The following is a 57,671-nucleotide window of genomic DNA, read 5'->3' as shown; positions in this document are numbered from 1 at the left end:
CCGTGGCCAGGCAGCCAGGTCGCAACCTGGCAAACGCTCGGCGGCTAACACGCCGCCACCAAAAAAGGGGCGCTGGCGCCCCTTAATCATGATTAACCCTCGCCGCTTAAATGCCGGCGGTTTCCCGAATATAACGGCGCGCTTTTACCGCATACTCGAACGGGTTGGCCAGCGCCGGGTCCTGCTCGGCCTCCACCACCATCCACCCTTTGTAACCGCGCTCGTCCAGCAGCTTGAACACCGGCCTGAAGTCGATCACACCATCACCCGGCACGGTGAAGGTGCCCTTCTTCACGCCGTCGAGGAAGCTCAGCTTGTTGGCCTTCACTTCCGCCACCACCTCATCGCGCACGTCCTTCAGATGGACGTGGTTGATGCGCGGCAGATACTTCTCCAGGATCGCCATCATCGCCTGCTGGCTGCCTTCCGAATAGTAGGCGTGGCCGGTATCGAACAGCAGGTAGACGTCGTCGTTGACCATGCTCATGTAGCGATCGATTTCGGCCGTGGTTTGAATGCCGGTGCCCATGTGGTGGTGCAGACACACCTGCATGCCTTTACCGGCGGCGATCTTCGCCAGCTCGTTGTAACCGTCGGCCACCCGCTGCCACTCTTCATCGCTGAAGTACGGTTTCTCTTCGAACACGCCTTTGGTGGTGCCCTGAATGCTCTTGCTCTGCTCGGAGCAGCCGATCACCCTGGCGCCCATGGCATGCAGGAAATTCATGTGGTTGATAAATTCATCGATGGTTTTGTCTTTCTGGCCGTCGGCGAAAAAGGTGCTGAACCAGGCGTTGCAGATCTGGATACCGCGAATGTCCAGCATCGGTTTCAGCACCGCCGGATCGCGCGGGTATTTGCTGCCCACTTCGCTGCCGGTGAAGCCGGCCAGCGCCATTTCGCTGACGCACTGCTGGAAGGTATTTTCCTTGCCCAGATCGGGCATGTCGTCGTTGGTCCAGCCGATCGGCGCAATGGCCAATTTCACGTTGTCTTTATTCATGGTCGCCTCGGTACTTGGAGGGCCGCCGGCGCAAACGCCGCCGGCGAGCCGAATAAGATTATTTACCCAACAGCTCTCTTTCGATGCGCTCTCTGGTCGCCACCGCCTGGCTCGGCATCTTTTCCGGGTAGCCGAACAGCGAAGTGCAGATGATCGATTCGCCGCCGACCTTGAAGCTGCGGTTGGCAAACTCCATGTCGCGCAGCGTCTGGAACAGGGCGTCGAAATTCACCTCGCCTTCGCCGATGCCGACGTGCTGATGCACCGCTGCGTCTACCCCCGGCGGGTTGACGATATAGCGGCAATGCTTGGTGTGGTTCATGGTGTCGGCAATCAGCACGTGGGAAAGATCGTCCCCGGCGTACTGCAGCATGCCGGCCACGTCGCCCTGCCCCTTGTCGTAGTAGAAGGTGTGCGGCACGCTGTAGAGGTATTTGACGTGATCGCTGCGCAGCGATTTCACCAGATCGGCGGTTTCGTTGCTCAGCTCACAGAAGTCCCACGGGTGCGACTGGATCTCCATACGAATGCCCTCGCGCTCGACGATCGGCAGCAGCTCCTCCATCGAGCGATACCACAGCTCCTCGCAGATCTCCGGTTCGTTGGGGTTGCCCGCCAGTTCGGTGTTGATCACCTGCACGCCCATTTCCACCGCGATTTCGATCATCCGCCGCCAGTTTTTGACCGCCGCCAGGCGGCGATCCTCCCCCGGCCCGGACCAGCGGTACACCACGATAAATGAGGAGATCTCCACGCCGGTCGCTTTCAGGGCGTTTTTATACTCCGCCATGATTTCGCGGCTGGCCTTCGGATGCTTGTAAAACGGGTTGATCTGCGGGTGCGGCGACTGCTCGATGTATTTGTAGCCCCAGTCCGCCACCTGTTGAACCATTTTGGTGACGCCCAAATCCCGGATAACGTCGACATCAAAAGCGATCTTCATGGTCACTCCTCTGCAATCGTGGGTAGGTGGTGCAAGCCGGCTATTTGTTGTAAAACGCCGGGCGCGCCGGCAGGGTCACCGGCACGATTTCGCCGCTGAGCTGGGCCGCCACGCAGGCGTCGGCGGTCACCGCGGCAGCGTAGCCGTCCCAGGCGGAAGGCCCGGTCAGCTTGCCTGCGGCCACGTCGTTGATGAAGCCCTGCAGCTCAACGTCATAGGCGTCGATAAAGCGATCCTTCCAGTCGGTCAGAATTTCGGTCGACAGGCGGGCGCCGCTGCGCATCTGCACCGAAGACGGTTCCGGCAGTTTGGCGATGCCGGTTTCCCCTACCACTTCACACTGAATGTCGTAGCCGTACTGGCAGTTGACGAAGATTTCGACGTCAATGCGCGTGCCTTTGGCGGTTTCGAACAGCACAATCTGCGGATCTTTCAGGTGTGGGAACGCCTTCGGGCTCTTGCGCGGGAACACCACCTGCACCGACACATAGTCGTCGTCGAGCAGCCAGCGCAGCACGTCGATTTCGTGGATCAGGGTGTCGGTGATCGCCATATCGGTGGTGTAGGCTTCGCCGACCGTCGGGTTGCGGTGCGCGCAGTGCAGCATCAGCGGCTCGCCGATCTGGCCGCTGGTCAGCACCTGTTTCAGCGCGCGATAGCCCTGGTCATAGGGGCGCATAAAGCCGACCTGCACCAGCCGTTTGCCGTGCTTCGCTTCGGCATCGACGATGTTTTTGCAGCCCTGCGCGGTCACCGCCAGCGGCTTCTCGCAGAACACCGGTTTGCCGGCTGCGATGGCCGCCAGCACGAACTCTTCGTGGCTCGGCCCCCAGGAGGTGACCAGCACCGCCTGCACGTCGGCGGCCTTGATCAGATCGTGGCCGTTGTCATACACCCGCGCATCCAGCTGCAGATCGCTCACCACCTTGGCGGCGTTGTCGCGGTTGATGTCATTCACCGCCACCACCCGTGCGCCCTGCAACACTTTGCTGCAGCGACGGATATGATCGCGGCCGATGGCGCCGGTGCCGATAACCCCAATGTTCAATGTCATTTTCGCTACCCTCGAGATTTATGTATGAAAACGAATCAGTAATCGCGCGCCTTATCGATGTTTTCCTGCAGCTTGCGCGCCACTGCGACGATTTTCTCGCTGTCGGCCACCTGAGCGCCGCCCACGCGCCACCAGCTGAGATACTTGTGCACCATGGTCTTCGGCAGCACCTTGATGTCCAGCAGCGTGGACACGGTCTGCCTGCGGGCGTCGGCCAGCGCATCGAGCAGCTGCTGCTCGGTGGTGACGCGATAGGTTTTGCAACCGTAAGCCGCCGCCAGCATGGCGAAATCGACCGGCACCAGCTTGCCGTCGAGCTTGCCGCCCTGTGGATTACGGAAGCGGAATTCGGTGGTGTAGCTGTCCATGCCGTGTTCCATCTGCAGGTTGTTGATGCAGCCGTTGGTCATGTTGTCGAACAGCATCACGTTGATCTTGCAGCCTTCCTGAATCGAAGTGACCAGTTCGGAATGCAGCATCATGAAGGCGCCGTCGCCCACCATCGCGTACACCTCGCGCTGCGGCTCGGCCAGCTTGACCCCCAATGCGGCGTTCACCTCATACCCCATGCAGGAGTAACCGTACTCCACGTGATAACCGTGCTCGCCGCGGTTGTGCCACACCCGCTGCAAATCGCCCGGCAGGCTGCCGGCGGCGGCGACGATCACGCTGTCCGCCGGCAGCTCGCGGTTCAGCACCCCCAGCACCCGGCTCTGGGTCAGCGCGGAATCGGTCTGGGCGATAAATTCGGCGAACACCCGCTCGCGATCGAGGTGATCGTCTATCTCCGGCACAAAGCCTGCGCCGCCGTATTCCACCGCGTAAACGCGCTCGGTCTCTTCACGCTGGGCGCTGCGCGCCGCGGCGATGGCGTCGCCCCAGCCGGCGCGGTACTCGGCCTGCGCCAGCAGCGCGCCCAGTTCGCTCAGGGCCTCGCGGGCGTCCGCCAGCACCTGCACGCCGTCGAGCTTGCCGGCGTCAAAAGCGCTGACGTTGATATTGAGGAAGCTGACGTCCGGATTTTGGAACAGCCATTTGGACGAGGTGGTGAAATCGGTGTAACGGGTGCCGACGCCGATCACCAGATCGGCCTGACGAGCCAGCGTGTTGGCCGCCAGGCAGCCGGTTTCGCCAATGCCGCCGAGGTTGAATTCATGGTCGCTCGGCACCGTGCCTTTGCCGGCCTGGGTTTCGGCGAACGGAATGCCGAAGCGCTCGGCAAATTCGCGCAGCGCCCGCCCGGCCTGCGAGTATTTCACGCCGCCGCCGCACACCAGCAGCGGTTTGCGTTTGGCCGCCAGCAGCGCCAACGCGTCCGCCAACATGCCGTCGGTCGCCGGGCGGCGATCGAGCCGATGCACGCGTTTTTGGAAGAAATAGTCGGGATAGTCGTAGGCTTCACCCTGCACGTCCTGCGGCAGACACAGCGTCACCGCGCCGGTTTCCGCCGGATCGGTCAGCACGCGCATCGCGTTGATGCAGGCGCTCATCAGCTGTTCCGGCCGCACGATGCGGTCCCAGTATTTGCTCACCGCGCGGAACGCATCGTTGGTGCTGATGCTGAGATCGTAAGACTGTTCGATTTGCTGCAGCACCGGATCCGGCTGGCGGGATGCGTAAACGTCGCCCGGCAGCAGTAATAAAGGAATGCGGTTGGCGGTGGCGGTGGCCGCGGCGGTGATCATATTGGCGGCGCCGGGGCCAACCGATGAGGTGCAGGCGTAGATCTGCCGGCGCAGCTTCTGTTTGGCGAAGCCGATCGCCGCATGGGCCATCCCCTGCTCGTTGCGGCCCTGATGCACCCGCAGATCGCCGCTATCCTGCTCCAGCGCTTGCCCCAGCCCCAGCACGTTGCCGTGGCCGAAAATCGCAAAAATGCCCGCGACGAATTTGGTTTCCACGCCGTCGGCCAGCAGATACTGGTTATCGAGGAATCTGACGAGCGCCTGCGCCATGGTTAGCCTGATCTTGCCCATTTACTCACCCTTTAGATTGAGGGCCGCCCCGGAAAGGGCTCGCGCCGAGCCGACAATTCCGTGTTTGTGTTACGCGGCGGCAGCTATTATCTTGAGCAGGCGATGCTCGCTGCTCACGAAGTCGACAACCTGAAACGTGAAGCGATTATAAACAAATATATTTTTCATAAAATCACATTACAGAAGAAACATTTCATTTTGCGATAAAGATCGCATAATGCATGAAAAGCACGTTTCATCTCGTGGTTCAGCCTTCACTGGCTTCGCGCCACGCACCGGCCAATAAAAGCCGTTGGCTCATGGGCTGACCGCCTTTACCCTGTCATTTCCCCTCTTTTATGCGCGCCCCGGCCCCCCTCCCGTAGCCGTTTCACCGCCTTTTCCCACGCCTCTGTCGATGTTTTAAACGCATCACATTTTTGGGGTGTAAATTTCATTCTATATTGAAATTGAAATTTTCATTCCCCATACTGTCCACATGCTTCCTGCAGGGCGCCACGCTCGGGCCGCCGCCGGAGTTTTGCTTAAACAGAAGGAAACGGGTATGGCTACACAAGAAAAACAGCTTGATGTCATTTGTCTCGGGCGCATCGCCGTCGATTTCTATGCTCAGCAGATCGGCGCGCGGCTGGAAGACGCCGGCACATTCGCCAAGTACCTCGGCGGTTCTTCCGGCAACGTGGCCTACGGCACCGCCATTCAGGGGTTAAAATCCGGCATGCTGGCGCGCGTCGGCGACGAGCACATGGGCCGCTTTCTGCGTGAAGAACTGCAGCGCGTCGGGGCCGATACCCGCTGTCTGATCACCGACAAACAGCGATTAACCGGCCTGGTGATCCTCGGCATCAAGGATCAGGAAACCTTCCCGCTGATCTTCTACCGCGAAAACTGCGCGGACATGGCGCTGACGCCGGACGACATCGATGAGGCCTACATAGCTTCCTCGCGCGCGCTGGCCATCACCGGCACGCACCTGTCGCACCCGAACACCCGCGCCGCGGTGCTGAAGGCGCTGGAATACGCGCGCCGCCACGGCCTGCGCACCGCGCTGGACATCGATTACCGCCCGGTGCTGTGGGGGCTGACGTCGCTGGGCGACGGCGAAACCCGCTTTGTGGAATCGGACCAGGTGACCCGCGAGCTGCAGGAGGTGCTGCACCATTTCGATCTGATCGTCGGCACCGAAGAAGAGTTTCATATCGCCGGCGGCAGCACCGACACGCTGACGGCGCTGAAAAACGTGCGCCGGGCCACGGCGGCCACGCTGGTGTGCAAGCGCGGCGCGCAGGGTTGCTCGGTGTTCGAGGGCGAAATCGCCGATGGCTGGGAACAGGTGAAACTGCACGCCGGCGTGCGGGTTGAGGTGCTGAACGTGCTGGGGGCCGGCGACGCCTTTATGTCCGGCCTGCTGCGCGGCTACCTGAACGATGAGGGCTGGGATCAGGCCTGCCGCTACGCCAACGCCTGCGGCGCGTTGGTGGTCTCGCGCCACGGCTGCGCGCCGGCGATGCCGACCAAACGGGAGCTGGACGACTACCTGCTGCGTGAACGGCAGGTCACGCGCCCGGACCGCGATGCGCGCCTGAACCACCTGCACCGGGTCACCACCCGCAAGCAACAGTGGCCGGAACTGTGCGTCTTCGCCTTCGATCACCGCAAGCAGCTGGCGGACATGGCACGCGAAGCCGGCGTCGGCGAGGAGCGCATTCCGCGCCTGAAAACCCTGCTGCTGACCGCGGCGCAACAGGCCGCCGCGCAGGCCGGCCTCAACGGCAACAGCGGCATTCTGGCCGACACCACCTACGGGCAGGCGGCGCTGAACGAGATCACCGGCCAGGGATGGTGGATTGGCCGGCCGGTAGAGCTGCCCAGTTCGCGCCCGCTGCGCCTGGAGCACGGCAATATCGGCTCGCAATTGATCGACTGGCCGCAGGAGCACGTGGTGAAGTGCCTGGTGTTTTATCACCCGCACGACGCGGCGGAACTGCGTCGCGAGCAGGATGAACTGATCGCCGACGTCTACCGCGGCTGCTGTAAGTCCGGCCACGAGCTGCTGCTGGAAGTGATCCTGCCGGACAACAACCCCGACAAGGACGAACGCCATTACCTGGAGATGATTGAGCACTTCTACCAGTCGGGCATTCAGCCGGACTGGTGGAAACTGCCGCCGCTGAGCGCGGAAAACTGGCGGCGGGTCGGTGCGCTGATCGATACCTACGATCCCTTCTGCCGCGGCGTGCTGATCCTGGGGCTCGACTCCCCGGAAGCGGTGCTGAAGGCGGGCTTTGCCGCCGCCGCGGATGCGCGCTGGGTGAAGGGTTTCGCCGTCGGCCGCACCATCTTCGGCCAGCCTTCGCGCCGCTGGCTGCAGGGGGAAATCGACGACGCGGCCCTGATCGAGCAGGTGAAACAAAAATACCTGACGCTGATCGGTTTCTGGCGCCAGTACCGCCCGCAGGCGGGCGGCGCGCACTGACAGCGAGAGCAGGTTCACGTCCCCTTAAGGCCATTTCGCCGCTTTAAGGGGATTTTTTTGCCTATTTTCTGTGAAGTCGCGCAATGTGCGATCGAATAAATCGCTTTTTGAGGAAATGAAATTTCCGCTCCGTCTGTTAAAATACCCTGTCAATATTTCAGGCGTCAGGCCAATGCGCCTTCACCCCACTGCGAGCCGAATGGATGAACAACCCAACTCAACTTTCGCTGTTACAGGACGAGATCCGCCACCGTTATGAAACGCTGAGCAAGCGTTTGAAGCAGGTGGCGCGCTATATTTTGGATAACAGTAACAGCATCGCTTTCGATACCGTTGCCTCCATCGCCGCACAGGCCAGCGTGCCGCCTTCCACCCTGATCCGTTTCGCCAACGCCTTCGGCTTCAGCGGCTTCAACGAAATGAAGCAGGTGTTCCGCCAGCATCTGATGGAAGAGACGGTGAACTATACCGAGCGCGCGCGCCTGTTCCGCCAAACCTCTACCGACGACAACGTCGCGCCGGAGAAGCCGGCGGAAATTCTCAACGTATTCACCATGGTCAACGCGCAGGCGCTGCAGCAACTGGCGATGCAGATCGCCCCCGAGCAGCTGGATCGCGCCGTCGAACTGCTCAACAACGCCGAAAACATCTACGTGATCGGCCTGCGCCGTTCGTTCAGCGTCGCCTCCTATCTCACCTATGCGCTGCGCCATCTGGAGCGCCGCGCGTTTCTTATCGACGGCCTGGGCGGCATGTTCACCGAACAGCTGAGCATGGTGAAACCGAAGGACGTGGTGATCGCCATCAGCTATTCGCCGTACGCCCGCGAGGCGGTGGAACTGGTGGAATTGGGCGCCAAGCGCGGCGCGCAGCAGATCGCCATCACCGACAGCCAGGTCAGCCCGCTGGCCGCCTTCAGCGACGTCTGTTTCGTGGTGCGCGAAGCGCAGGTGGACGGGTTCCGTTCGCAGGTGGCCTCGATGTGCCTGGCGCAGACGCTGGCGGTTTCGCTGGCGCTGAATAACGCCCGGGACGAGTAAGGCTGACAAAAAAGCCCGGCAAGCCGGGCCTCAGGCGCTTACTGCGCGACGGGATAGCCATCGCCGTTAATCCAGGCGTGGTCTTTTTCCCAGGTGAATTTCCATTGCCGCACCGGCCCGGCCATCACGTTGAGATAATAGTTGTCGTAGCCCGCCAGGGTCGCCACCGGGTGATAACCGCGTGGCACTTTCACTACGTCCCGATTGTAGACCGGCATGCATTCGTCGAGCGTGCGATCGTCGGTATAGACGCGCTGCATGCAGAACCCCTGCTCCGGCTGAATGCGGTGATAATACGTCTCTTCCAGATAGGTTTCGTCCGGCGAGTCTTCCCGATCGTGCTTGTGGCTCGGGTAGGAACTGGTGTTGCCCTCGTCGGTGTAAACCTCCACCACCAGCAGGCTGTCAGCCGGCTCGCTGTCCGGCAGAATGTTGTGCACCAACCGCTGGTTGCGCCCCTTGCCGCGCCGCTCCACGCCGATATCCGCCGGCGTAATCAGCCGTGAAGGCAGGTGGCCGCTGCCGGGCGCGCTGCACACCGCCAGCTCCAGATCGGTTTCTGCCCGCACGTCGATGCGATCGTGGTGCGGCACATACACCGCGTAAGGCGGCGTGCGCTCGAACGGGCTCATGCGTTTGCCGATATGCGGGTATTCGGCGCGCAGCGTGGCGACGGAGGCGATACCGGCCACCAGCACCAGGCACAGCTCCTTGTCACCGCACTCCAGCTGCAGCGACTGCCCGGCGGCCAGGCGATAAACGTCGAAACCGACATAGCGCCACCCGGCATTTTCCGGCGTCACGTGCTGAATACGCCCCTCGGCGTTCGGCGTCTGACATTTGGCAAGCAGTGAAGACATCTCGATTCTCCTGTTAACTCCCCGTGCAAAGGCCGTTGCCCCGAAGGAGCAACGGCCCGCTCATACTTTGCGATCGCTTAACCCAGCGTCGGCATGCTGAATTCGGACACCGTCTGCTGCCCGGCCGGCCAGCGCGCGGTGGCGGTCTTCATGCGCGTGTAGAAGCGCACGCCGTCGGTGCCGTGCACGTTAAGCGCGCCGAACACCGAGCGCTTCCAGCCGCCGAAGCTGTGGAACGCCATCGGCACCGGCACCGGCACGTTGACGCCGACCATCCCGGCCTGCACTTCCTGCACGAACTGGCGCGCGTAGTGGCCGCTGCCGGTAAAGATGGCGCTGCCGTTGCCAAACTCGTGGCCGTTCACCGTGTCGATGGCGGTGCGGTAATCCGGCACCCGCACGATGCCCAGCACCGGCCCGAAGATCTCTTCGCGGTAGATGCGCATGTTCGGCTTCACATGGTCGAACAGCGTGCCGCCGACGTAGTAGCCTTCAGGATAGCCCGGCACCTGATAATTGCGGCCGTCGGCCACCAGGGTGGCGCCTTCTTCCACGCCCAGATCGATGTAACCCAGCACCTTTTTCTGGTGGGCGGACGACACCAGCGGCCCCATTTCATTCTCTTCTCCGCCCTGCTGCAAGCCCGGCCCGACGCGCAGCTGCGCGATCAGCGGCTTCAGTTTGGCGATCAGTTTATCGGCGGTGTCGTCACCGACTACCACGGCGATCGGCAGCGCCATGCAGCGCTCGCCGGCGGAGCCGAAAGCGCCGCCCATCAGCGCGTTGACCGTGGCGTCCAGATCGGCGTCCGGCATGACGATCGCCTGGTTCTTCGCCGCGCCGAAGGCCTGCACCCGCTTGCCGTGCGCGCTGGCGGTGGTGTAGATATGTTCCGCCACGGTGGAGGAGCCGACGAAGCTCACCGCCTGAATGCGCGGATCGGTGCACAGCTGCGCCGCGTCTTCATTGGCGCAGTGCACCACGTTGAACACGCCGTCCGGCAGGCCGGCTTCTTTCAGCAGTTCCGCCAGGCGCACCGAGGCGGAAGGCACCAGCGCCGGCGGCTTGAGGATGAAGGTGTTGCCGCAGGCCAGCGCGATAGGGAACATCCACATCGGCACCATCGCCGGGAAGTTGAACGGGGTAATGCCCGCCACCACGCCCAGCGGCTGCATCAGCGAGAAGCTGTCGACGCCGCTGCCGACGTCCGGCGAATACTCGCCCTTGATCAGATGCGGGATGCCGCAGGCGAATTCGACCACTTCCATGCCGCGCGTCAGTTCGCCCAGCGCATCCGAGTACACCTTGCCGTGCTCGCTGACGATAAGCTCGGCCAGCTCGTCGCGGTGCTGTTCCAGCAGCGCCTTGAAATTGAACATGATGCGCGCGCGGCGCAGCGGCGTGGTGCGCGACCAATCGGCAAACGCCCGATGGGCCACGTCGATGGCCTGCTTGACTTCGGCGGCGGTGCTCTGCGTGACGCGCCGCTCAACCTGCCCGCTGGCCGGGTTGTGCACGTCGACGGTTTGATTGCTGCTGCTCAGGCACACCTGCCCGTCAATAAAGTTACCCACGGTTTTCATGTCACGCCCTCTTTTCAAGTCCGCTGTCGCCTGGCCACTCGCCGGCGGCGCGGCGTTAATCGTCCCGCTCGCCAAACCCCGTCGGCAAGCCGGCTACATCCTGACCGGATGCAGCAAACTCTATTTCATTGAAAAAAAAGTTTCAAATAAATTGTTTTGAAAAATTTGTTTTTAGTGCGTGAGGTCGCAATTTTGCGGTGTCGATCGGGTTGGCGCTTTCATTACCGCGCCAGGGAAAGCGCAACGGCGCAGGAGAAACCAGGGGCAATACACACTGACTTTGCTACAGAAAACCCGCACCGCGCCTGCCCTGTCGCCGTTACCGCCCGCCCCAGAACGCCCAAGGCGCCCGGATCGCGCGTGACGGTTTTTTTTGAACTGGATCTAAAAATCAATATTCCATTATTCACTAATTATGAAATAAATGTTCTTGTTTGTTCCAGCATTTATCGACGACATCGCCTTGATGACAGGCACGGTTCACACCCTTCCGCTCGCCCTCTTCCCGATAACCCAACCGTGCGGACGGAAGCCAGGATAAAAATCGGAGCAACACATGTCATATCAGCGTAAGCACAATACCGGCTACATATTGCGAATTTGCGGCATCGCCGCCCTGGGCGGCATTCTGTTCGGCTACGATACCGCCGTGATCTCCGGCGCGATCGAAGCGCTGAAAACCTATTTCAATCTCAGCCCGGCCGAAACCGGTTGGGCGGTCTCCAACGTGGTGATCGGCTGCGTGGTCGGCGCCTTCGCCGCCGGGCCGCTGGCGGCGCGCTGGGGCCGTAAAAAGGCGCTGATGCTGGCGGCGCTGCTGTTCACCGTTTCCGCCGTCGGCGCAGCCTTGGCCCCGACCTTCACCTGGTTCGTCATCTACCGCATCATCGGCGGGCTGGCGGTCGGCATTGCCGCCACCGTGTCGCCGATGTACATGTCGGAAGTGTCGCCAAAAGACATGCGCGGGCGCGCGCTCAGTATGCAGCAGTTCGCCATCGTGTTCGGCCAGATCGTGATTTTCTACGTCAACTTCAAAATCGCCAGCCTCGCCAGCGAAGCCTGGCTGGTGGAAATGGGCTGGCGCTGGATGTTCGCCTCGGGCGTCATCCCCTGCATTCTGTTCTGCATCCTGGTGTTCGTCATTCCTGAGTCGCCGCGCTGGAACGTGATGATGGGCCGCGACGATCAGGCGCTGGCGATGTTGACCAAGGTTTCCAACGCCGCCCACGCGCAGAATCTGCTGAAAGAAATCAAAGACTCGCTGCAGCAGGATCAACAGCAGCGGCATCGGAAGCTGAACTACGGCGATGTGCGGGTGCGTTTCATCCTGTTCGTCGGCTGCATGATCGCCATGCTGCAGCAGGTGACCGGCGTCAACGTAATGATGTATTACGCGCCGGTGGTGCTGAAAACCGTCACCGAAAACGCGCAGGAAGCGCTGTTTCAGACCATCTGGATCGGCGTGCTGCAGCTGGTCGGTTCGGTCATCGGCGCCATGCTGATGGATCGCATGGGCCGCATTCCGCTGATGCGTTACGGCACGCTGGGCGCCATCGCCGGCCTGCTGCTCACCTCGTACGCGCTCTACACCCAGGCCACCGGCTATTTCGCGCTGTTCGGCATGCTGTTCTTCATGGTGTTTTATGCGCTGTCCTGGGGTGTCGGCGCCTGGGTGCTGGTGTCGGAAATCTTCCCGAACCGCATGCGCGCGCAGGGGATGAGCATCGCCGTCGGCTGCATGTGGGTCGCTAACTTCGCGGTGTCGCAGTCGTTCCCGATGATCAACGACCACCCTTACCTGTTCTCGCATTTCCACGGCGCCTTCCCGATGTGGATCTTCGCCGCCTGCTGCCTGTTCAGCTACTGGTTCATCGGCCGCTATATTCCGGAAACCAAAGGCGTCTCGCTGGAAAAAATGGAGCAGGTGGTGCTGGCCAAACGCCACCGCCACCCCCTGCCCGACGGCAAGCCGCTGCCGCTGGAAAACGGCAAATCCTGATCTCTCAACCCTGACCGCTGGAGTAATGCCTCATGACCATTGCACTGGACCGCTTCTGCATTAACCGCAAGATCGCGCCGAATCTCGATCTGGACAGTTTTTTCCGCCTGGTGAAACGCTGCGGGCTCAGTAAGGTTGAGCTGCGCAACGATATGCCCAGCGGCAAGGTGACCGACGATCTGAGCGACGCGCAGCTCAATGCGCTCGCTGCGCAATACGGCATCGAGATCGTCACGATCAACGCCCTCGGCATGTTCAATCTGATGGACAACCCGGCGGCGCTGCAGCAGCGCGCCGAAGCGTTGCTGGCGCAGGCGCAGGCCATCCGCAGCCGGGCGCTGGTGCTGTGCCCGCACTGCAGCGCCGATGACACGCGCAGCGAGCAGCAAAAACGCGACGACACCCTCGCCGCGCTGCGGCTGCTGGCGCCGCTGTTTGCCCGCTATGGCGTGCAGGGGTACGTCGAGCCGCTGGGCTTCGGCATCAGCTCACTGCGATCGTCGCTGCTGACCCAGGCGCTCATCCGCGATTCGGGCGCGCCGTACCGCATCGTGCTCGATACTTTCCACCACTATTTAAGCGGTGTGGCGCAGGCCGACTTCGACGCGCAGATCCAGGTGGCGCAGATCGGCCTGGTGCATCTGTCCGGCGTGGAGGATGGGCGGGATAAAGGCGCGCTGAGCGACGAAGAGCGCATCATGTTGAACGAGGGCGATCGGCTGGAGAGCCGCCGCCAGGTGCAAAACCTGGAACGCCTGGGCTACACCGGCGTCTATGCCTTCGAGCCCTTCTCTTCGCAGCTGGACAACTGGAGCGAGGCGGATATCGAACGGGAAATCCGCCAGAGCATCGCCCTGCTGCAAGGGTAAAAAAAAACGGCCTCCGCGGAGGCCGTTTTTCATGGCGTTACTTCAGGTTGCCGACCACCAGCTGGTGGCGCGCGTTGTAAAACTTACGGTAGGCCAGATAGCAGGCGATGATGGTCGACAGGCTGGCGGTGGAAAGCAGCATGAAGGTCACCATAATCTGGTATTTGATCGCTTTCACCGGATCGATGCCGGCGAAGATCAGCCCGGACATCATGCCCGGCAGGCTGACCAGCCCAACGGTTTTCGCCGAATCCACGGTCGGGATCAGCGAAGCGCGGATGCTGTCGCGGATCAGCGCCGCCGAAGCGAACTTGGGCGTCGCCCCCAGGCTGAGCATCTCCTGAATCTTCTGCTGTTCGCTTTTGAAACGTTGGCCGAGGTTGGTGTAGCACAATCCCACCGCCACCATGGCGTTACCGGCGATCATCCCGGAGATGGGGATTACCTGCATCGGCGTAAATTCGATGGAGCCAGTCAAGACCAGCACCGCCAGCGTCAGCACCGCGCCGGTGGTGATGGCGATAAACGACGTCACGAACGCGTGTTCGACGTACTTGCTGCGTTTCTTGGCGTTGTAGGCCGCGTTAAAGCAGATGAACAGCACCATCAACACGGTGAGCACCGCGTTATCCAGATCGAAAATGTACTTCAGCACGTAGCCGACGATGATCAGCTGCACCACCGCGCGGCAGATGCTCCAGATAATGTCCTTTTCCAGCGCCAGCTTTTCCCGGTGGCTGATCAGAATGGCGACCACCACCAGGATCATCGACAAGCCTAAGGATTCGTTGGTGATGTTATGCTGATTCATGCTGTTGCTCCTGTTGCTCGGCGCCGTGCGCGCGCAGGGTGATCACCTCGTCCGCATGCGCTATCTCTTCGGTATCGTGCGTCACCCACAGCACCGCCAGCCGGTGCTCCGCCACCAGCTGATGCACTATCTCATTGACGTTGCGCTTATTTTCCTCGTCCAGCGCACTGGTGATCTCATCGAGCAACAGCACCCGGGGCATAAACTGCAGGTTGCGGATCAGGGACACGCGCTGCTTCTCCCCGCCGGACAGCTCATTGATGCTTTTGGTCAGCATCGCCTCCGGCAGCCCGAAACGCGCCAGATCGGCCTGCATTTTTCGTTCATCCGGCGACTGTTGACGGATCTGGTAGGGCAGCGCCAGATTGTCGTAAACCGTATTGCCGAACAGCGCCGGCGTCTGGAAGCAGTAAGAAACCTGTTTGCGATACGCCTCCGGCGACATCTCGGCGATCCCTCGTCCGTCGAAATAGAGGTTTCCGCTGGTCGGATCCATTAAGGAAGAGATGATTTTCAGCAGGGTGCTTTTCCCGCAGCCGGAAGGCCCGGTGATCAGTTTGAACTCGCCTTCACCCAGCGTGAAAGAGACGGAGTCCAGGATCACCTGGTTGTCTATTTGATAACGAATATCATCCAATCTCAGTATGTCTTTCTTTTCCTTCATTACGATGCCGGCTCCCTACACCTGTTCCCGTCTGAGCGATAAGTATATGGCTGCAAAAAACATATTAGCAATGCCTGTGCGGATGGCAGCGAGCGGAGAGGAGGATTGACGGAGCAAAACGCCCCGTCAAACAATAAATTTTACTAATGATTAGCTGTAGGAATAGTCAAAAGCGACCGCCAGGGTCGAATCACTCTTTTTTTATCGCTGCCTGTTCGTCGCAGCTGTACCAGCGTAGAGAATTGTTGATGCTGCGGTGGGTGCAGCGGACCTTGCCCTCCTTTTCCAGCGCCAGCAGCAGGGTGCGGGTGGTATAAATGTTTTCGCCGCATTTATCCGCCAGCTCGCGCGTCTTCGGCCACTGCTCCAGCGGGGGATGCAGGCCCCCGGCCCCTTCCACAAGATCCCGGCACAATCCCCGCAACACATCCAGCATCAGCGATTTTCTACTTTCAAACGTTTTCGGCACCTTGGCCATAGCATTCCTCCTGAGTGGTTACTGCTGAGCCCCCGTTCATGACTGCACGTCAGTGATGCGCAGGGGCATAAATCACGGCGGCGTCCACGCAAACGACGTTGTTCCGACAAAATAGACCTGGCGCTGTCTATCACCGCGCGAATGAATATTTATTAATGAATCCAACCTTTGCCGATAAAATGTCATGCATTGTTCCTCGGATTTTTCACTAGGATTTTTCTGTGAAATTTTTTTCATGGTTATCATGATATGAAGATGTTTAAACAATCCCATAACGAACCACGAATACATAATTACCAACATTGTCAACGCATGCGCCTTACATCTGCTAAATGCATTAATCGCAGTAATCATTCCATCGTTCATCCTTTGATTATCACTTAGGTCATTATTATGTAATGCCTACTGCATCACCTGCCCTTTTCTGGTTAATCACAATGGGTTAAATAACCTAAGCACGTCCAAAAAATAGCATCCGATAAGAATAATCTTCCCACTGCCTAATTGTTATTTTTTTGTTAACACCTCTTCGGCAAACCATCGACAACCCAGGAATAGGCTGTGGAACGCCATAAGGATAACTAACCACACAAAATCATACAAAACAAATGCTTATGTTTTTCATTTTGTTTCATAAAGAAAATTTTTCAATGTTCGTCAAAGCGTAATATTAGCAAAGCGATATTGCGCATTGTAGGGCAACAGCTATTACAGTCGATCTAATATCTCGCATAACCTTATTTATGCAGTCATTTATTCTGGATAATATTTACATACGATCTATTGGTTTTTGATCTTATATTTAACTTTTTCCTTTTGGTTTTATATTCTGAATTTGAGTTATTTCAACAAAATCTATTTCCAAGTAATGCTATTTTTTGCAAGAATATTCCCAGCAAAACGCCATACTGATATTCGGGTTTTAAAATCAAATAAAACCGACCAAACATCACATAACCATTTCGTTATTAAAAGCAAATAACGAAAAGTGTGCGTATTGCCCAAAGCAAAAGGATCTGGCTCCCATCGCAGTGCGGCTAACAGGGCGTTGCTGCTCTGCGGGGATTTAGGTGTGCTTTTCTTTTTATTTAAATACTCTCTACAGGAACCTGAGAAATGAAACTGAATAAATTAATGCTGGCGACCGCCATTGCTTTTTCTACCGCCTCCGTTGCACATGCGGCGCCGACCCCGAACCAAGGCAGCGGCACCGTGACCTTTAGCGGTGAAATTATCGATGCGCCTTGCAGCATCACGCCGGACTCCGTCGATCAAACCGTCCCGATGGGCCAGATCAGCAGCCGCATCCTGGCCAAAGAAGGCAAATCCAGCGCCGAACCCTTCAGCATTGAGCTGAAAGACTGCGCGCTCAACACCATGAAAAACGTCAAGGTGACCTTCACCGGCACGCCGGATGCCGTCAACAGCAAACTGCTGGCGCTGAGCGGTTCCGCCAGCGGCGCGGGCATCGTGATTTACGACCAGCTGCACGCCAAGGAAGTTGAGCTGGGCACCGCAACGGACGGCCAGGGCCTGAACGAAGGCAACAACGCCCTGAAATTCGCCGCATACCTGCAAGGCAACAGCGCTTCCGGCGCCGTCGTGCCAGGCAAGTTCACCAGCGTGGCGAACTTTACCCTGGCTTATCAGTAAGCCTCGTTGGGGATGCCGGCGCGGGCATCCCCATGCTTAACGACGCCGGCTCCGGCAAAGGAACCGATCTCGACAGGGAGAAGCCAGCATGACCATCCATTGGCGAGGCGCATTGCTGATCGCGCTCAGCATCGGCAGCGCTAGCGCCACGGCGAAAACTCAGGGCCACGGCAAAGTCAGCCTGGGCGGCGAAATCGTCGAAACGCCGTGCAACATCGCCGGCGACAGTTTGGATCAAACCGTTGATTTCGGGCTGGTTTCAATGAGCGACGCCGGGCGAGATGCCCAGCCGAGCCTCATCGGCAGCCGCCGCCACTTCGCCATCAGGCTGGTGAACTGCGAACTGGCCAGCCAGATAAAGCCCGATTTTATTTATCGCGCGGCCAACCTCACCTTCAGCGGCATCGCGGATAGCCAAGATCCGCAATGGCTCGCCGTCCAGGGCGAGGCGCGCGGCATGGCTATCGAGTTGCTGACCGACGCCGGTACCCCGATCCCGCTCGGCAGCACGACGGCAGATTATCTGATCGTCGCCGGCGACAACACGCTGCGCTTTGGCGCCCAGCTGCGCATTCACCCCGACAGGGCACGGGCGGGCGGTTTCAGCTCATTGGCCAAATTTACCCTGTCTTATCTGTAACCGGTTTTCGTTAGGAACGCTGTACAGCATTACGTATTCAGGTCGTACGGGATGACCTGCTATTAGGCGCGGATTTGCCATGAGTGATCATTCTATGACGTCTTTACTGACAATAAAAAAAACGCCCATCATCGTCATTCTCTCTTTTCTCTGGGCAAAACCGGTCTTTTCCGCCACGGAATTCAATACCGACGTGTTGGATATCGGCGAACGCAGCAAAGTGGACTTATCCCGCTTTTCCGACGCCGATTACGTCATGCCGGGCACCTATCTGCTGGATATCAAAATCAACCAGAAAACGCTGCCCCAGCGCAGCATTCAGTATTTCCCGTCGCCGGATGACAAGAGCGGCAGCCAGGTGTGCCTGCCGCCTGACCTGGTGGAAAAAATGGCGCTGAAAGAAGATGCGGCCAGAAAAGTCACCCTGTGGCGCGACAACCAGTGTGCCGACATTCGCGGCATTAAAGGCGCAACGGTTTCCGATCGCATCAGCGGCGGCGTGCTGGCGATCACCATTCCGCAGGCCTGGATGAAATACTCCGATCCCGACTGGACGCCGCCCGAGCAGTGGGACGATGGCATCCCCGGTGTGCTGCTGGATTACAATCTCAGCGGCCAAATCGGTAAACAGCACCACGACAACGGCACCGCCGAAAGCCTCAGCAGCTACGGTACGTTGGGCGCCAACCTGGGCGCCTGGCGCCTGCGCGCCGATTACCAGACCGACTTCAACCAACAATACGGCCGGCGCGACAGCAATTTCGACTGGAATCAGATCTACGCATACCGCGCGCTGCCGATGCAGGCCGCCAGGCTGACGCTGGGCGAAACCTACCTGAATTCGCCGGTGTTCGACGCCTACCGTTTTACCGGCCTCAACCTCGCCAGCGACGAGCGCATGCTGCCGCCCAACCTGCAGGGTTACGCGCCTGAAGTACGCGGCATCGCCAAAAGCAACGCGCGGATCACCGTCTCTCAGGAAGGCCGCACGCTGTATCAAACCACGGTGCCCGCCGGGCCGTTCGCCATTCAGGATCTCAGCAGCTCGGTACGCGGCAAACTGGATGTGAAAGTGGAAGAACAAGACGGCAGTGTTTCCACTTTTCAGGTAGATACCGCCAGCATTCCTTATCTGACCCGCCCCGGCTACGTGCGCTATAACATGGCGCTGGGCAAGCCGTCTGCCTACGATCACCGCACGCAAGGGCCGGTGTTCTCCGCCGGCGATTTCTCCTGGGGCTTGAGCAACGCCTGGTCGCTATACGGCGGCGCACTGCTCGGCGGCGATTACAACGCCTGGGCCCTCGGCCTGGGGCGTGATCTGAACCTGTTCGGCGCCCTGTCGGTGGACGCCACGCAGTCGATCGCGCGTCTGCCCGATGAACCCAGCGCCAAAGGCATGTCATTCAAGGTCAACTACGCCAAACGTTTCGACGAACTCAACGGCCAAATCACCTTTGCCGGCTACCGCTTTTCGCAGCGCAAATTTATGACCATGTCGCAGTACCTGCAGGCGCGCTACGGCGACATTGACGATCGCTACAGCGGCCGACAAAAAGAGTTGTATACCGTCACCGCCAGCAAAACCTTTATGGCGGAGGACAGCGCTCAGGCGATCACCGCTTATCTGACCTACTCACACCAGACTTACTGGGACGCCGGTGCGCAAAACCGCTACGGCATGTCGACCAGCAAGCTGTTCGACTTCGGCGGGATCAGCAACATCACCGCCTCGTTGGCGGCCTATCGCACTCACTATCGGGGCCGCACCGACGATAGCGCGATGCTCAATTTCACCGTGCCTATCGGCGAGCACAACCGTCTGGGCTACGCGCTGCAGGTCAATAACCGCGACGTGAGCCAAACGGCGACCTACACCGACAACAGCGACATCAACAATACCTGGCAGGTCGGCAGCGGCGTCACCCAGTCCGGCAAACCGACGGCGAGCGGTTACTACACCCATAACGCGTCGTTCGGCACGCTCAACGCCAACGCGTCTTATCAGCAGGGCAGTTACTCCTCGATAGGCGGAACTTTCCGCGGCGGCCTGACCGCTACCCGGCACGGCGTCGCCGCGCACCAGAACGCCGGCAACGGCGGCAGCCGCATGATGCTGGATACCAACGGCGTCGCCGGCGTGCCGATCAACAACGGCCGCGCTTACAGCAACCGCTTCGGATTGGCGGTGATCTCGGACATCACCAGCTACTACAACACCGATACGCGCATCGACGTCAACAAGCTGGCGGACGACGTTGAAGCCACGCGCGCGGTGGTGCAAGGCACGCTGACGGAAGGCGCCATCGGTTATCGCCACTTCGAGGTGGTGAAAGGCAGCAAGCTGTTAGCCACCATCAAGCTGGCGGACGGCAGCGAACCGCCGTTCGGCGCCACGGTGCTGAGTGCAACCGGACGGGAGATCGCGGTGGTGAACGACGGCGGCTCGGTGTATCTGACCGGCGTCCAACCGGAAGAGCGGTTGGACGTCGCCTGGGAAGGCCGCCGTCAGTGCCGCATCGCCATCCCAGGCGCCGCCAAACCGCTGGACCGGCTGCTGTTGCCGTGCGCCAAACCGTAATCCGCAACACATTGAGAGTAGACGCATAACATGAACAAACATTCGATAGCAGTAACCGCGGGCAGCCTGGCGTTGATGACGCTGGCTTCGACGGCCGACGCGGCGATCGCGTTGGATCGCACGCGCGCCATCTATGTGAGCGACGCCAAATCGATCAGCCTTAACATAACCAATGAGAACAAAGAGTTGCCTTTCCTTGCTCAGGCCTGGATCGAGAATGCGCAACATCAAAAGATCGTTTCGCCACTGGTGGTATTGCCGCCGTTGCAACGGGTGGAAGCCGGAGAACGCAGCGTCGTGCGCATTACCAAAACGCCGGAAGCCGAGCTATTGCCGCAAGATCGCGAATCGGTATTTTATTTCAATTTGCGCGAAATTCCGCCCAAAAGCAGCAAAGCCAACGTGATGCAGTTGGCGCTGCAAACGCAGATCAAACTGTTCTTCCGCCCGAAGGCCATCGTCGCGCCGCAGGGTGAGATATGGCAAGAACAGCTGGTGTTCCACAAAACCGCCGACGGTTTCACCATCGAAAATCCGACGCCGTTCCACATCACGCTGACCGGCATCGCCCGTCAGACGCAGAAACAAGGCGGTGGTGCGATCGGCGATTTTCAGCCGGTGATGCTGTCCCCCAAATCCAGCGAAAAAGTGCGTTTGCGCGACCATGGGTTCGACGCCTTCGTCGTCACCTATATCAATGATTTCGGCGGCCACCCCGAGCTGCGCTTCACCTGCAGCGCTAGCCTCTGCACCGCCGCACCCGGAAAAAAATAAGGAGATACGGCATGGCTGACTTCACCGGCCGCCTGCGGCCTCTGCTGGTCGGCGCCTTGCTGCTCGGCAACGGCGCCGCAATGGCCTCTCCGCCGGGAGAGGTTCAGGGCACCAGTGGCACCGTCGGTTTTCAGGGCGCTCTGCTGAGCTCCCCCTGCAGCCTGGCGCCGGATAGCCGCGATCAGTCGGTCGATCTCGGTGAGATCGGCACGCTCGCCTTCCGGCGTGTCGGCGATCAAAGCGCACCGGTACGTTTTCGTCTCGCCTTTAACCATTGCCTGCTGGGCGCCAGGGCGCTGGCAGACAATCCGGCCGGCATGCGCAATGGCGATGCCGGCCTGCTCTACCTGCGGGGGGAGCAGGCCGCCACGCTGGTGTTCCTCGGTGAAAGCGATCCCGACAATCCGCAGTTGCTGAAGCTACACGGCGGCGTACAAGGCGTTGGCCTGCGGCTGAAAGATCAACGGGGCCGCGCATTGTCCCTCAACCAACCCGGCGCCCCCTATGTCTTGCAGCCCGGCGGCAATACGTTGTGGTTCAGCGCTCAGTTGGAATCAACCCGTCAGTTCATCGAAGCAAACCAATTCAAAGGAGTGGTGCATGTCCAGTTGGTCTATTTATAAACGCCTGGCGTTGCTGGGTTGCCTGGCGACGCCATTCGGCGCTCAGGCGCTGGAATGCCACCTGAATACCGAGAACGGCATTACCGAAGAGAGCGAGGATATCGGCCGGTTGACCATACCGGCCACCTTACCAGTCGGCAGCCGGCTTTGGACCTCTAAACCGATGAGCCGCGACGTTATGTGCTGGGCGCACGCCAGCAAACCCAAGGGGGAATGGGTTTATTTCTATCCCAATCCGGATAACCGGCAATTCGCCGCCGGCATCTCCATGGGGGTGATTTATAACGGCCAGGATCTTGGCTTGATCAACTCCCGGGTACAAACCGATATGTTTCGTACCCCCAAGCAACGGGAGCTCGGTCACGTCAATTACCAGGTTTATTTGCAAAAAACCGGAGAAATCATCGCGGGAGGCGCCAGCCAGATCGCCGTTTTTCAGCTCGATGGCGTAGGCGGCATCAACGTCCACCCAGGGAAAAATTACCGTTTCACCCTAACCGGGCTAGATAAAATCAAGGTAATCCAGTGCGCCGCTTCGGTGGAGCTTTCAACCCCGGAAGGCGTTGATTTCGGTGAAATCCCCGCCTGGAAACCCAATGCGGGCACCGTAGCGAGCAAGGATTTCAGCATCTTGATCCGCAAAAACGGCTGCAGCGACAGCTTCGCACTGGACGCCAATTTCATGGTGAAAAACGGCACGCTGACCGACGCTACCGGTTTGAATATGGACAATGGTTCAACCTTGCGCATCCACGATAATTCCAACCCCAAATGGATTAAATACAATCAGTTCGACAGCTTCGCCGACATGAATGGTCGCGATCAGGTGCAAAAATCCTACAGCGCCTCATTGCAGGCCACCGGGGAAGGACAGGAAGGCAATTTCCGTAAGACCGTAATCTTGCTGATTAATTATATTTAAGGGGGGTGATGATGAATAGCTATCGGACAATCACCGCTCTGTGCGGCATCGGTTTTCTATTTTCCTCCGCAGTCGCGGCGGAAAATAAGGAAATAGACTTTTTCGGTTCCGTGGTAAGCAGGCCCTGCAATATCGACCCGCAGTCTCTTCACCAGACCGTCGAGATGGATACGGTGTTGATCAAAACGTTGTACCGCTACGGCCATACCAACCCCGTGTCATTTTCCATTCGCTTAACCGACTGTAAAACCGCCGTTTTCAAATCGGTCACCGTCACCTTTACCGGCACCGAAGATGCCGAACTGCCGGGCAAGCTGGCGATCAACAATGGCGCCAACGGCGCCGCCATCGCGCTGTTCGACGGTGCTGGCAAAGCGATTGACCTGGGCACACCGGCCGATGCGGTGACATTGCAAGACGGCCCCAATGCCCTGAGGTTCAGCGCCTATGTCCAGGCCCGGCCGAGCGCGATGAAAGATAAAACCCTTACCGAAGGCGCATTCAGTTCCATCGCCAATTTTGTGCTGGCGTACCAATAAGCCTCGCACCGCCCCAGGGAAATCAGGAAAACGACCGGCGCGCAAACGCCGGCGATTGGCCGTCACCGTTCGTTCCGGCGCGGTGCCGCGGCCTTTTAAGGAGCCACCCATGCCAGATATTCGCTTCACGCTGTTCGACAGCGATAACTTCTACCAGCAGGGGCTGCGCCTGCTGCTGCAGGACTATCTGCACTCCCTGAACGAATGCCAGCGCCTGTACCCGCAGTTCTCGCCGCTGGCGCTGCAGGCGTTGGATAACATCGAAATCGTGTTCCGCACGCCGGAAGAGCGCTGGGGCTGCGCCTGCTGCTACCGGAGTCCCTACGGCATCCCGCGCCAGCGGCAGCTGACCTTGCTGATCCTCGACGACACGGCCCAGCAGCAGGTGAAAAACCTGTCTCCGCTGTTCATCATCCACCGGCGCGACTCGGTTTACGCCATTCGCCTCAAGCTGCAGATGGCGCTGGAAAAATTCATTCAGCAGCCGTGGATGGCGCTGCACGCCGCCGACATATGGAAATGCCAGGCCTGCCGCCTCGCCGCGCTGAGCCACTGTGAGAAAAAGGTGCTGGGCCTGATGAGCAGCGGCATGTCCGCCTGCAGCATCGCCGGCCTGCTGCAGCGCAGCCAGAAAACCATCAGCGCCCACAAACGTTCGGCGATGCGCAAGCTGAACGTGCGCAAAAACAGCGAGTTGAATCGGGTGCTGCTGAATCAGCGGGAGCTGAACTGAGCGACAACAGGCTCGCGAGTGACGCCAGAGTGGTTTACTCTGAATACTCATTTTCGCACTGCAAAGCGAGCCGGAATGCATGCCCAGAACAGCCAAAGCCGTTGACGTCCCCGCCCTCGGCGAGCTCGATCGTCAGGCGGGTCAACTTAGCCACCAGCTGGCGCAGGCCCTGCGCCAGGCCATCCACCGGGGCGATCTGAAAGCGGGCGATCTGCTGCCCTCGACGCGCCGGCTGTCGGCGGCGTTGAATCTGGCGCGCGGCACGGTATTGGAGGCGTTCGCTCAGCTAACGGCGGAAGGTTTTCTCGAACCGCAGCCCGGCTCCGGCACCCGGGTCGCCCACTATCAGGCGCCGCGCCGCACGCCGCACGCCACGGTGCAGGCCGCTCCGTCCACAGCCGTGCCGCTTTCCGCACAGGCGCAGCATCTGGCGCGCTTTGCCGCCCAGGCGCGGGCGTTGCCGCCGGTGCCGTTCACCGTCTCGATGCCGATCGGCGATACCGCGCCCGACGATATCTGGCGGCGGCTCGGCAACCGCATCCGGGCGCGCGGCTCCGGCGCCCCGTCAGGCTACGGCGATCCGCTGGGCGCGTTGCCGCTGCGCGAAGCCATCTGCGACTATGTGCGCCGTTCCCGCTCGGTAAACTGCACGCCGCAGCAAATCCTCATCACCTCCGGCACGCAACAAGGGCTCTACTTGGCCGCACAGATCCTGCTGGACGCCGGCGACAGCGCCTGGGTGGAAGACCCCGCCTACGCCGGCATCACCGCCATTTTCGACAGCCTGTTTCGCGATCGGCGCATGATTAGGGTGCCCGTCGCCGCCGACGGCATCGACGTCGCCGCCGGTATCCGCCTGGCCGCCGACGCCCGCGCCGCCTTTGTCACGCCGTCGCATCAATATCCGCTGGGCATGCCGATGAGCATGGCGAAAAGAAGCGCCCTATTGGGCTGGGCCAAAGAGCGGCAGACCTGGATCGTGGAAGACGACTACGACAGCGAGATGCGCTACGCCGGCCACCCGTTCCCTTCGCTGCAGGGGCTGGCGCCCGAGCGAACGCTCTATCTCGGCACCTTCAGCAAGGTGCTGTTCCCTTCGCTGCGGCTGGGTTACGCCATCGTGCCGCCACCGCTGGTCGACGCCTTTTGCGGCGCCAGGATCCTGATGGATCGCCATCCGCCCAGCGCGGATCAACACGTGCTGGCCGCCTTTATCGTCGAAGGGTATCTCGACCGGCATATCCGCAAAATGCGCGGCGTCTACGCCGAGAAACGCCGGGTGCTGATCGAGGCGATCAACACGCATATCCCCGCCGATTTGGCGATAGTGCAGCCCTGCGATCAGGGCATGCACATGGTGCTGTGGCTGAGGAAAGATCTCGATGACGTGCGGGTCGCCCAATGCGCCAACGAAGCCGGATTGGCGCTGCGGGCGGTGTCGCCGATGTATGCGCCCGGCCACGGTGAGCCGGGTCTGGTGCTGGGATTGGGCGGTTACGCCGACCGCCAGGTGCAACAGGCGGTGGAACGGCTCGGACAGGTGATCCTGGCCTGCGCCGGCAGCGGCGCCTAGCGGGAAAAGCGCTTGGCGCCGAACACGCAAACCACCACGCCGGCCATCACGGCGATCATCATCGGCTGGACGGTTTCCTGCAGCAGCCAGCCCGCCAGCGCCAGGCCAAAGAACGGCTGCAGCAGCTGTAACTGCCCGACGGCGGCGATGCCGCCCTGCGCCAGGCCGCGATACCAGAAAATAAACCCAATCCACATGCTGAACACCGAGACGTAAACCAGCGACAGCCAGGCGGCGCCGCTGACGGCAGGCCAACCGGCCGGCGCCGCCAGCCAAGTGGCCGCCAGCGTCAACGGCAACGCCGCCACCAGCGCCCAGGAGATCACCTGCCAGCCGCCGATCCGGCGCGACAGCACCGCCCCTTCGGCATAACCCAGGCCGCACAGCAGCACCGCACCGATCATCAGCGCATCCCCTTGCCAGGCTCCGCCGCTCCCCTGGCTTAGCGCGAAAGCGCCCACCAGCACGGCGCCGACGCCTGAAAAAGCCCAAAAAGCGGGCTTGGGCCGCTCTCCGCCGCGCAAAACGCCAAAACCGGCGGTCGCCAACGGCAGCAGGCCGATATACACCAGCGAATGCGCCGAGGTGGTGTGCTGCAGCGCCAGCGCCGTCAGCAGCGGAAAACCGATGACCACGCCAAGCGCCACAAACAGCAGCGGCGGCAAATCGGCCCGCGTCGGCCGCGCCTGGCGGGTGATCAGCAGCGCACACAGCGCCAGCAAGGCAGCGATCGCCGCCCTGACCGCCGTCAGAAACAGCGGATCGAGCTCCAGCACCGCCACCCGCGTGGCGGGCAGCGAGCCGCTGAAAATAATCATGCCGAGGAAGCCGTTCATCCAGCCCTGGGGCGAATGCCCGGCGACGGGATGCTCAGGGGGAACAACGAGAGTTTTTTCAGACTGACTGTCCGTCATGTGAACGCTCCGCACGCCTGAGGCATACCGAAATCGGCAACCCGCGAGGCGATGTCATAGTGAAAGAGAACATCGTTCCCCGGCGTCGCTTGCCGGGGCCAGGTTCTATTTTTCAGATAAAGCGGTTCACGGACAGGTCCGGATAGCGAGATTTTCACTGTGCCGGTTCCGCTAACGCCAAAGAAGGGCGTTTTTCGGGCTGTCCTTGGCCGTTTGGCGGCTCTGCCTGCGGGGTATCATGGACTTTTATGCGTTTTTGCAGAACAGGACAAGGTGCGGTGCCGTGGTGAAACCCTTCTTACGCAGTGGCAGTTTGGATGATGTGCTGGCTTTAGGCGAAAACGGGCAACCGGTCTACGCCTGCGCGCAGCAGCTGCGGGAAACCCTGCGTCTTCGCCGGCAGCAGCAGGCCGCCGACTGTCTGGCGATCCCCCAGCCGAACGAAAGCGGCACCCGCATCGACTGGTATGCACCCTTCCCCGGCAAGGTCACCTCCTGGCTGGCAGCGAGCGACGCCCAGCGCGCGCAGGCGGTGCGCCACCTGGAACACTGCCTGACGACCTTCCGCAGCCTGACGGAACAGGCCCAGGCGACCGATCACCCCAGCCATCGCCTGTTCGGCGCGCTGCTGGCCAAAGCGATGCAGATGCCCGACCCCAACCACGTTTACCTGGTGGACGATCGGCCGGTGCTGACCTTCTGGGGCTTTATCAAGCCGCAGGCGCAGAGCCCAGACGATCCGTTGGCCTGCCTGCGCCCGATCGAATCGGAAGTGGAAAAACCGGCGCCGATCGCCGCCGCACCGCGCAAGCCGGCCGTTGTCGAACCGGTAAAACCGACCCCGGCCGCCGAACCTGAACCGGCGCCCGCCCCGGCAGTGCCTATCGAATCCTCTGCCGCCGTTCGCCCGCGCCGGCGCTACGCTCTCTGGCTGTTGCCCGTACTGTTGCTGGGCAGTGCGGCGCTGGCCGCCTGGCTGCACCGCTCGCCGCCGCCGCAACCGGCGATGCCGGCGGAGGTCCAGCATCCGGCGCCGCCGGAAAAAACCGCCGCGCCGTTGCCCAAGCTGCGCTTGCCGCTGGCGCACGCGACGCTGATGCCGCCGCCCCCGGCGCCGGTTATCCCGCAGCCGCTGGACAAAAATGCGCTGGTGCTGCCACCCGGGGCGGTGAAGGCCGGCTCCACCCGTTTCCTTAATGGCAAATGGCGCGCCACGGTGGCGCTGAAAGACCCGATTACCGGCAAGCGCCCCAGCCTGCAATATCGTCTGAACGGCGGCAAAGGCATCGCCGTCATCGCCTACGGCGACGGCGTCAGCTGCCGGGTGGCGGTCGAAGCCGGGCTGATGCAGTCCGGCAATCTGGTGATCAACAGCCGCACCAAGGCGCGCTGCAGCGACGGCAGCCGCTACCAGATCCCGGAGATCGTCTGCCGCCAGGGCGACACCGGCGCGGCGGAGTGCACCGGCCGCTACGATGCGGACACCACCTATCCCATGACGTTCAAGCGCGAGAGTAAATGATGCTGGCACCCCTTACGGACTACAAACACGGCATTACGCTGATTCAGGACAGCGGCATTCAGTTTCTGGACTTTGCCCTGACGCCGCTGCTGGACGCCGAGTTTCCTGGCAAATTCGTGCGCAAGACCGCCAGCGGCCCGCTGCTGCGCCTGCAATGGGAGGCCGAGAGCGGCAAATACCAGCTGCCGGCCGTGGGCGACCAGGCCGCCGAAGTGGTGCGGCCGGAGTTCAGCTATCCGCTGCAGCAGTCGCTGCACCTGCTGGATAAGCTCTGGTTGCCGCTGCCCTGCTTGCGCCACACCCCGGCGGGCCTGTTCTTGTCGGGCCCGGACAACTGGGCGCGCCTGCAGGTGGTGCAGTTGGATGAACCGGATCAGGACGGCAACCTGCTGCGCGTGGTGCTGGCCTTCGACACCCGCGCCGCGGCGCCCGGCCAGGAGGCGCTGGCGCCGGGCGAAAGCGATCTCGGCACCGATCTCCGTTTCGCGCTGGCGCACCGCAACCACGAGCTGGGCGAATTCCTCGATCTGACCTGGGTGGACGGCTGGCTGCGCGAGGCGTTCAGCCAGCGCGCCGCCGAGCGGGAGCAGCGTGCCGAAGTGGAGATCAACGCCGGGCTGAAAACCTTCGAGTATCAGGCGCACTACCTCAATCTGTTGCACATGCTTGGCCATCAGCTGGCGGTGCCGCAGATAAAGATGGTGGCGGCGACGCTGCAGCAACCGGCGATCGACGTCGATCTGGTGCTGGACGTCGGCAACTCGCACACCTGCGGCGTGCTGGTCGAGGATCATCCGGAGGAGAGCAACGGCCTGAAGCAAACCTACGAGCTGCAGCTGCGTTCGCTGTCCGAACCGCACCGCGTCTACAACGAACTGTTCGAGAGCCGGGTGGAGTTTTCTCGGGCCGGCTTCGGCAAGCCGCATCTGTCGTTCCAGAGCGGGCGCGACGACGCCTTCCAGTGGCCGTCCATCACCCGCGTCGGCCGCGAAGCCGCGCAACTGGCGCAGCGGCGAACGGGCCATGAAGGCACTACCGGCATTTCCAGCCCGCGCCGCTACCTGTGGGACGAGGAGCGCTATGCGCCCGGCTGGCGCTTCAACGAGCAGCACGAGCCAATGGCCGCCGCCGCGCCGTTGACCACCCTGATCAACGACGAAGGCGTGCCGCTGTCCGCCCTGCCGACGGCGCAACGGCTGCCGGTGTTCGCCGCCCATTACAGCCGCAGCGCGGTGATGACGCTGATGCTGAGCGAGCTGCTGGCGCAGGCGCTGATGCAGATCAACAGCATCGCCCAGCGCAGCCGCATGCCGAACGCCGCCGCGCCGCGCCGTTTGCGCGCCATCATTCTGACGCTGCCTTCGGCGATGCCGAAACCGGAGCGCGAGATCTTCCGCCGCCGCATGCAGGAGGCGATCGGGCTGGTGTGGAAGGCCCTCGACTGGCACCCGCAGGATGCGCCGTTCGACGGCGCGCACGCCCGCTTCCCGGCGCCGCAGGTGCAGATGGAGTGGGACGAGGCCACCTGCGGCCAGATGGTCTATCTGTACAATGAAACCCAGGTGAACTTCGCCGGCCGCACTGACGCCTTTTTCGCCGCCATGGCCCGGCCCGACCGGCCGCTGGCGCCGGATGAGCAGACGGGCAAAACGCTGCGCATCGCCTCCATCGACATCGGCGGCGGCACCACCGATCTGGCGATCACGCACTATTCGCTCGACGACGGCGTGGGCAACAACATCAAAATCAACCCGCGCCTGCTGTTCCGCGAGGGCTTTAAGGTCGCCGGCGACGATATCCTGCTGGACGCCATCCAGCAGTTTATCCTGCCCGCCGTGCAGCAGGCGTTCGAAGCCGCCGGCGTAAGCGCCGCCCCGGCGTTGATGGACAGGCTGTTCGGCAACGAAGGGCGTATGGACGGGCTTTCCACCCTGCGCCAGCAGGCCGCGCTGCAGATTTTCATGCCCGCCGGGCGCGCGCTGCTCGGCGCCTATGAAGAATACGACCCGCTGGACAGCCGGGCGGAAATCGCCGCCAGCCTGGGCGATTTGCTGCCGCAGCCGCCGACGCCGCAGGTGCTGGCGTTTATCAACGGCGAGGTGCAGCGCGAAGCCGACAGCGACGCCTTCGAGATTCTGCACACCCCGCTGGTGATCCGCCTGGCCGATCTGCACGCCGCCTTCTTGTCCGATCGCATCGGCATCGGCCGCTGCCTGCGCCTGCTGGCCGAGGTGGTGGCGCTGTATACCTGCGACGTGCTGCTGTTGACCGGCCGCCCGGCGCGTTTCCCTGGCGTGCAGGCGCTGCTGCGCCACCTGCAGCCGCTGCCCGCCAGCCGCATTCTGCCGCTCGAGGGCTACCACACCCGCAGCTGGTACCCGTTCAACAAACGCGGCCGCATCGACAACCCGAAATCCACCGCCGCGGTGGGCGCCATGTTGTGCCTGTTGGCGATCGACCTGCGGCTGGAGAGTTTTTACTTCAACGTCGGCGATTTCCAGCCTTACTCCACCATTCGCCACCTGGGCATGCTGGACGGCAACAACATGCTGGCGGACGATAACGTCTATTACCGCGACATCGATCTGGATCGCGCCGACTTCGCGCTCGACCCCGCCGGCAGCTTCCAGCTGCGCGGCCCGCTGCGCCTGGGCTTCCGCCAACTGGACAACGAACGCTGGCCGGCCTCGCCGCTCTATACGCTGACCATCAATGACGCCCAGCTGGCGCGCAAACTGGCCGGCGACGCGGTGATCACCCTGCGGCTGGCCATTACCGCCAGCGCCGAACAGGGCGCGGAAAGCGTCAGGATCGCGCAGGCGTTGCTGGCCGACGGCAGCCCCGTCCCGGCGCACCATCTGCAACTGAAACTCAATACCCTGGCTGCCAGCGCCTCCGGCGCGACCCACTACTGGATAGACAGCGGGAGCATTTACCCACGATGAAAGCTATCACTACCGCCCAATCGGCCCCGAACCACGCACTCAGCGCCGGCATTCTGCAGGCGATCGCCTGGGTGGACACCGCGCGCCGGCAGTCCACCCGTTTGGAACGGGAAGCCGATCGCCTGACGCTGCGCCTGCGCCGTTGCCATAACCGCGCACTGCAATTGGCGAAGGCACAACCTGCGCAGGTCGCTATCGGCCTGTACGGCCACAACGCCGCCGCCAAGGCCCACCTGCTGGCGGCGCTGGCCCCCGGCGCAGAAAGGCTGCACGGCGACGCCGCGCTGGCGGTGCGTTACTGCGCCACCGCGCCGACGCCGTCCACCGAGTATCCTCTCGCCCTCGCGCTGCTCGATGAAGCGCAGTGGCTGGCCATCACGCTCGATGCCGCCGCGATGGGCGGCTTCCGGCTGGACTGGGACGCCCGCGCGATCGCCGGCCATCTGCAAGCGTTGGCGCGTCACCGCCAAGCCGTCGCCCTCGACGGCCTCAGCGACAGCGATGTGCTGGCGCTGTGGGATAGCCAACGCCGCCACGGCGACAAGGGGCAACAGGCGCTGGACAGGCATTTCTGGCCGCAGGCCGTGGCGCTGGCGCCGCAGCTGAGCATCGACGATCGCGCGCGCCTGTTTGCGCCGCTGTGGGGAGAGGAAACGACGCTGACGGCGCATTATCGCCAGCTGGCGCACACGCTGCATGCCCTCGGTGGCAGCCGACAGGTTCATGCTCCGCACCGCGCCTTACCGCTGCTGACCGCGAGCGCCGCAGCGGAAAACGCCGCGATCGTCGTGATGGCCGAACACGGCGGTGAACGGAAGATCGCGTTAAGCGATCTGACCTGGCTGACCGCCGAAGCTACCACCGTTCTGCCGCAGACGGCGCAGGCGGGCCTGCCCGCCGACGTGGCGCTGATCGACCTGCCCGGCAGCCGCGCCTGCCCGCAGGCGGAACCGACGCAGCGGCTGCAACAGGCGAAACGCGCCCATTTGCTGACCCGCTGCGCAGACGGCCTGCACGCCAACCTGCTGCTGGTGGCCGATGCCGCCGCCACGCCGCAGGACGCCGCCCGCGTCGGCCAGGCGCTCGCCAACTGGGTCAATCAGACTCAGGGAGAAACCCCGGCGCTGCGCCAGCGCCGCAAACCCGGCCTGATCTGGGCGATCACACCGTTCGATCAACGCGGGGAAGGCAAAGCGCGCCCCGACGACGCCGTACAGCGCCAGGTCGGCGAACCCGGCGACAGCTGGGCCACGCTGCTGGCGCTGGATGAACAGGATTGCCGCCGCATGGTGAGCTACCTGACCGCCCAGGCGCGCCCGGCCCAGAAGCAAGCGCGCCTGCTCGAACAGCGTGAAGAGTTGCAGCGTGAGCTGACGGAAAGCCTGCTCGGCAACTGGCTCACCGCCGCCGATCCGCACGCGGCGCAGCAGCGCGGCCAACAGCTGCTGCGCGCGCTGCAGGCGCAGGCCGGCCGCCACGGCGAACTGCTGGAACGGCTGTTGCCGCAGCGCGATACGTTGCGCCAGCTTTATCAGCAACAGCAGCACGCCACGCCGGCCCCGACGACGACGCCTGTACCGTTCGGGCTCGACATCGATCTGTTCGGCGCGCCGGAAACCCCGGCGCCCGGCGAGCCCTCCGCGTCGCCCTTTGCCGCGCGGGTATTCGCGGATTGGATCAACCATCTGCGCAGCCTGCCGGACAGTCGCCGGTTGCTGGAGCTGCTCGGCGTCGAAAAGCCGCACCTGGAACTGTTGGTCGATGCGCTGATCGGCGCCGCCTGTCGCCTGCGGCTCGATGATGAGCTGGAACGCGCGCTGTGCGCCGGGGGCCTGCCGGAACAGGGTGAAGATCGGCAAATCAGCCAGGCGCTGGCGCTACTGGGCGACTTCGTCGCCTGGCTCGGCTTCCAGCGGCGCGATGCGGCAACGCGCCCCGAGAGCCGCGTCAACCCCGGCCAGCCGATCTTTACCCCGCCGCCGCAGCCGGCGGTGGACTGGAGCAGCCAGCAGCGGTTAACCCGGCTGGCGCTGACGCCGACCAAAAACACCGCGTTTTATATCTATGACTGGCTGATCGGCCTGCAAACCCTGCTAGCGGAGAATGCGACGACGGAAAGCGCGCTCGGCGAGGTGCAGCGCGCGGCGTTGGAAGAGATCGTGGCGACTCTGCGATAAGCGGCGGCTCTGGCAGCAATAGGGGGCGAAAACAGGATAAATCGGGCGTTGCCGATTATGCTGATGAGTAACACAGCGATTCTGGGAGAAAATCATGCCCCCTTTCAGCCTGAAGACTATCGATCATGTGGTTCTGCGCGTGCGCGATGCGGAAAAAAGCCTGCGGTTCTATACCCAGACGCTGGGTTGCGACATCGCCAAACGGCGGCCCGATTTGGGGCTGGTGCACCTGCGCGCCGGAACGGCCATGATTGATCTGGTCGACGTGAACGGCCAGCTTGGAAAAAAAGGCGGCGACGCGCCCGATCCTCACCGGCAAAATGTCGATCACCTCTGCCTGCGCATCGATCCTTTCAACGAAGACGAACTGCTGGCCTATCTGCGATCGCAGGGGATCGCCGTCGATCCTGCTGAATCGCGCTACGGCGCGGAAGGCGACGGGCCGTCGGTTTACTTCAGCGATCCGGACGGCAATCGCATAGAGCTTAAGGGGCCGGCGGCCGATTAAATCACGGTGTGTTCCGGATGTCGGATAATCATAAAATAGCCTTCTAAATCGGCCTAGCCCCTTCACGCTGCTGAACGTTAACGCTCCTGCGCCGCCAACGCCTGGGCGCAGGCCCAGGCAGAGCTCCACGCCCACTGGAAGTTGTAGCCGCCCAACCACCCGGTCACGTCCACCACTTCGCCGATAAAATAGAGCCCCGGCGCCTTGTGGGCTTCCATCGTCTTGGAGGAAAGTTCGTTGGTGTCGACGCCGCCGAGCGTCACTTCCGCCGTGCGGTAACCTTCGGTGCCGTTCGGCTGCACGCGCCAGTTCTGCAACAGCTCCACCAGCGCCGCCTGCTGCGGCGCATTCAGCTGCTTCAGCGTGGCCTCCGGCAGTTGTCCCAGGGTTTGCAAGCACTCCACCAACCGCTTCGGCAATTGCAGCGCCAGGGTGTTTTTCAGGCTTTGGTTCGGGTGCTGGCGGCGTTGATCATCCAGGAAGGCCGCCAAATCCAGCTCAGGAAGTAAGTTAACGCTCACATACTCACCCGGTTGCCAGTAGCTGGACAGCTGCAGCACCGCCGGGCCGGACAGACCGCGATGGGTAAACAGGATGCTTTCACGGAAGCTGACGCCGTTCTCGGCGGTGATCACCGCCGGCACCGAGACGCCGGACAGCGTCTGCACATGCTCCAGCAGCGGCTTATGCAGGGTAAAAGGCACCAGCCCGGCGCGCGTCGGCAGCACCCTGAGGCCGAACTGCTCCGCCAGCTTGTAACCGAACGGCGAAGCGCCCAGCCCCGGCATGGACAAACCGCCGCTGGCCACCACAAGTGAGCGAGCACTCACTTTTTCACCATTCAGCGCCAGCGCGTAACCATGTTCGGTTTTCTCCACGCCCAGCACTTCGCTGCGCAGGCGCATCGTCACCTGGCCCAGCTCGCACTCTTTGACCAGCAGATCCACCACCTGCTGCGCCGAGTCGTCGCAGAACAGCTGCCCCAGCGTTTTTTCATGGTAGGCGATGCCGTAGCGGTTGATCAGATCGATGAAGTCCCACTGGGTGTAGCGCGCCAGCGCCGACTTGCAAAAGTGCGGGTTGTTCGACAGGTAGGCCGCCGGTTCGGCGTACATGTTGGTAAAGTTGCAGCGCCCGCCGCCGGACATCAGGATCTTGCGGCCCGGTTTTTTGCCGTTGTCGAGCAGCAACACGCGGCAACCGAGTTGCCCCGCCTGCGCGGCGCAAAACATGCCGGCGGCGCCCGCCCCAATCACTACGACATCAAACTGTTCCACCTGAGCCTCACTTATCAAAACCACAATCGCGACAAAAGGGCGCCATATTACGCCGTTTCGCCGCCGGTCACCGCCAAATTCACGGCGGCAGATTGTAAAGCCCCGGCGCCGCCAACGCCATAGTAAGAAAATATTACAGAGGTCAGAGGAGAATAACGCATTGATATTCCATATTTTTGTTATAGGCGCGTCATCGTTTCGTCATGTCCAAATCAAAAAAACGTCATATTTTCCTTTTCCCCGGCCCCGGTTGTCACTGATAATGCGCGGCGTTCATGTCCACAAACTGGCGTAACGCTTATGCTGCATTTGTTCGCTGGCCTGGATTTCCATACCGGCCTGATGTTAATTCTCGCATTGTTGTTCGTGTTGTTTTATGAAGCCATCAACGGTTTTCATGATACGGCCAATGCGGTCGCTACAGTTATTTATACCCGCGCCATGCGCTCGCAACTTGCGGTCGTGATGGCAGGTTTGTTCAACTTTCTTGGCGTAATGCTCGGCGGTTTGAGTGTTGCTTACGCCATCGTCCACTTGCTGCCTACCGATCTGTTGTTGAACGTCAGTTCAGCACACGGATTAGCCATGGTCTTCTCCATGCTGTTGGCGGCAATCATCTGGAACCTCGGCACCTGGTATTTCGGTCTGCCGGCCTCCAGTTCCCATACGCTGATAGGCGCAATCATCGGTGTCGGTTTAACCAACGCCCTGATGACCCACACTTCGGTGGTGGATGCGCTTAACGTCCCGAAAATGATTGGTATTTTCCTTTCTCTGCTGTTCTCGCCGCTGGTCGGCATGATGGTGGCGGGAGTGATGGTGTTCGCCTTGCGCCGCTATTGGAGTGGCACCAAGAAACGCCAGCGTATCCACATGACCCCTGCGGAACGTGAAAAGGTCGACGGCAAACGCAAGCCGCCGTTCTGGACCCGTATCGCGCTGATCCTGTCGGCGATTGGCGTCAGCTTCTCGCACGGCGCCAACGACGGCCAGAAAGGCATCGGCCTGATCATGCTGGTGCTGATCGGCGTTGCGCCGGCCGGCTTCGTGGTCAATATGAATGCAACCGGTTATGACATCACCCGTACGCGTGACGCCGTGACCCACCTGCAGCAATATTACCAGCAGCACGGCGACGCGCTGTCGCATGCGGTGTCGTTGACGCCGCTGGTGCCAAGCCCGGATGACGAAGCTGCGCCGAACAAGCCGGCCGAGTTCCACTGCGACAGTTCGCGCGCCATGCCGGCGATCGAGCTGGCTCAGGGCATGCTGACCAACCTGCAAAGCTACGATCAGCTGACGGTTGAGCAGCGCAGCCACCTGCGCCGCCTGCTGATGTGCGTGACCGACACGGCGGATAAAGTCGCCAAGCTGCCGGAAACCTCATCCGCCGACCAGCGCTTCCTGAAGAACCTGCGTCAGGATCTGCTGCAGACCGTCGAGTACGCGCCGATGTGGATCATCGTCGCCGTCGCGCTGGCGCTGTCGCTCGGCACCATGGTGGGCTGGAAACGCGTGGCCACCACCATCGGCGAGAAGATCGGCAAGAAAGGCATGACCTACGCCCAGGGCGTATCGGCCCAGATGACCGCGGCGCTGTCTATCGGCGTGGCGAGTTATACCGGCATGCCGGTCTCCACCACCCACGTCCTCTCTTCGGCGGTTGCCGGGACGATGATCGTGGACGGCGGCGGCGTGCAGAGCAAAACCGTGAAGAACATCCTGTTGGCCTGGGTACTGACCCTGCCAATCTCGATTCTGCTTTCCGGTGCGCTGTATTGGGTTGCGTTGAAGCTGATCTAAGCGATAAGCATCATGAGGAAGGCGGCCGCAGGGCCGCCTTTTTTTTGCCTGCATCAAGGGAAACAGAAAGGCATTAATACCAGATCATCAGCGCTATCAGGCTGATGACCACCAGGCCGCACAGGGCCGAGGTCAGCATGAACTGCCCGCGCACCCGCTCGCAGCGGCGAATAAACTCCGGATCGTGGTGCTCGACATAGCGTTGCGCAAAGATATAGCGCACCAGCCTCAGCTGCTTGCTGGGTTGCCCGTGGGCGGTGAAGAAACCGCCGCCGTCGACGTATTGGTACAGCAGCGGATCGCAGCCGCGCAATACCACCAGCAATGCGCGCAGAGAAGAGTAATACCGCACCATGTTTACCACACACACCACACATAAGGCCCAAAACAGCGCGACGGTACTGATCATGATTACCCCCTCAAGGCGTTGTTATCCGCGGCCATCCGCCGGGTCCAACCGCCCTACCTCATTACCCGATACTCTGCTGGAGCTTACCGCTCTCATCCCCTTTTTTGCCTGCACGGGCCATGCCCATAACCCACCGCCTCCAGAGACGTTACCGCACCGCACAGAGAGATTTGCACGGCGTGATTCCACTCAGAGGGGAAATGGTAAGGCCCATATTCATCATTGTAGGTTAATGAAACGCAAACTGGCCTGATCAGTGGATAAAATTTACCGCCACGCGCCGAAACGCCCCCGCCGGGGCGTTATAAGTGATAACCGTTCGTCTGCAATTAGTCGTTTTTCCTGGATAGTCTATCCCGCCCCACGCCGCTGATCTTTCCCCCCACGCTGGCTAGACTCAGGTTTCCGTTACGCTCATCCAAGGAAACTGTTATGGCAAACCATTCAATCAAGGGAAAAACCGTCCTGATCGCCGGCGGCGCCAAGAATCTCGGCGGGCTGATCGCGCGCGATTTGGCTGAACAAGGCGCCAAAGCGGTAGTGATCCACTACAACAGCGCCGCCTCCAAAGCCGAAGCCGATAAGACCGTCGCCGCCATCCAGGCCGCCGGGGCGCAAGGCGTCGCGCTGCAGGCCGATTTGACCACCGCGGGCGCGGTCGAGAAGCTGTTCGCCGATGCTGTCGCCGCCGTCGGCAAGCCGGATATCGCCATCAATACCGTCGGCAAAGTGCTGAAAAAGCCGATGATCGACATCAGCGAGGCCGAGTACGACGAGATGACCGCGGTCAACGCCAAAACCGCGTTCTTCTTCCTGAAAGAGGCGGGCAAACACCTCAACGACAACGGTAAAATCTGCACGCTGGTCACCTCGCTGCTCGGCGCCTTCACGCCGTTCTATGCCGCTTACGCCGGCACCAAAGCGCCGGTGGAGCACTTCACCCGCGCCGCCGCCAAGGAGTTCGGCGAGCGCGGCATCTCCGTGACGGCGGTCGGCCCCGGCCCGATGGACACCCCGTTCTTCTACCCGGCGGAGGGTGCGGACGCCGTGGCCTACCACAAGACGGCGGCGGCGCTGTCGCCGTTCAGCAAAACCGGCCTCACCGATATCGAAGACGTGGTGCCGTTTATCCGCCACCTGGTCAGCGACGGCTGGTGGGTTACCGGCCAAACCATCCTGATCAACGGCGGCTATACTACCAAGTAACGCCGCATGGGGGGCGCGCGTCTGGCGTCCGCCCCCGCCAGGAGGCGCAGCGTAGAGGATATTGCAATGCACATGCTGATGGTCATTGGCGGAGGCGTGGTTCTCTTGGGATTGTTTGTGCTGTTCGGCTGGCTCTGGGGCGCCAGTGCGGCGGGCATGGCGCTGGCGGCAAAAATTTTCGTCCCGGCCTGGTTGCTGATCGCGGCGGTCAATATGTGGGTGGGCGTCGCCCACGCGGGCTACAGCCTGCGGGCGGAGTTGCCGATCCTGCTGCTGGTGTTCGCGATCCCCGCCGCCATCGCCGCGTTCGTATTCTGGCGCCTCGCCCATGTCTGAAAGCGCCGGCGACCTGCTCAACGTGGTGACGCTACTGGGCGCCGCCGTGGTGGCCGTGCCGCTGTTCAAGCGCTTGGGGCTGGGCTCGGTGCTGGGTTATCTGGCCGCCGGTTTGGCGATTGGGCCGTTCGGCTTTGGTTTGTTCAACGATGCGCAGACTATCCTGCACACCGCCGAGCTTGGGGTGGTGATGTTTCTCTTCATCATCGGCCTGGAGATGCGGCCTTCTCATCTGTGGAACATGCGGCGCGATATTTTCGGCCTGGGCAGCCTGCAGGTATTGAGCTGCGGGCTGCTGCTCACCGCCATCGGCATGGCCTTCGGCTTTTCATTGGCCATCTCCTTCATCTGCGGCATGGGATTCGTGCTGACGTCTACCGCCATCGTCATGCAGCTGTTGGGCGAACGCGGCGACATCGCCAGCCCGCGCGGTCAGAAAATCGTCGCCGTATTGCTGTTTGAAGATCTGATGATTGTCCCGCTGCTGGCGCTGGTGGCGTTCATCGCGCCGGCCGGTTCATCGACGCCGGTATCCGGTTCCGCCTGGGGCGGCATCGCCATCGCCGCCGGTGCGCTGGCCGCGCTGGTGGCGGCCGGCATCTGGCTGCTGAACCCGCTGTTTCGCATTCTGGCGAACGCCAAAGCGCGCGAAGTAATGACCGCAGCTGCGCTGCTGGTAGTGCTTGGCGCCGCTTTGCTGATGCAGCTGGGTGGCCTCTCCATGGCCATGGGCGCCTTTTTGGCCGGCGTGCTGCTGTCGGAATCGACGTTCCGCCATCAGCTCGAAGCCGACATCGAGCCCTTTCGCGGTTTGCTTTTGGGGCTGTTCTTCCTCGGCGTCGGCATGTCTCTCGATCTGGCCGTGGTGGCGCGCAACTGGCCGCTGATCGTCAGCGGCGTGCTGGCGATGATGTTCATCAAAGGCCTGTGTATTTACTGCGTGGCCCGGTTGACGAAAAGCTCGCACGGTGATGCTCTCGACCGCGCCGTACTCATGGCGCAAGGGGGAGAATTTGCGTTTGTGCTGTTCGCTGCTGCGCTGGCCAATCAGGCGCTGCCTGCGGAAGCCAACGCCAACATGACCGCCGTCGTGGTGCTGTCGATGGCTTTGACACCGCTGGCGGTGTTGATCCACCAACGTCTGCGCGCCTCGTCCGACGCCTCGTTGGACGGCACGGAACAGCCCGCCGGCTTGACCAACAGCGTGCTGATCGTCGGGTTTGGCCGTTTTGGTCAGATCGTCAGCCAGCACGTTTTGGCGATGGGCGCCGATATCGCCATTATCGACCGCGAACCCCAGGTTGCCCGCGACGCGCAAGACTTCGGCTTCAAAGTTTACTATGGCGACGGTGCGCGCATGGATGTGCTGCATGCGGCGGGCGCCGGCCACGCCCGCGCCATCTTGGTCTGCATTGACGATCCGCAAGCCGCCACGCAGATTGTCGAACACGCCAAAACCCACTTCCCGCAGGCCCGGGTGCTGGCTCGCGCTCATGACCGCGAACATGCCATCGCGCTGATCAAGGCCAATGTGGATTACCAAATTCGCGTCACCTTAGAGTCCGCCATGTCTTTCGGGCATGAAGCTATGTTGGCGTTGGGTTCCGATCCGGAAACCGCGGCGGATCTGATGGCCGAGCTGCGGCGCAAGGATGCCGAACGGTTGGCGATGGAGGTGTCCGGCGGCATTTACGCCGGTACATCGATGATTTTGGGCAATGCGCCGACCAAGGCTAAGAAGGAATGACGGGCATGCCGACCCTTTTCCGCCGGCGCAGCGATGCGCTCGCGGCCGATAATCAAACGGCCGATGAGGTGGTGCGGTTTTGGCGAGACGCCGGCGCAGAGCAATGGTTCCGGCAGGATCCGCGCTTCGACCAACGCTTTCGCGCGCGCTTTTTGGGCCTGCATCTGGCGGCGGCCCGGCGTGAACGCGACGACTGGCTTAAGACGCCGGAAAGCGCGCTGGCGCTGATGATCCTGCTCGACCAATTTCCGCGCAACGCTTTTCGCAACACCGCCCACATGTACGCCACCGATCCGCTGGCGCGCCGCTTCGCCCGCATCGCCATTGCGGCGAACTACATGCAGGCCGTCGAGCCTTCGCTGCGCCTGTTTTTTTGCCTGCCGTTTGCCCACTCGGAAAATCTCGCCGATCAGGATCTGTCCGTGGCGCTAAACGCTCAACTGGGGCCGGCTGAACGCGCGCACGCCGAGGGGCACCGCGATATCATCCGCCGTTTCGGTCGTTTCCCACATCGCAATCAGCTGCTGTTGCGCGATACTACCGCGCAGGAGCAAGCCTTCCTGGAGCAAGGAGGGTTTGCCGGATAACGCCGCAGGAATGCATTAAGCGGCAATAATCAATAATAAGGACAATAACGGGCGCATCGATGGACAGATTCAATCAATACCGCGTATTCGTGCAGGTGGCGGAGATGGGCAGCTTTATCCGCGCAGCCCATGTGCTGGAGGTGCCGCGCGCCTCGGTGTCCGCCGCCGTGCAACAGCTGGAAACGCAGTTGGGCGTGCGCCTGCTGCACCGCACCACGCGGCAGGTGCGGCTGACCGCCGACGGCGAACAGCTGCTCGAGCGGCTGCGCCCGCTGCTGGCCGAGGTGGAGGATATCGATCAGTCGTTTCAGGCCAGCCAGCGCCAGGCCTCCGGGCGGCTCAGCGTCGACGTGCCGAGCCGCATCGCCCGCCGGCTGATCGCGCCGGCGCTGCCCAGCCTGCTGCGGCGCCACCCCCACCTGCAGCTGGTGCTCGGCTCCGCCGATCGCGCCATCGATCTGGTGCAGGAAGGGGTCGACTGCGCGGTGCGCGTCGGCGATCTGCACGACAGCAGCCTGGTGATGCGCCCGCTCGGCCATATCGCGCTGATCAACTGCGCCAGCCCCGCCTACCTGAGCGAATTCGGCCATCCGCTTCAGCCCGCCGATCTTGCCGAGGGGCACAGGAGCATCGGCTACGCCTCGCCCAAAACCGGCCGCGAATCCCCCTGGGAATACCTGACCGCCGACGGCCATACCCAGCGGCTCGAACTGCCCAGCCGGGTGGTGGTCAACAACGCCGAGAGCTATATCGCCTGCTGCCGCGCCGGGCTGGGGCTGATGCAAATCCCGCGCTACGACGTGCAACACCTGCTCGACGCCGGCGAACTGGTGGAAGTCCTGCCCGCTTACCGCGCCGCCTCCATGCCGATCGCCCTGATCTATCCCCATCGTCGCCAGCGCTCACGCCGCCTGGCGGTGTTTCACGAGTGGTTTGAAAGCCTTCTGCAGCCGCATCTGGAGCGCTGATTGCGCATTTAGCGCTATACTTTGTTTAATAACGCTTATAATTCAAGCGGTCAGACCGGCAGCATCCGCATAATCAATAGGCTTTTATGCCGCGCGGGTGTACAACGAAAGGTATCGGGCGGAGAGATTTTCGATGCGGCGCAGTGTGATCGCCCCAACATATCATTGCGTTATCCGAATGATACTATGGAACCAAAAGCGCAAGGCGGGTAAACGGAACGCCTGCTAACCCTTTTAATCGGCATGTTTATGGAAGGAGTATTCTTATGGCTTACAAACACATACTGATCGCGGTGGACCTATCCCCGGAAAGCAAGATCCTGGTAGAAAAAGCCGTCTCGATGGCGCGGCCGTACAACGCTAAAGTTTCTCTGATCCACGTCGATGTCAACTATTCCGACCTCTATACCGGCCTGATCGACGTCAATCTCGGCGACATGCAAAAACGCATCTCCGAGGAAACCCATCAGGCGCTGACCGAGCTGTCGCAAAACGCCGGCTACCCGATCACCGAGACCCTGAGCGGCAGCGGCGATCTGGCGCAGGTATTGGTCGATGCCATCAAGAAATATGACATGGATCTGGTACTGTGCGGCCACCACCAGGATTTCTGGAGCAAGCTGATGTCTTCCGCTCGCCAGCTGATCAATACCGTGCACATCGATATGCTGATCGTGCCGCTGCGCGATGAAGAAGATGAATAAAGTAAGCACTCGCTAACTTAACTGCCCAACGCCCGCGCCCTGCGGGCGTTTTTCATGCCGCCACGCCGATTAATCGCTTGATAATCAACCGCCCTCCGATGATATAGTCGCTAAAGACACAACATCCTCCCCCGGGCATCGCCTATACCCATATCTATAAGAAATAGCGGGGGAAAACTTAATGCTAAAAGGAGTTATCCATGGAATATGCCGTATCGGTAGAGTCTTTCCTGTCCTCGTTACAGCGCCATAACCCCCACCAGCCGGAATATCTGCAGGCGGTGCGCGAAGTCTTCACCTCGCTGTGGCCGTTTATCGAACGCAACCCGCGCTATCGCGAACAGGCCCTGCTGGAGCGCCTGGTGGAGCCCGAGCGCGTCATTCAGTTCCGCGTCAGCTGGGTGGACGATCGCGGCCAGGTGCAGGTCAACCGCGCCTTCCGCGTGCAGTTCAACTCGGCCATCGGCCCCTACAAGGGTGGCATGCGCTTCCATCCGTCGGTAAACCTGTCGATCCTGAAGTTCCTCGGTTTTGAGCAGACTTTCAAGAACGCGTTGACCACCCTGCCGATGGGCGGCGGCAAAGGCGGCTCCGATTTCGATCCCAAGGGCAAAAGCCAGGGCGAGATCATGCGCTTCTGCCAGGCGCTGATGACCGAGCTGTATCGCCACCTGGGGCCGGACACCGACGTGCCGGCCGGCGACATCGGCGTCGGCGGCCGTGAAGTCGGCTTTATGGCCGGCATGATGAAGAAACTGTCCAACAACACCGCCTGCGTGTTTACCGGCAAGGGTCTCTCCTTCGGCGGCAGCCTGATCCGCCCCGAGGCGACCGGCTACGGCCTGGTGTACTTCACCGACGCCATGCTGCAGCGCCACGGCCTGGGCTTTGAGGGCATGCGGGTGGCGGTGTCCGGCTCCGGCAACGTGGCGCAGTACACCATCGAGAAAGCGCTGGAGCTGGACGCGCGCGTGATCACCGTGTCGGATTCCGGCGGCACCCTGGTGGACGAGGACGGCTTCACCACCGAGAAGCTGGCGCACCTGGCGGAGATCAAAAACCAACGCTACGGCAGGGTGGCGGACTATGCCCGCGAACGTGGCCTGACCTATCTGGCCGGCCAGCAGCCGTGGAACGTGCCGGTGGATATCGCCCTGCCGTGCGCCACCCAGAACGAACTGGATCTCGAGGCGGCGCAGACGCTGATCCGCAACGGGGTGAAGGCGGTCGCGGAAGGCGCCAACATGCCGACCACCATCCAGGCCACCGACGCCTTCCTCGACGCCGGCGTGCTGTTCGCGCCGGGCAAGGCGGCCAACGCCGGCGGCGTGGCCACCTCGGGGCTGGAGATGGCGCAAAACGCCGCGCGCATCGGCTGGCGGGCAGAGAAAGTGGATGTACGTTTACAACATATCATGGCCGATATTCACCACGCCTGCGTGGAATACGGCGGCGAAGGCAAGCAAACCCACTACGTGCACGGCGCGAATATCGCCGGTTTCGTCAAGGTCGCCGACGCCATGCTGGCGCAGGGCGTGCTGTAATCCGCCTTAAAGGTGATCTTGTTCACACATCGATTAAATGCTTCAATGCCGGCCTCTGCGCCGGCATTTTTTTATGCTTTCCCACCATCAAAATGATGCTAGCTCGTTAAATAAAAGTTAATAAATGGTTATTTATTGCTTCTTAATCGGTAGTAAATTTACCACCACCAAATAATTAAACATTTATTTAACACAAAATACTGCAATATTTTACTTAACTGTGCGCAGATCACATTTCGTTAACTTCAGCTACGCCCCCTCTTCCATTCCTTTGTAATCTGCAGCGGTGGAAAAACCGCCACCCCTACAGATAAAAAAAGGTACAGCTAATGAAATTTAACCTCGCATTATTAAATGCATGTGTGGTTTCTGCGTGCATGTTATCGACAACACCTGTGTTCGCCGCTGATAAATATGAGATTGCCGTGGTCGCCAAAGTGACCGGCATTCCGTGGTTCAACCGCATGGAAGTGGGCGTCAACGAAGCGGCGAAAAAACTCGACGTCAACGCCTACCAGACCGGCCCTTCTACCCCGGATCCGGCCGCGCAGGTCAAGGTGATTGAGGATCTGATCGCCAAGAACGTCAACGCCATCATCGTGGTGCCGAACGACGCCAAGGTGCTGGAGCCGGTGCTGAAAAAAGCGCGCGACAAAGGCATCGTGGTGCTGACCCATGAATCCCCGGACCAGCAGATCGGCCAGTGGGACATCGAGACCATCGACAGCGAGAAATACGCGCAGGCCAACGTCGATGAACTGGCGAAAGACATGGGCGGCAAAGGCGGCTATGCGATCTACGTCGGCTCGCTGACCGTGCCGCTGCACAACGCCTGGGCCGATTCCGCCATCAAATACCAGAAAGAAAAATACCCGGACATGTTTGAAGTCACCTCGCGCCTGCCGGTGGCGGAAAGCATCGACAAATCCTACGCCACCACGCTGGATCTGATGAAAACCTATCCGCAGATGAAGGGCATCATCGGCTTCGGCTCGCTCGGCCCGATCGGCGCCGGCCAGGCGGTGGCCAAGAAACGCGCCAAGGACAAGATCGCGGTGGTGGGCATCGCCATGCCGGCGCAGGCCGCCCCTTACCTGATGCGCGGCGACATCAAAAAAGCGCTGCTGTGGGATCCGAAAGACGCCGGCTATGCGCTGGTGACGGTGGCCGACCAGCTGCTGCAGGGCAAGGAAGTGAACAAGGATCTGGCGATCGAGGGCCTCGGCAAGGCCGACGTCGACATGGAACACAAAGTGATTCGGTTTAACAAGATTTTGGAAGTCACCAAAGACAACGCCCAATCGCTTGGATTCTGATTTTTCGCGTAATTTCGCCACACCGGGAAAGTAGTTAAACCCTCGTAGGGGCGCAGCTTGCTGCGCCCAGGGCTTCGGCCGCTACGCAAGCACAGGTTAACGTTATGACAGCCTCCCCCGCATTTATCACCCTGGAGAATATCAGCAAGCGATTCCCAGGCGTGCTGGCATTAGACCAGATCAACCTGACGCTCAATATTGGCGAAGTGCACTGCCTGGCCGGGCAAAACGGCTGCGGCAAAAGCACCATCATTAAAATCATCTCCGGCGTCTATCAGCCGGAAAAAGGCGCCAACATTTCGCTTGAAGGCAAACTCTTCCACGCCCTGACGCCGCAGCTGTCCGGTTATTACGGCATACAGGTAATCTACCAGGACCTGTCGCTGTTCCCCAACCTGACGGTGGCGGAGAACATCGCCATCCACCGTTACCTGCCCGGCGGCCATTTCTGGGTACGCAAGCGGGTGATGCGCCAGACGGCGCTCGACGCCATGGCGCGGGTCGGCATACGCATCGATCCCGATAAAAAGGTGGAAAAACTGTCGATCGCCGATCGGCAACTGGTGGCGATTTGCCGCGCCATCGCCGCCGAGGCGCGGTTGGTTATCATGGACGAACCGACCGCCTCGCTGACCCGCCAGGAGGTCGACGGCCTGCTGCGGGTGGTCAACGAGCTGAAGGCGGCCGGCATCTGCGTGGTGTTCGTCAGCCACAGATTGGATGAAGTGATGGAAGTCGCCGATCGCATCAGCGTGATGCGCGACGGCAAGCTGGTGGGCACCTGGCCGGCCAGCGAACTGGACAGCCATGAACTGGCGTTCCTGATGACCGGCCAACGCTTCCACTACAGCCCGCTGCCGCCGCTACCGCCGGCCGAACAGGCGCCGCTGCTCGAGGTACGCAACCTCAGCCGCGGCGAGAAATACCGCAACGTCAATCTGGCGCTGCGCGGCGGCGAGATCGTCTCGATCGTCGGCCTGCTCGGTGCCGGCCGCACCGAACTGTGCCTCAGCCTGTTCGGCATGACGCGGCCGGACAGCGGCGAGATCCGCATCGAGGGCCAGGCGGTGCAGCTGCACAACAACCGCGAAGCGGTGCGCCACGGCATCGGCTATGTGTCGGAGGATCGTCTGACGCAGGGGTTGATCATGGAGCAATCGATCTACGACAACACCATCGTCACCGTCTTCGATCGGCTGCATACCTCGCTCGGGCTGCTGGATCACGCCAAAGCGACCGAGCTGGTCAACCGGCTGATCCGCGATCTGAACATCAAGGTGTCCGACAGCGCATTGCCGGTGAAAACCCTGTCCGGCGGCAACGCCCAGCGCATCGCCATCGCCAAGTGGGTGGCGACCCAGCCGAAGATCCTGATCCTCGACTCGCCCACCGTCGGCGTGGACATCGCCAACAAAGAGGGGATCTACCAGATCGCCCGCGATCTGGCGCAGCTGGGCATGGCGGTGCTGATGATCTGCGACGAGATCCCGGAAGCCTATTACAACAGCCATCGGGTGATGGTGATGCGCAAGGGCGAGCTGATCGCCGAGTTTGCGCCGCACCAGAGTACCGAGCAACAGATCGCCGAGGTGGTGAATGGATAAGTCATTATTGGCCCGCCTGGCCGGGCGGCACGAGTTTTATCTCGGCCTGTTGGTGCTGCTGCTGGCGATCGGCCTGAGCGCCGGCACCGACGAGTTTCTGACGCTCGGCAACCTGACCGACGTCGCCACCAGCTACGCCATTCTCGGCATCCTGGCCTGCGGGCTGTTCGTGGTGCTGATCGCCGGCGGCATCGACATTTCGTTCCCGGCGGTCACCGCCATTGCCCAGTATGTGATGGCCAGCTGGGTGATCCAGCACGGCGGCAGCTTCCCGCAGGCGTTCGCCCTGGCGATTGGCGTCGGCCTGCTGCTCGGGCTGGTGAACGGCTTTCTGGTGTACTGGCTGAAAGTGCCGGCAATCATCATCACCATCGCCACCCTCAACCTGTTCTACGGCCTGCTGGTGTACGCCACCAACGGTACCTGGCTGTACGGCTTCCCGGACTGGTTCATGAACGGCATCAACTGGTTCTCGTTCCAGGGCGCCGACGGCTACGACTACGGCCTGACGCTGCCGCTGCTGTGCCTGCTGGGGACCATCGTCGTCACCGGCGTGCTGATGAACCGCACCCGGCTGGGGCGCCAGATCTACGCCATGGGCGGCAACCGCGACGCGGCGTCGCGCCTGGGGTTGAACCTGCTGCGGCTGCATTTTTGCGTCTACGGCTACATGGGCATTCTGGCCGGCGTCGCGGCGGTGGTGCAGGCGCAGATCACCCAGTCGGTGGCCCCCAACTCGCTGCTCGGCTTCGAGCTGACGGTATTGGCGGCGGTGGTGCTGGGCGGCACCAGCATGAGCGGCGGCCGCGGCTCGTTGACCGGTACCCTGCTCGGCGTGGTGCTGCTGGCCTTCCTGCAAAACGGGCTGACGCTGCTCAGCGTCTCGGCCTATTGGCACCAGGTATTCAGCGGCGCGATCATTTTGATCAGCATCAGCACCACCGCCTGGAACGAAAAACGCAAGCTGCTCAAGGAGATCTGACATGACGCAGTTAACTCGGTTGATCCCAAACGATCGGATCATTCGCCTGCAGGGCGCGATCATCATCGCGGTGGCGCTGCTGTTCGCCGGGCTGCTCGGATCGCGCTTCTTCAGCCTCGGCAACTTCCAGTCGATCGCCTCGCAGCTGCCGATCCTCGGCCTGCTGGCGCTCGGCATGGGCATCACCATGCTGACCGGCGGCATCAACCTGTCGATCATCGCCGGCGCCAACGCCTGTTCGCTGGTGATGGCGGCAATCATCGTCAGCCACCCTGACCAGCCGCTGTTCCTGGCGCTGGCGCTGGTGGCCGGCCTGCTGGTGGCGGTGGCGATCGGCGCGCTCAATGGCGCGCTGGTAGCCTGGATCGGCGTCTCGCCCATCCTCGCCTCGCTCGGCACCATGACCCTGATCACCGGCCTGAATATCCTGCTGTCCAACGGCGCGGTGATCTCCGGCTTCCCGGCGGCGATTCAATTTCTCGGCAACGGCGCCGTGCTCGGCGTGCCGGTGGCACTGATCCTGTTCCTGCTGGTGGCGGCCGGGCTGTGGCTGTTGCTGGAGCACACCACGCTGGGCCGCAGCCTGTACCTGATCGGCTCCAACGAGCAGGCCACCCGCTTCAGCGGCGTGAACACCGCGCGGGTGCAGGTAGCGGTGTATATCCTGTCGGCGCTGCTCGGCTGGGGCGCCGCCCTGCTGATGATGGCCAAGTTCAACTCGGCCAAGGCCGGCTACGGCGAATCTTATCTGCTGGTGACCATTCTGGCCTCGGTGCTGGGCGGCATTAACCCGGACGGCGGCTTCGGCCGCATTCTGGGGCTGGTGCTGGCGCTGATCGTGCTGCAAATGTTGGAAAGCGGCCTCAATTTGCTGGGGGTCAGCAGCTACCTGACCATGGCCCTGTGGGGCGGCGTGCTGATCCTGTTTATCGCGTTACAGAATCGAAAAGCTTAGGAGAAAACAGATAATGGCGAGCTATTTTATTGGCGTAGACGTGGGCACCGGAAGCGCGCGCGCGGGCGTATTCGATCTCAATGGCCGCATGGTCGGCCAGGCCAGCCGGGCCATCGATCTGTACCGGCCGAAGGCGGATTTCGTCGAGCAGTCGTCGGATAACATCTGGCAGGCGGTGTGCAATGCGGTGCGCGACGCGGTCAACCAGGCCGACATCAACCCGATCCAGGTCAAGGGGTTGGGCTTCGACGCCACCTGTTCGCTGGTGGTGCTGGATAAAGAGGGCAAGCCGCTGACCGTCAGCCCCTCCGGCCGCACCGAACAGAACATCATCGTGTGGATGGATCACCGGGCGATCGCCCAGGCCGAGCGCATCAACGCCACCAAACACCGGGTGCTGGACTTCGTCGGCGGCATTATCTCGCCGGAGATGCAGACGCCGAAACTGCTGTGGCTGAAACAGCACATGCCCACCACCTGGGCCAACGCCGGCTACCTGTTCGATCTGCCGGACTTCCTCACCTGGCGCGCCACCCAGGATGCCACCCGCTCGCTGTGTTCGACGGTATGCAAGTGGACCTATCTCGGCCACGAACAGCGCTGGGACAAGAGCTACTTCCAGCAGATCGGGCTGGAAGACGTGCTGGAACATGACGCGGCCAAGATCGGCAGCGACGTCAAAATGATGGGCGAGCCGCTGGGCCACGGCCTGACCCAGCGCGCCGCCGGCGAGATGGGGCTGATCGCCGGCACGGCGGTGAGCGTGTCGATCATCGACGCCCACGCCGGCACCCTCGGCACGCTGGGCGCCACCGGCGTCTCCGGCGAGGTGGCCGACTTCAATCGCCGCGTCGCGCTGATCGGCGGCACCTCCACCGGCCATATGGCGATGTCGCGCACCGCGCGCTTTATCGGCGGCGTCTGGGGGCCGTATTACTCGGCGATCCTGCCGGAATACTGGCTGAACGAAGGCGGCCAGTCCGCCACCGGCGCGCTGATCGACCACGTCATCCAGTCGCACCCGTGCTACCCGGAGCTACTGACGCAGGCGAAAACTCAGGGGCAGACCATCTATGAGGTGTTGAACGCCATTCTGCGCCGCATGGCCGGCGAGCCGGAGAATATCGCCTTCCTGACGCAGGACATTCATATGCTGCCGTACTTCCACGGCAACCGCTCGCCGCGCGCCAACCCGACGCTGACCGGCATCCTGACCGGGCTGAAGCTGTCGCGCACGCCGGAGGACATGGCGCTGCACTACCTGGCCACCATTCAGGCCATCGCGCTCGGCACCCGCCACATCATCGAAACCATGAACCACAGCGGCTACAGCATCGACACCATTATGGCCAGCGGCGGCGGCACCAAGAACCCGATCTTCGTGCAGGAGCACGCCAACGCCACCGGCTGCGCCATGCTGCTGCCGGAGGAGAGCGAAGCGATGCTGCTCGGCGGCGCGATGATGGGCACCGTGGCGGCGGGCGTGTTCGACACCCTGCCGGAGGCGATGAGCGCCATGAGCCGCATCGGCAAGACGGTCACGCCGCAGACCAACCAGATAAAAAGCTACTACGACCGCAAATACCGGGTATTCCACGAGCTGTACAACGACCACATGAAATACCGCCGGTTGATGCAGGAGGAGGCGTGATGCAGCAGGAATGGCGGCAGGCGGTGCAGGGTTGGCAAACCTACAGTCAGGAGCTGGCGCAGCTGGGCGAGCGCCTCGACGCGCGCACCTGGCAACGGCTGCTGACGCTGCTGGCCGACTGCCGCGGTAAAATCGCCGTCACCGGCGTCGGCACCTCGGGGATTGCGGCGCGCAAGATAGCCCACATGCTGGCCTGCGTGGAACGGCCGGCGGTCTACCTCGACGCCACCGGCGCGGCGCACGGCGATCTGGGCTTTCTGCGCGCCGACGATCTGCTGATCCTGATCTCACGCGGCGGCAATTCCGACGAGCTGACCCGCCTGCTGCCGACGCTGCAGGCCAAGGGAGTGACGCTGATCGCGGTGACGGAAAACCCGCATTCCGCCATCGCACAGGCGGCGCAGTTGACGATCGCCACCGGGGTGCAAAAGGAGATAGATCCGCTGAACATGCTGGCCACCACCTCAATTGTGCTGGTGCTGGCGATCTTCGACGCCGCCTGCGCCTGCTTGATGGCGCGCAGCGGTTACGACAAGGACACCTTGTTGGCGGTGCATCCGGGCGGCGGCGTGGGGAAAAGCTTGCGGGAGGAAAACTGAGGGCCCGACACGGCGGGCCCTAGGCAGACATTACAGCGGCATGTAGATATCGAAACGGTGGCTTTTGGTCAGCGTGGCGGCGTGCGCCGGCACGTCGGCCAGCGGCGGCGCGTAGTCCGGGCGCTTCACCACCACGCGCTTGGTCGCCAGGCGGCGCGCCGGCTCCAGCAGGCCGTCGGCGTCATCGTCGCTGCCCACCAGCGATTGAAACACCCGCATCTCTTTCTTCACCAGCGCGCTTTTTTGCTTGTGCGGGAACATCGGATCGAGATACACCACCTCGGGGCGCGGGCTGAGATCCGCCAGCGCCGTCAGGCTGGAGGCGTGCAGCAGCGTCAGGCGCTCGCGCAGCCACGGGCCGATTTCCGCATCCTGATAGCCGCGCTGCAGGCCGTCGTCCAGCAACGCCGCCACCACCGGATTGCGCTCCAGCATCCGCACCCGGCAGCCCAGCGCCGCCAGCACGAAGGCGTCGCGCCCCAGCCCGGCGGTAGCGTCCACCACGTCCGGCAGATAGCTGCCCTTGATGCCGACCGCTTTGGCCACCGCCTCGCCGCGGCCGCCGCCGAAACGGCGCCGGTGCGCCATGGTGCCGGTGACGAAATCGACGTAGATTCCGCCGAGCTTCGGCTCGTCGCGCTTGCGCAGCTCCAGCCGCTGCGGGGTCAGTACCAGCGCCATCGGCGCGTCGTCGTCGGACGTCAGCCGCCAGCGCTGCGCCAAAACAGACAAGGCGCCGGGATCGGCGCCTGCTTCACACAATAAACACACGCTCACGTGTCGGGTTATCCTTTAATGCCGTAATGGCGCAGCATAGCATCCAGCTGCGGCTCGCGGCCACGGAAGCGTTTGAACAGCGCCATCGGCTCTTCCGAACCGCCGCGCGACAGGATGTTGTCGAGGAAGGATTTGCCGGTTTCGGCGTTGAAAATCCCCTCTTCTTCGAAGCGCGAGTAGGCGTCGGCCGACAGCACTTCCGCCCACAGGTAGCTGTAGTAACCCGCCGCATAGCCGCCGGCGAAGATGTGGCTGAAGGCGTGCGGGAAGCGGCCCCAGCTTGGCGAAGGCACCACCGCCACCATTTTCTTCACTTCCGCCAGCGTCGGCAGGATCTGCGCCCCTTTTTCCGGGCTGTATTCGAAGTGCATGCGGAAATCGAACAGGCCGAACTCCAGCTGGCGCAGGATGAACAGCGCCGCCTGGTAATTCTTGGCCGCCAGCAGCTTGTCGAGCATGGCCTTCGGCAGCGGTTCGCCGCTCTGGTAGTGGCCGGAGATAAACGCCAGCGCTTCCGGCTCCCAGCACCAGTTTTCCATAAACTGGCTCGGCAGCTCGACCGCATCCCACGGCACCCCGTTGATGCCGGAGACGCCGGCGGTATCGATCTGCGTCAGCATGTGATGCAGACCGTGGCCGAACTCGTGGAACAGCGTGGTCACTTCGTTATGGGTGAACAGCGCCGGCTGGTTGCCCAGCGGGCGGTTGAAGTTGCAGGTCAGGTAAGCGACCGGCTTTTGCAGCGTGCCGTCGGCCTTGCGCAGGCTGCCGACGCAGTCGTCCATCCAGGCGCCGCCGCGTTTGTTTTCGCGGGCGTACAAATCGAGATAGAAGCTGCCGCGCAGCTCGCCGTTAGCGGCGAACAGATCGAAGAAGCGCACGTCCGGATGCCAGGTCTCCACGTCTTTACGCTCTTTGGCGGTGATGCCGTAGATGCGTTTCACCACTTCGAACAGCCCTTCCACCACCCGCTGCTCCGGGAAGTACGGGCGCAGCTGCTCGTCGCTGATGGAGAACAGGTGCTGCTTCTGTTTTTCGCCGTAATAGGTGATGTCCCAGGCTTCGAGCTCGTCCACGCCATAGTGCTGTTTGGCGAAGGCGCGCAGCTGCGCCAGCTCTTGCTCGGCCTGCGGGCGGGCGCGCTTGGCCAGATCGCTCAGGAAGCCGATCACCTGCTCCGGGCTCTCCGCCATTTTGGTCGCCAGCGACTTGTCGGCGTAGGTGTCGAAGCCCAGCAGCTGAGCCAGCTCGTGGCGCAGCGCCAGCGTTTCCGCCATCACTTCGCTGTTGTCCCATTTGCCGGCGTTCGGCCCCTGATCGGAGGCGCGGGTGGCGAAGGCGCGGTACATCTCTTCGCGCAGCGCGCGGTTGTCGGCGTAGGTCAACACCGGCAGGTAGCTCGGCATGTCCAGCGTCAGCAGCCAACCGTCCTGCTCTTTGGCCTGCGCCATCGCCTGTGCCTGCGCCAGGGCGCTCTCCGGCAGGCCGCTCAGCTCGGCTTCGTCGGTAATCAGTTTGCTCCAGCCCATGGTGGCGTCGAGCACGTTGTTGCTGTAGGTGGAACCCAGTTCGGACAGGCGCGCGACGATCTCGCCGTAGCGCTGCTGTTTATCCGCCGACAGGCCGATGCCCGACAGTTCGAAATCGCGCAGCGCGTTGTCCACCGCCTTGCGCTGCGGCACGCTCAGCGCCTCGAACGCCGCGCCCTCTTTCAGGCTGCGGTAGGCCTGGTACAGCCCTTCGTGCTGGCCGACCCAGGTGCCGTACTCGGACAGCAGCGGCAGCGCCTGCTCATAGGCGGCGCGCAGCTCCGGGCTGTTTTTCACCGAGTTCAGGTGCCCGATCGGCGACCAGATGCGCGACAGCCGATCGTCCGACTCCGCCAGCGGCTGACACAGATTGTCCCAGGTGAACGGCCCCGGCTGCGCGACCACGCGCTCTACCGCGGCGCGGCAGTCCGCCAGCGCGGATTGCACCGCAGGCACGATATCTTCAGGGCGGATCGCCGAGAACGGCGGCAGGGAAAACGGGGTCAGCAACGGATTTGTCATAGGGCAGTCCTGATTAGCGTTGGGGCCCGCCGTGGGGGCGAGCCTTAAAATGCGTATGAATCTCTAACATGGAGCCAGACAACAGGAAAATCAATGCCCGGCGTTGATCGTTGGTGCCTTAAACGGCGCTTTGGCGGATGCGGGCGGCCAGCGCCGCCAGCTGCTCGTCGTCGGCGCGCGCGGCGTCGTGGGAGGAGATATAGCCCTCGTAACGCGCGAAAAACTTCGGCGAGGTCGATTCGATCGGCCGCCACTGCTCCAGCGACGCGGTGCCGTGCAGCGGGATCAGTTTGGCGTGCACGTGGTCGACGCCGTAACCCTCGAACACCATACCGCAGCGGCCGACGTCGTCGAACGCGCGGTCCAGCTGCTTCGCTACCCGCTTGGTCGCCAGCATCAACGCGCTCAATACCTCGTCCGGCAGGTCAAAGGCGTAGCTCGGGTGGTGCGCCTTGGGGATCACCACGCTGAAACCGTCGGTGTTGGGAAAGATGGACAGGAACGCCAGATGGTCGTCGTCTTCCCAGATTTTATGGCACGGCGCCTTGCCCGCCACGATGTCGCAAAAAATGCAGCTCATCCTTTCTCCTTGTGATTCACAGCGTTTCAACCCATTCGAACGCTTCGAACACCGGCCGCCAGAACGCCCGTTTGCTCATCGTCCTGTCCCTTTCTGTGAACGTCTGCGGCAACGGAGTCCGGTTTTTCCCGGCCAGACAGTTTATACTGTGCAGATTATAAGCCTTATTGCATTGAATGCTCCGCCTGCGGAGCACAAGGAACCGCCACCCGTCATGTTAAGTTATCGCCACAGTTTCCACGCCGGCAACCACGCCGACGTGCTCAAGCACACCGTTCAGAGCCTGATCATCGAGTCGCTGAAGGAAAAAGAGAAGCCGTTCCTGTATCTGGATACCCACTCGGGCGCGGGCCGTTATCAGCTCAGCGGCGAACACGCCGAGCGCACCGGCGAATACCTGGAAGGCATCGGCCTGCTGTGGCAGCGCGACGATCTGCCGGAAGAGCTGGCGGCCTACATGAGCGTGGTGCACAACTTCAACCGTTCCGGCACGCTGCGCTACTACCCCGGTTCGCCGCTGATCGCCCGCCAGCTGCTGCGCCCGCAGGACAAAATTCACCTGACCGAGCTGCACCCGAGCGACTACCCGCTGCTGCGCAGCGAGTTCCAGAAAGACGAGCGCGCCAAAGTGCAGCGCGCCGACGGCTATCAGCAGCTGAAATCCCAGCTGCCGCCCCTGTCGCGCCGCGGCCTGATCCTGATGGACCCGCCGTATGAAATGAAGACCGATTACCAGGACGTGGTCAAAGGCATTCAGGAAGGCTACAAGCGTTTCGCCACCGGCACCTACGCGCTGTGGTACCCGGTGGTGATGCGCCAGCAGATCAAACGCATGCTGCGCGATCTGGAAGCCACCGGCATTCGCCGCATTCTGCAGATCGAACTGGCGGTGAAACCCGACAGCGATCAGCGCGGCATGACCGCCTCCGGCATGATCGTCATCAACCCGCCGTGGAAACTGGAACAGCAGATGAAAAACGTGCTGCCGTGGCTGCACAAGGTGCTGGTGCCGTCGGGCATCGGCCACCATCTGGTGAACTGGGTGGTACCGGAATAATCCCCGGCAGGGCGCGGTTCGCCGCGCCCTGCGTCCACCTATCGCAGCCATCGACGCAATCTTTGCGACAAACCCCGGTCAGGCGTTAAACTCTTACCCTCTTCAAATTCACAACTCATGGAAATCCCAGATGACGAAACATTACGATTATCTAGCAATTGGCGGCGGCAGCGGCGGTATCGCATCGATCAACCGGGCAGCCATGTACGGCCAAAAGTGTGCGCTGATTGAAGCCAAAGAGCTGGGCGGCACCTGTGTAAACGTGGGTTGTGTACCGAAAAAAGTCATGTGGCACGCGGCGCAGATCGCCGAGGCCATCCATCAGTACGGCCCGGACTACGGCTTCGACACCACCGTCAACGCCTTCGACTGGAAGAAGCTGGTCGCCAACCGCACCGCCTATATCGACCGCATCCACAACTCCTACGACAACGTGCTGGGCAAGAACAAGGTCGACGTGATCAAAGGCTTCGCGCGCTTCGTGGATGCGCACACCGTGGAAGTGAACGGCGAGCTCATCACCGCCGACCACATCCTGATCGCCACCGGCGGCCGCCCGAGCCACCCGGCTATTCCGGGTGCGGAATACGGCATCGACTCCGACGGCTTCTTTGAGCTGGACGCCATGCCGAAGCGCGTCGCCGTAGTCGGCGCCGGCTATATCGCCGTGGAGATCGCCGGCGTGCTGAACGCGCTGGGCGCGGAAACGCACCTGTTCGTGCGCAAGCACGCGCCGCTGCGCAGCTTCGATCCGATGATCGTCGAAACCCTGGTGGAAGTGATGAACACCGAAGGGCCGAGCCTGCATACCGAATCGGTGCCGAAAGCGATCGTCAAGAACGCCGACGGCAGCCTGACGCTGCAGCTGGAAAACGGCAAGGCATTCACCGTCGACTGCCTGATTTGGGCCATCGGCCGCGAACCGGCGACCGACAACCTGAACCTCGGCGTTACCGGGGTGAAAACCAATGAGAAAGGCTATATTGACGTCGATAAGTTCCAGAACACCAATGTCAAAGGCATCTACGCGGTGGGCGACAACACCGGCGCGGTAGAGCTGACCCCGGTCGCCGTGGCCGCCGGCCGCCGCCTGTCCGAGCGCCTGTTCAACAACAAGCCGGATGAGCACCTGGATTACAGCAACATCGCCACCGTGGTGTTCAGCCACCCGCCGATCGGCACTATCGGCCTGACCGAGCCGGAAGCTATCGAGAAGTTCGGCGCGGACAACGTGAAGGTGTACAAATCCTCCTTCACCGCCATGTACAGCGCCGTGACGCAGCACCGCCAGCCGTGCCGCATGAAGCTGGTGTGCGCGGGTAAAGAAGAGAAAATCGTCGGCCTGCACGGCATCGGCTTCGGCATGGATGAAATCCTGCAGGGCTTCGCCGTGGCGGTGAAGATGGGCGCCACCAAGAAGGACTTCGACAACACCGTGGCGATACACCCGACCGCGGCGGAAGAGTTCGTTACCATGCGCTGAGGCGCAGCCTCGCCGAGTTCCGGCGCATAACAGGCCAGGCGCGAAAGCGTCTGGCTTTTTTATTGTAAGCCTTAAACCACCTCCTAAGGAGGTGGTGATTGAACCTGTGAGGCTCTAGCCTGAAGGAAACCCATGCCGGAATATTCCAGCTTACTCACCACAAGTAAGAAGGAAA

The 57,671-nt window shown here is 61.8% G+C and carries 49 protein-coding genes (1 of these 49 running past the window's edge); 34 read left to right on the top strand and 15 right to left on the bottom strand.

Translation table 11 applies throughout. From position 1 onward, the window contains the following. A protein-coding gene (locus ACJ8IN_RS12240) for a P1 family peptidase (protein WP_060424954.1) crosses the window boundary here: on the top strand, positions 1-48 show its 3' end. Its footprint begins 1,134 nt before the window's first position; the window shows 48 of its 1,182 coding nt (coding positions 1,135-1,182); the start codon falls outside the window, past its left edge; the stop codon is at positions 46-48. Positions 49-106: 58 nt separating this feature from the next. Here ACJ8IN_RS12240 and iolE read toward each other — a convergent pair whose 3' ends face one another. The 4 genes from iolE to iolD are packed head-to-tail and all read right to left on the bottom strand — an operon-like array spanning position 107 to position 4,976. After that, positions 107-1,003 carry a myo-inosose-2 dehydratase gene (gene iolE, locus ACJ8IN_RS12235; RefSeq protein WP_019455194.1) on the bottom strand — a complete coding sequence of 299 codons (897 nt, stop codon included), beginning with the start codon at positions 1,001-1,003 and terminating at the stop codon, positions 107-109. Between the two features lie 58 nt (positions 1,004-1,061). Beyond that, complete coding sequence (locus ACJ8IN_RS12230; RefSeq protein WP_060388430.1) at positions 1,062-1,946, bottom strand: sugar phosphate isomerase/epimerase family protein; 885 nt, start codon at positions 1,944-1,946, stop codon at positions 1,062-1,064. 40 nt (positions 1,947-1,986) lie between these two features. Next, positions 1,987-3,000 (bottom strand): Gfo/Idh/MocA family protein, encoded by a 1,014-nt coding sequence (locus tag ACJ8IN_RS12225; protein ID WP_033649354.1) that lies wholly within the window; start codon positions 2,998-3,000, stop codon positions 1,987-1,989. Positions 3,001-3,035: 35 nt separating this feature from the next. After that, a complete protein-coding gene (gene iolD, locus ACJ8IN_RS12220) occupies positions 3,036-4,976 on the bottom strand; it encodes a 3D-(3,5/4)-trihydroxycyclohexane-1,2-dione acylhydrolase (decyclizing) (RefSeq protein ID WP_033649355.1) in 1,941 nt (646 codons plus the stop codon). Between the two features lie 544 nt (positions 4,977-5,520). Between iolD and ACJ8IN_RS12215 the strand changes: the two genes are divergently transcribed. Next, positions 5,521-7,452, top strand: coding sequence for a bifunctional 5-dehydro-2-deoxygluconokinase/5-dehydro-2-deoxyphosphogluconate aldolase (locus ACJ8IN_RS12215; RefSeq protein WP_308326102.1), 1,932 nt, complete (start codon positions 5,521-5,523; stop codon positions 7,450-7,452). A 203-nt stretch (positions 7,453-7,655) separates the two neighbouring features. Beyond that, the gene (locus ACJ8IN_RS12210) at positions 7,656-8,492 is read left to right on the top strand and encodes a MurR/RpiR family transcriptional regulator (RefSeq protein ID WP_004930856.1); all 837 of its coding nucleotides are present in this window, start codon (positions 7,656-7,658) and stop codon (positions 8,490-8,492) included. 38 nt (positions 8,493-8,530) lie between these two features. On the opposite strand, the gene iolB is transcribed toward ACJ8IN_RS12210, so the two are convergent. After that, a complete protein-coding gene (gene iolB, locus ACJ8IN_RS12205) occupies positions 8,531-9,352 on the bottom strand; it encodes a 5-deoxy-glucuronate isomerase (RefSeq protein WP_126191890.1) in 822 nt (273 codons plus the stop codon). A gap of 77 nt (positions 9,353-9,429) precedes the next feature. Further along, positions 9,430-10,935, bottom strand: a complete 1,506-nt coding sequence (locus ACJ8IN_RS12200) for a CoA-acylating methylmalonate-semialdehyde dehydrogenase (RefSeq protein ID WP_015379335.1) — start codon at positions 10,933-10,935, stop codon at positions 9,430-9,432. A gap of 556 nt (positions 10,936-11,491) precedes the next feature. Here ACJ8IN_RS12200 and ACJ8IN_RS12195 point away from each other — a divergent pair. Together ACJ8IN_RS12195 and ACJ8IN_RS12190 are read left to right on the top strand one after the other, a co-directional pair. Continuing rightward, the gene (locus tag ACJ8IN_RS12195) at positions 11,492-12,934 is read left to right on the top strand and encodes a sugar porter family MFS transporter (RefSeq protein ID WP_033636350.1); all 1,443 of its coding nucleotides are present in this window, start codon (positions 11,492-11,494) and stop codon (positions 12,932-12,934) included. 32 nt (positions 12,935-12,966) lie between these two features. After that, positions 12,967-13,803 (top strand): TIM barrel protein, encoded by an 837-nt coding sequence (locus ACJ8IN_RS12190; RefSeq protein ID WP_308326103.1) that lies wholly within the window; start codon positions 12,967-12,969, stop codon positions 13,801-13,803. Positions 13,804-13,840: 37 nt separating this feature from the next. Here the strand turns inward: ACJ8IN_RS12190 and fetB are convergent, their stop codons facing one another. The 3 genes from fetB to ACJ8IN_RS12175 all read right to left on the bottom strand — a co-directional run bounded on the left by fetB (position 13,841) and on the right by ACJ8IN_RS12175 (position 15,756). Continuing rightward, the gene (fetB, locus tag ACJ8IN_RS12185; RefSeq protein WP_033636352.1) at positions 13,841-14,614 is read right to left on the bottom strand and encodes an iron efflux ABC transporter permease subunit FetB; all 774 of its coding nucleotides are present in this window, start codon (positions 14,612-14,614) and stop codon (positions 13,841-13,843) included. Next, positions 14,601-15,278 (bottom strand): iron efflux ABC transporter ATP-binding subunit FetA, encoded by a 678-nt coding sequence (gene fetA / locus ACJ8IN_RS12180; RefSeq protein WP_308326104.1) that lies wholly within the window; start codon positions 15,276-15,278, stop codon positions 14,601-14,603. Before fetA ends, fetB begins: the two co-directional genes overlap by 14 nt. Positions 15,279-15,468: 190 nt before the next feature. Beyond that, entirely contained in the window at positions 15,469-15,756 is a 288-nt protein-coding gene (locus ACJ8IN_RS12175; protein ID WP_060424948.1) for a FaeA/PapI family transcriptional regulator, read from the bottom strand. 1,116 nt (positions 15,757-16,872) lie between these two features. Here ACJ8IN_RS12175 and ACJ8IN_RS12170 point away from each other — a divergent pair. The 9 genes from ACJ8IN_RS12170 (at position 16,873) to pdxR (ending at position 25,794) form a co-directional block, all read left to right on the top strand. Beyond that, positions 16,873-17,409, top strand: coding sequence for a fimbrial protein (locus tag ACJ8IN_RS12170; protein WP_041037074.1), 537 nt, complete (start codon positions 16,873-16,875; stop codon positions 17,407-17,409). An 88-nt stretch (positions 17,410-17,497) separates the two neighbouring features. Further along, positions 17,498-18,049, top strand: a complete 552-nt coding sequence (locus tag ACJ8IN_RS12165) for a fimbrial protein (protein WP_060424946.1) — start codon at positions 17,498-17,500, stop codon at positions 18,047-18,049. A 79-nt stretch (positions 18,050-18,128) separates the two neighbouring features. After that, positions 18,129-20,630, top strand: coding sequence for a fimbria/pilus outer membrane usher protein (locus ACJ8IN_RS12160; RefSeq protein WP_308326105.1), 2,502 nt, complete (start codon positions 18,129-18,131; stop codon positions 20,628-20,630). Between the two features lie 30 nt (positions 20,631-20,660). After that, positions 20,661-21,404 carry a fimbrial biogenesis chaperone gene (locus ACJ8IN_RS12155; RefSeq protein WP_033654467.1) on the top strand — a complete coding sequence of 248 codons (744 nt, stop codon included), beginning with the start codon at positions 20,661-20,663 and terminating at the stop codon, positions 21,402-21,404. Between the two features lie 11 nt (positions 21,405-21,415). Further along, positions 21,416-22,027, top strand: a complete 612-nt coding sequence (locus ACJ8IN_RS12150) for a fimbrial protein (RefSeq protein WP_047570152.1) — start codon at positions 21,416-21,418, stop codon at positions 22,025-22,027. Beyond that, positions 21,909-22,949 carry a fimbrial protein gene (locus ACJ8IN_RS12145; RefSeq protein ID WP_308326106.1) on the top strand — a complete coding sequence of 347 codons (1,041 nt, stop codon included), beginning with the start codon at positions 21,909-21,911 and terminating at the stop codon, positions 22,947-22,949. Before ACJ8IN_RS12150 ends, ACJ8IN_RS12145 begins: the two co-directional genes overlap by 119 nt. Positions 22,950-22,957: 8 nt before the next feature. Beyond that, positions 22,958-23,488: a fimbrial protein gene (locus ACJ8IN_RS12140; RefSeq protein ID WP_230200771.1), complete on the top strand. Its 531-nt coding sequence runs from the start codon at positions 22,958-22,960 to the stop codon at positions 23,486-23,488. Between the two features lie 109 nt (positions 23,489-23,597). Continuing rightward, positions 23,598-24,221, top strand: coding sequence for a helix-turn-helix transcriptional regulator (locus tag ACJ8IN_RS12135; protein ID WP_060424939.1), 624 nt, complete (start codon positions 23,598-23,600; stop codon positions 24,219-24,221). A 79-nt stretch (positions 24,222-24,300) separates the two neighbouring features. After that, positions 24,301-25,794, top strand: coding sequence for a MocR-like pyridoxine biosynthesis transcription factor PdxR (pdxR, locus tag ACJ8IN_RS12130; protein ID WP_308326107.1), 1,494 nt, complete (start codon positions 24,301-24,303; stop codon positions 25,792-25,794). On the opposite strand, the gene ACJ8IN_RS12125 is transcribed toward pdxR, so the two are convergent. After that, positions 25,791-26,708 (bottom strand): DMT family transporter, encoded by a 918-nt coding sequence (locus tag ACJ8IN_RS12125; protein WP_060446110.1) that lies wholly within the window; start codon positions 26,706-26,708, stop codon positions 25,791-25,793. The genes pdxR and ACJ8IN_RS12125 overlap by 4 nt on opposite strands. Positions 26,709-26,991: 283 nt before the next feature. Here ACJ8IN_RS12125 and ACJ8IN_RS12120 point away from each other — a divergent pair, with 283 nt between their 5' ends. The 4 genes from ACJ8IN_RS12120 to ACJ8IN_RS12105 all read left to right on the top strand — a co-directional run bounded on the left by ACJ8IN_RS12120 (position 26,992) and on the right by ACJ8IN_RS12105 (position 33,860). Continuing rightward, complete coding sequence (locus tag ACJ8IN_RS12120) at positions 26,992-28,230, top strand: SrfA family protein (RefSeq protein ID WP_308326109.1); 1,239 nt, start codon at positions 26,992-26,994, stop codon at positions 28,228-28,230. Next, complete coding sequence (locus tag ACJ8IN_RS12115; RefSeq protein ID WP_308326110.1) at positions 28,230-31,175, top strand: virulence factor SrfB; 2,946 nt, start codon at positions 28,230-28,232, stop codon at positions 31,173-31,175. Before ACJ8IN_RS12120 ends, ACJ8IN_RS12115 begins: the two co-directional genes overlap by 1 nt. After that, the gene (locus ACJ8IN_RS12110; protein WP_060428712.1) at positions 31,172-33,352 is read left to right on the top strand and encodes a virulence factor SrfC family protein; all 2,181 of its coding nucleotides are present in this window, start codon (positions 31,172-31,174) and stop codon (positions 33,350-33,352) included. Before ACJ8IN_RS12115 ends, ACJ8IN_RS12110 begins: the two co-directional genes overlap by 4 nt. Positions 33,353-33,446: 94 nt before the next feature. After that, complete coding sequence (locus ACJ8IN_RS12105) at positions 33,447-33,860, top strand: VOC family protein (protein ID WP_049235316.1); 414 nt, start codon at positions 33,447-33,449, stop codon at positions 33,858-33,860. Between the two features lie 77 nt (positions 33,861-33,937). On the opposite strand, the gene ACJ8IN_RS12100 is transcribed toward ACJ8IN_RS12105, so the two are convergent. Continuing rightward, complete coding sequence (locus ACJ8IN_RS12100) at positions 33,938-35,137, bottom strand: NAD(P)/FAD-dependent oxidoreductase (protein ID WP_049195613.1); 1,200 nt, start codon at positions 35,135-35,137, stop codon at positions 33,938-33,940. A 300-nt stretch (positions 35,138-35,437) separates the two neighbouring features. On the opposite strand from ACJ8IN_RS12100, the gene pitA reads away from it, so the two are divergent. Continuing rightward, positions 35,438-36,940, top strand: a complete 1,503-nt coding sequence (gene pitA, locus ACJ8IN_RS12095) for an inorganic phosphate transporter PitA (RefSeq protein ID WP_033636373.1) — start codon at positions 35,438-35,440, stop codon at positions 36,938-36,940. Positions 36,941-37,013: 73 nt separating this feature from the next. On the opposite strand, the gene uspB is transcribed toward pitA, so the two are convergent. Then, a complete protein-coding gene (gene uspB, locus ACJ8IN_RS12090; protein WP_016930435.1) occupies positions 37,014-37,349 on the bottom strand; it encodes a universal stress protein UspB in 336 nt (111 codons plus the stop codon). Positions 37,350-37,781: 432 nt separating this feature from the next. On the opposite strand from uspB, the gene ACJ8IN_RS12085 reads away from it, so the two are divergent. The 13 genes from ACJ8IN_RS12085 (at position 37,782) to ACJ8IN_RS12025 (ending at position 51,548) form a co-directional block, all read left to right on the top strand. Then, entirely contained in the window at positions 37,782-38,555 is a 774-nt protein-coding gene (locus ACJ8IN_RS12085) for an SDR family oxidoreductase (RefSeq protein WP_060428715.1), read from the top strand. Between the two features lie 66 nt (positions 38,556-38,621). Beyond that, entirely contained in the window at positions 38,622-38,891 is a 270-nt protein-coding gene (locus tag ACJ8IN_RS12080; RefSeq protein WP_033636375.1) for a hypothetical protein, read from the top strand. Next, on the top strand, positions 38,884-40,638 hold the full coding sequence (locus ACJ8IN_RS12075) for a monovalent cation:proton antiporter-2 (CPA2) family protein (RefSeq protein WP_047570117.1): 1,755 nt from the start codon (positions 38,884-38,886) through the stop codon (positions 40,636-40,638). The genes ACJ8IN_RS12080 and ACJ8IN_RS12075 overlap by 8 nt, the downstream gene beginning before the upstream one ends. A 5-nt stretch (positions 40,639-40,643) precedes the next feature. After that, positions 40,644-41,225: a DUF924 family protein gene (locus tag ACJ8IN_RS12070; protein ID WP_060424929.1), complete on the top strand. Its 582-nt coding sequence runs from the start codon at positions 40,644-40,646 to the stop codon at positions 41,223-41,225. Positions 41,226-41,284: 59 nt separating this feature from the next. Further along, positions 41,285-42,193 carry a LysR family transcriptional regulator gene (locus ACJ8IN_RS12065; protein WP_060428716.1) on the top strand — a complete coding sequence of 303 codons (909 nt, stop codon included), beginning with the start codon at positions 41,285-41,287 and terminating at the stop codon, positions 42,191-42,193. Positions 42,194-42,459: 266 nt separating this feature from the next. Then, positions 42,460-42,897, top strand: a complete 438-nt coding sequence (gene uspA, locus ACJ8IN_RS12060; protein WP_004930988.1) for a universal stress protein UspA — start codon at positions 42,460-42,462, stop codon at positions 42,895-42,897. A 200-nt stretch (positions 42,898-43,097) separates the two neighbouring features. Continuing rightward, the gene (gene gdhA / locus ACJ8IN_RS12055) at positions 43,098-44,441 is read left to right on the top strand and encodes an NADP-specific glutamate dehydrogenase (RefSeq protein WP_033649380.1); all 1,344 of its coding nucleotides are present in this window, start codon (positions 43,098-43,100) and stop codon (positions 44,439-44,441) included. A 329-nt stretch (positions 44,442-44,770) separates the two neighbouring features. Further along, positions 44,771-45,757: an autoinducer 2 ABC transporter substrate-binding protein gene (locus ACJ8IN_RS12050; RefSeq protein ID WP_033649381.1), complete on the top strand. Its 987-nt coding sequence runs from the start codon at positions 44,771-44,773 to the stop codon at positions 45,755-45,757. Between the two features lie 104 nt (positions 45,758-45,861). After that, positions 45,862-47,361 (top strand): sugar ABC transporter ATP-binding protein, encoded by a 1,500-nt coding sequence (locus tag ACJ8IN_RS12045; RefSeq protein ID WP_060420127.1) that lies wholly within the window; start codon positions 45,862-45,864, stop codon positions 47,359-47,361. Continuing rightward, a complete protein-coding gene (locus ACJ8IN_RS12040; protein ID WP_308326111.1) occupies positions 47,354-48,343 on the top strand; it encodes an ABC transporter permease in 990 nt (329 codons plus the stop codon). The genes ACJ8IN_RS12045 and ACJ8IN_RS12040 overlap by 8 nt, the downstream gene beginning before the upstream one ends. Before the next feature lies 1 nt (position 48,344). Next, complete coding sequence (locus tag ACJ8IN_RS12035; protein ID WP_033649382.1) at positions 48,345-49,298, top strand: ABC transporter permease; 954 nt, start codon at positions 48,345-48,347, stop codon at positions 49,296-49,298. 13 nt (positions 49,299-49,311) lie between these two features. Further along, positions 49,312-50,949, top strand: coding sequence for an FGGY-family carbohydrate kinase (locus ACJ8IN_RS12030; protein WP_039569021.1), 1,638 nt, complete (start codon positions 49,312-49,314; stop codon positions 50,947-50,949). Continuing rightward, positions 50,949-51,548 carry a KpsF/GutQ family sugar-phosphate isomerase gene (locus ACJ8IN_RS12025; protein WP_060388446.1) on the top strand — a complete coding sequence of 200 codons (600 nt, stop codon included), beginning with the start codon at positions 50,949-50,951 and terminating at the stop codon, positions 51,546-51,548. The genes ACJ8IN_RS12030 and ACJ8IN_RS12025 overlap by 1 nt, the downstream gene beginning before the upstream one ends. A 30-nt stretch (positions 51,549-51,578) precedes the next feature. Here ACJ8IN_RS12025 and rsmJ read toward each other — a convergent pair whose 3' ends face one another. The 3 genes from rsmJ to ACJ8IN_RS12010 form a co-directional block, all read right to left on the bottom strand. Then, entirely contained in the window at positions 51,579-52,325 is a 747-nt protein-coding gene (gene rsmJ / locus ACJ8IN_RS12020) for a 16S rRNA (guanine(1516)-N(2))-methyltransferase RsmJ (protein WP_033654480.1), read from the bottom strand. 8 nt (positions 52,326-52,333) lie between these two features. Beyond that, a complete protein-coding gene (gene prlC / locus ACJ8IN_RS12015; protein WP_308326112.1) occupies positions 52,334-54,376 on the bottom strand; it encodes an oligopeptidase A in 2,043 nt (680 codons plus the stop codon). Positions 54,377-54,494: 118 nt separating this feature from the next. Then, positions 54,495-54,956: an HIT family protein gene (locus tag ACJ8IN_RS12010; protein ID WP_033654482.1), complete on the bottom strand. Its 462-nt coding sequence runs from the start codon at positions 54,954-54,956 to the stop codon at positions 54,495-54,497. Positions 54,957-55,170: 214 nt separating this feature from the next. Here ACJ8IN_RS12010 and ACJ8IN_RS12005 point away from each other — a divergent pair, with 214 nt between their 5' ends. Beyond that, entirely contained in the window at positions 55,171-56,013 is an 843-nt protein-coding gene (locus ACJ8IN_RS12005; protein ID WP_004931012.1) for a 23S rRNA (adenine(2030)-N(6))-methyltransferase RlmJ, read from the top strand. A gap of 130 nt (positions 56,014-56,143) precedes the next feature. Next, complete coding sequence (gene gorA, locus ACJ8IN_RS12000) at positions 56,144-57,496, top strand: glutathione-disulfide reductase (RefSeq protein ID WP_033654483.1); 1,353 nt, start codon at positions 56,144-56,146, stop codon at positions 57,494-57,496. The last annotated feature ends 175 nt before the right edge of the window (positions 57,497-57,671 follow it).

This window comes from Serratia sp. CY31944 (genome assembly GCF_052169175.1).
GTDB classification, from domain to species: domain Bacteria; phylum Pseudomonadota; class Gammaproteobacteria; order Enterobacterales; family Enterobacteriaceae; genus Serratia; species Serratia sarumanii.
The sequence above is the reverse complement of the archived record's forward strand: the minus strand, read 5'-3'. Positions and strand labels throughout refer to the sequence as shown.

What these genes read in the sequence shown, in the direction of transcription:
- iolE (WP_019455194.1), bottom strand. Translation starts at nt 1,003, where the DNA reads ATGAATAAAGACAACGTGAAATTGGCCATTGCGCCGATCGGCTGGACC.
- ACJ8IN_RS12230 (WP_060388430.1), bottom strand. Translation starts at nt 1,946, where the DNA reads ATGAAGATCGCTTTTGATGTCGACGTTATCCGGGATTTGGGCGTCACC.
- ACJ8IN_RS12225 (WP_033649354.1), bottom strand. Translation starts at nt 3,000, where the DNA reads ATGACATTGAACATTGGGGTTATCGGCACCGGCGCCATCGGCCGCGAT.
- iolD (WP_033649355.1), bottom strand. Translation starts at nt 4,976, where the DNA reads ATGGGCAAGATCAGGCTAACCATGGCGCAGGCGCTCGTCAGATTCCTC.
- ACJ8IN_RS12215 (WP_308326102.1), top strand. Translation starts at nt 5,521, where the DNA reads ATGGCTACACAAGAAAAACAGCTTGATGTCATTTGTCTCGGGCGCATC.
- ACJ8IN_RS12210 (WP_004930856.1), top strand. Translation starts at nt 7,656, where the DNA reads ATGAACAACCCAACTCAACTTTCGCTGTTACAGGACGAGATCCGCCAC.
- iolB (WP_126191890.1), bottom strand. Translation starts at nt 9,352, where the DNA reads ATGTCTTCACTGCTTGCCAAATGTCAGACGCCGAACGCCGAGGGGCGT.
- ACJ8IN_RS12200 (WP_015379335.1), bottom strand. Translation starts at nt 10,935, where the DNA reads ATGAAAACCGTGGGTAACTTTATTGACGGGCAGGTGTGCCTGAGCAGC.
- ACJ8IN_RS12195 (WP_033636350.1), top strand. Translation starts at nt 11,492, where the DNA reads ATGTCATATCAGCGTAAGCACAATACCGGCTACATATTGCGAATTTGC.
- ACJ8IN_RS12190 (WP_308326103.1), top strand. Translation starts at nt 12,967, where the DNA reads ATGACCATTGCACTGGACCGCTTCTGCATTAACCGCAAGATCGCGCCG.
- fetB (WP_033636352.1), bottom strand. Translation starts at nt 14,614, where the DNA reads ATGAATCAGCATAACATCACCAACGAATCCTTAGGCTTGTCGATGATC.
- fetA (WP_308326104.1), bottom strand. Translation starts at nt 15,278, where the DNA reads ATGAAGGAAAAGAAAGACATACTGAGATTGGATGATATTCGTTATCAA.
- ACJ8IN_RS12175 (WP_060424948.1), bottom strand. Translation starts at nt 15,756, where the DNA reads ATGGCCAAGGTGCCGAAAACGTTTGAAAGTAGAAAATCGCTGATGCTG.
- ACJ8IN_RS12170 (WP_041037074.1), top strand. Translation starts at nt 16,873, where the DNA reads ATGAAACTGAATAAATTAATGCTGGCGACCGCCATTGCTTTTTCTACC.
- ACJ8IN_RS12165 (WP_060424946.1), top strand. Translation starts at nt 17,498, where the DNA reads ATGACCATCCATTGGCGAGGCGCATTGCTGATCGCGCTCAGCATCGGC.
- ACJ8IN_RS12160 (WP_308326105.1), top strand. Translation starts at nt 18,129, where the DNA reads ATGAGTGATCATTCTATGACGTCTTTACTGACAATAAAAAAAACGCCC.
- ACJ8IN_RS12155 (WP_033654467.1), top strand. Translation starts at nt 20,661, where the DNA reads ATGAACAAACATTCGATAGCAGTAACCGCGGGCAGCCTGGCGTTGATG.
- ACJ8IN_RS12150 (WP_047570152.1), top strand. Translation starts at nt 21,416, where the DNA reads ATGGCTGACTTCACCGGCCGCCTGCGGCCTCTGCTGGTCGGCGCCTTG.
- ACJ8IN_RS12145 (WP_308326106.1), top strand. Translation starts at nt 21,909, where the DNA reads ATGTCTTGCAGCCCGGCGGCAATACGTTGTGGTTCAGCGCTCAGTTGG.
- ACJ8IN_RS12140 (WP_230200771.1), top strand. Translation starts at nt 22,958, where the DNA reads ATGATGAATAGCTATCGGACAATCACCGCTCTGTGCGGCATCGGTTTT.
- ACJ8IN_RS12135 (WP_060424939.1), top strand. Translation starts at nt 23,598, where the DNA reads ATGCCAGATATTCGCTTCACGCTGTTCGACAGCGATAACTTCTACCAG.
- pdxR (WP_308326107.1), top strand. Translation starts at nt 24,301, where the DNA reads ATGCCCAGAACAGCCAAAGCCGTTGACGTCCCCGCCCTCGGCGAGCTC.
- ACJ8IN_RS12125 (WP_060446110.1), bottom strand. Translation starts at nt 26,708, where the DNA reads ATGACGGACAGTCAGTCTGAAAAAACTCTCGTTGTTCCCCCTGAGCAT.
- ACJ8IN_RS12115 (WP_308326110.1), top strand. Translation starts at nt 28,230, where the DNA reads ATGCTGGCACCCCTTACGGACTACAAACACGGCATTACGCTGATTCAG.
- ACJ8IN_RS12110 (WP_060428712.1), top strand. Translation starts at nt 31,172, where the DNA reads ATGAAAGCTATCACTACCGCCCAATCGGCCCCGAACCACGCACTCAGC.
- ACJ8IN_RS12105 (WP_049235316.1), top strand. Translation starts at nt 33,447, where the DNA reads ATGCCCCCTTTCAGCCTGAAGACTATCGATCATGTGGTTCTGCGCGTG.
- pitA (WP_033636373.1), top strand. Translation starts at nt 35,438, where the DNA reads ATGCTGCATTTGTTCGCTGGCCTGGATTTCCATACCGGCCTGATGTTA.
- uspB (WP_016930435.1), bottom strand. Translation starts at nt 37,349, where the DNA reads ATGATCAGTACCGTCGCGCTGTTTTGGGCCTTATGTGTGGTGTGTGTG.
- ACJ8IN_RS12085 (WP_060428715.1), top strand. Translation starts at nt 37,782, where the DNA reads ATGGCAAACCATTCAATCAAGGGAAAAACCGTCCTGATCGCCGGCGGC.
- ACJ8IN_RS12080 (WP_033636375.1), top strand. Translation starts at nt 38,622, where the DNA reads ATGCACATGCTGATGGTCATTGGCGGAGGCGTGGTTCTCTTGGGATTG.
- ACJ8IN_RS12075 (WP_047570117.1), top strand. Translation starts at nt 38,884, where the DNA reads ATGTCTGAAAGCGCCGGCGACCTGCTCAACGTGGTGACGCTACTGGGC.
- ACJ8IN_RS12070 (WP_060424929.1), top strand. Translation starts at nt 40,644, where the DNA reads ATGCCGACCCTTTTCCGCCGGCGCAGCGATGCGCTCGCGGCCGATAAT.
- ACJ8IN_RS12065 (WP_060428716.1), top strand. Translation starts at nt 41,285, where the DNA reads ATGGACAGATTCAATCAATACCGCGTATTCGTGCAGGTGGCGGAGATG.
- uspA (WP_004930988.1), top strand. Translation starts at nt 42,460, where the DNA reads ATGGCTTACAAACACATACTGATCGCGGTGGACCTATCCCCGGAAAGC.
- gdhA (WP_033649380.1), top strand. Translation starts at nt 43,098, where the DNA reads ATGGAATATGCCGTATCGGTAGAGTCTTTCCTGTCCTCGTTACAGCGC.
- ACJ8IN_RS12050 (WP_033649381.1), top strand. Translation starts at nt 44,771, where the DNA reads ATGAAATTTAACCTCGCATTATTAAATGCATGTGTGGTTTCTGCGTGC.
- ACJ8IN_RS12045 (WP_060420127.1), top strand. Translation starts at nt 45,862, where the DNA reads ATGACAGCCTCCCCCGCATTTATCACCCTGGAGAATATCAGCAAGCGA.
- ACJ8IN_RS12040 (WP_308326111.1), top strand. Translation starts at nt 47,354, where the DNA reads ATGGATAAGTCATTATTGGCCCGCCTGGCCGGGCGGCACGAGTTTTAT.
- ACJ8IN_RS12035 (WP_033649382.1), top strand. Translation starts at nt 48,345, where the DNA reads ATGACGCAGTTAACTCGGTTGATCCCAAACGATCGGATCATTCGCCTG.
- ACJ8IN_RS12030 (WP_039569021.1), top strand. Translation starts at nt 49,312, where the DNA reads ATGGCGAGCTATTTTATTGGCGTAGACGTGGGCACCGGAAGCGCGCGC.
- ACJ8IN_RS12025 (WP_060388446.1), top strand. Translation starts at nt 50,949, where the DNA reads ATGCAGCAGGAATGGCGGCAGGCGGTGCAGGGTTGGCAAACCTACAGT.
- prlC (WP_308326112.1), bottom strand. Translation starts at nt 54,376, where the DNA reads ATGACAAATCCGTTGCTGACCCCGTTTTCCCTGCCGCCGTTCTCGGCG.
- ACJ8IN_RS12010 (WP_033654482.1), bottom strand. Translation starts at nt 54,956, where the DNA reads ATGAGCTGCATTTTTTGCGACATCGTGGCGGGCAAGGCGCCGTGCCAT.
- ACJ8IN_RS12005 (WP_004931012.1), top strand. Translation starts at nt 55,171, where the DNA reads ATGTTAAGTTATCGCCACAGTTTCCACGCCGGCAACCACGCCGACGTG.
- gorA (WP_033654483.1), top strand. Translation starts at nt 56,144, where the DNA reads ATGACGAAACATTACGATTATCTAGCAATTGGCGGCGGCAGCGGCGGT.